The sequence below is a fragment of the Novosphingobium lentum NBRC 107847 genome (genome assembly GCF_001590965.1).
Classification (GTDB): Bacteria; Pseudomonadota; Alphaproteobacteria; order Sphingomonadales; family Sphingomonadaceae; genus Novosphingobium; species Novosphingobium lentum.
In genome coordinates, this window is the sequence record NZ_BCTW01000010.1 from 112,867 (window position 1) to 169,536 (window position 56,670).

Consider the following 56,670-nt stretch of genomic DNA (forward strand, 5'->3'; position numbering starts at 1 on the left):
TTGGACGGATAAGCGCGGCTGCCGCAGGGGATCAGGCCGAATTCCTTGCCGGCGTCCAGGATCGCGGCGCGGATTTCTTCCTGTTCGGCGTACGGCCCCCAGATTTCGAGACCGGGCGCGCCCGACATGCCGTGGCGCAGCGTGCGCACGGTCTTGCCTGCGATGTTCATCGTGCTCATGTTGAAGAACTTGAGCTGTTCGAGCGGGCCGCCATGCAGCTTTTCGATCACGGCCCAAGCGTTCGGCCCCTGGATCTGGAAGCGCCATTCCTTGCGCACCACCGGCTTGCCCATCGGGCGCATCGGCGAACGGTCGTCCAGTTCGATCTGCACGTCGTAACCGCCGGTTTCGGCGTGATAGCGCAGCCAGTTCGACGCCGGCGCGCGGCCGACGTACGTGTACGATTCGGCTTCTTCCCAGAAGATGATGCCGTCACCGATGACGTGGCCATACGGCGTGGTCGGCACATACTGCTTGGCCTTGTTGACCCCCCAGCCTTTCGAGCTGTTGATCATCGTGTCGCTGAGCAGTTTTCCCGCATCCTTGCCGCGGATGTACAGGTTGACCATGTGGTGCGACTGGTCGAACAGCACGGCGCTGTGCTGCCATGCCCACTGTTCGGATCGCCAGTTGGAAAATTCGGGCGCCACCACCGGGTAGACATAGGCCCCCAGCTGCGAGTTGCGCAGCATGTCCACGGTATTTCCAGCGCCCTGCAGGACGTCTTCGAGGTTGCGAACCGCCATGTTTCTCTCCCGGATTAAATTGGCTGGTTGAAATTTGTATGCAGGACATACAATGTTGGTTAGGAATCGCAATCGGAAAACGCGCGCCCAAGATGCGCATTCGACGGGAGAACCACGACCATGTCCGCTTCGCTGATCCTGACCCTTTCCTGCGCCGACAAGCCCGGCATCGTTGCCCGCGTGACCGGCTTCCTGGCCGATTCGGGCGCCAACATCCTTGAAGCGCAGCAATTCGACGACACCGAGACCGGGCGGTTCTTCATGCGCGTGGTGTTCGATCCGGGTGCAGCATTGCCCGAAATGCTGCGCGACGGATTCGCGCCGGTTGCGCAGCATTTCGCCATGCACTGGAGTTTGCGCGACACCGCCAAGAACCGCCGCGTGCTGTTGCTGGTATCGAAGTTCGACCATTGTCTGGGCGACCTGCTGTACCGCGTGCGCATTGGCGAACTGGCGATGGACGTGGTCGGCATCGTCTGCAACCATCCCAAAAGCGTGCTCAAGGTCTCGATGATCGGCGACATCCCGTTCTTCCACCTGCCGATCACCAAGGACAGCAAGCCGCAGCAGGAAGCGCAGATCAAGCGCGTGGTCGATGAAACCGGCGCGGAACTGGTGGTGCTGGCGCGCTACATGCAGATCCTGTCGGACGATCTGGCCGGGTTCCTGTCGGGCCGCTGCATCAACATCCACCACTCGTTCCTGCCCGGGTTCAAGGGCGCCAAGCCCTATCACCAAGCGCATCAGCGCGGGGTCAAGATGATCGGCGCGACCGCACACTACGTGACCGCCGATCTCGACGAAGGCCCGATCCTTCACCAAGACGTGGAATCGATCACCCATGCCGACACGCCCGACGATCTGGTGCGCAAGGGCCGCGACATCGAACGCCGCGTGCTGGCCGAAGCGGTGCGCCTGCACCTTGAGGACCGCGCGCTGCTCAACGGGCACAAGACGGTGGTGTTCCGGGGTTAGGAAAGACGGAGCCGTCTGCTTCAATCCCGCTCGTGCTGAGCTCGTCGGAGCACTGTACTCATCTTCCTGCCGACGCGCGCTATCGCAAGGAACAGCAGTGCTTCGACAAGCTCGGCATCAGCGGGTATCGAGAGGGGCCGCCCGTTGCGGAGAGGAAATGCCCATGCAGGTCAACGCGCTCGATCACGTCAATATCATCACCGACAGGCTGGACGAGACGGCAGAGTTCTACCGCGCGCTGCTGAGCCTTGAGCGGCGCGACGGGCCGGCACCGCTCACCCCGCAGAACGCGCAGTGGATGTACGATGCGGGGGGCAAGCCGATCCTGCACATCAATGCGGTCGACTGCCCGCGCGCGTTCGACCGCGCGGTGGAGCCGGGCCAGCTGACCGGGGCGATCCACCACATTGCGTTGAACTGTTCAGGCTATGACGAGGTCAAGGCGCGGATCGAGGCGATGGGCCGCGACCACCAGGTCAACCTCGTCGCGTCGATCGGGCTACGCCAAATCTTCACCGCCGATCCCAACAACGTGCTGCTCGAACTGAATTTCTTCGGCGACTGAGCGGCCGGAGTTTTTCCGACTTTCGTCGATGCGGCACCAGCCGAAAACACAAAAACTCTATTGGCGCGGTGCGGCCGGAATCGCCGAGATCAGCGCGTCAGCCAGCTCGTTCGGGAACGACAGATACGGACTGTGATCGGCGGGCAGCGTGACCACCCGCGCGCCCGGCAACTTGGCCTGCATCAGCCGCTGGCTGTCGATCGGGATCGTGCGATCCTGCGTGCATTCGATATAGGTGCGGGGCAACCGGCCATAGCGTTCGGCGGTCAGCGACAGTCGCTCGGAACGCGGGCCATGCGGTTCGGCCATCAGGCGCGGCAGGATCGCGGCGACCGCGTCTGGCGGTGAAAGCTGCGCGAACACCGCTGCCGCGTGCGTCATGTCCACCACCGTTCCCGCGCCACCGGCCACGGGCGAGACGATCGCGTTGAAATCGGGGTTGGGTTGTTCCAGCGCCTTGAATTCGGCACGCGACAGTCCGGTGGGCAGCATCATCGCGCACATATAGACGAGCGAATCCATCGCGTCAGGATCGAGTTCGGCCGCTTGGCTTACCACCAGACCGCCCCGGCTGTGCCCGGCCAGCACGATCGGGCCGGACGCGCCCGCCGCATCCATGTCACGACGCAAGGCTTGGCAGGCATCGACAGCGAATTGCGCCCAGCCCTGCAGCGTGACGGCGGCGAGTTCGGCATCGCTGCCCCCCATGCCGGGCAGCGTCGGCGCGGCGACGTGGTGGCCCGCGGCGCGCAGCAGGTCGGCGACCGCATCGAAACACCAGCCTCCGTGCCACGACCCGTGAATCAGGACAAAGCCCGCCATCGCCCCAGACTATCGTTGCGCGACCCGGCCGATGCTATTGCACATGGCCCGTCCACGTGCGCAGCCCCGGCGCGGTGCGATCTTCGCCAGACAGCGCGGCGGCAACGCCCGGCCGCGCGGTCATCCGCTCGCGCCAATCGACCAGCCGTGGCGCGCGCGTGGCAATGGCCATGTCGGGAAACATCCGTTCGACCATCATCCCGCAGTGCGAGAAGAAATTGATGTCGGCCAGCGTGAACGTTTCGCCCGCCAGCCAGCGCGTATCGCCGAGCTGCTGTTCGACCTTGTCGACTGCGTATTCGATCTTGGCGGTGGCGTTGGCGAGGTCGGCTTCGGAGAAGCCCGATCGCGCGGTTGCCCATTTCTTGCGCTGGTCGGGCAGCGGGATGTTCTCGAGCAGCTTCTCGAAATCGCCGCTGTCGATGTTGCGCGCGATCACGCCGATCATGCGGTGCCAGCCGTGCATCGAGACGAAGTTCATCACGTGTTCGTCAACGAACTTGTTCCAGTAGCGCATCCGCGCCGCACCGACCGGATCGCGCGGGCGCAGCGGAGCATCGCTGGGCTGCGCATCGGGGAAGGCGTCCTCGAGGTATTCGTTGATCACCGTGGTGTGCGTGATGATCGTACCGTCGTGGTCGAGCACCGGCACCTGGCCTTCGGGGTTGATCGCGGTGAACCACGGCTGGTGCTGATCGAACTTGTGCAGATCGACGTAGACGCTCTCGAACGCGAGCCCCTTTTCCTTCAACGGAATCATCGACTTGAGCGAATTCGCCACCGGTTCGGCGTGATAGTATTTCAGGGCCATCGTGTTCTCCTAAACCCGCATCGTTCCGAGCATTCCGCCGTCCACCGCCAGCGCCTGCCCGGTGACATGGCTCGCCGCGTCGGACAGCAGGAAGGCCGCGACTTGCGCCAGTTCGTCCGCCGTGCCGGTGTGACCGAGCGGCACGGCGCGCGCCATCTGATCGGCCGCGCCGGGCGGCAGCCCGTCGAGCATCGGCGTGTCGATCAGGCCGGGGATCACGCAGTTCGAACGCACGCCGAACGCCGCGCCCTCGTTGGCGACCGCGCGCGACAGGCCGAGCACGGCGTGCTTCGAGGCGACGTAGGCCGCGTTCATCGGCATCCCGCGCTCGCTGGCGAGGCTGCCGGTGACAAGGATCGCGCCGCCGCGCCGCGCTTTCATCGCGGGCAGGACATGCGCGATGGCCCAGAACACCGAGGTCAGGTTGACGGTCATCACCGCGTCGAACACGTCGTCGGGATAGTCCTCGACCGCACAGAAATTGCCGCCGATCCCGGCGTTGAGGAACAGCCCGTCAATGATCCCGTTCTGCGCCACCGCCGCATCGAGCGCGGCGATGAGTTGCGCCTTGTCACCCACGTCCGCCGCCGCCCAGCGCGCGCCTTCGCCCAGCTCGCGCGCCGCCGCTTCGAGCAGATCGGCGCGCCGCGCGATCAGCGTCACCCGCCCGCCCGCCGAAGCGATGCGAGCGGCGGTGGCGCGACCGATCCCGGTCGATGCGCCGGTGATGACGACATGTCTTCCGTTGAAATTCATGCCCGACAACTCCGCTCATCCCGAGCCTGTCGAAGGGTGTGCGCGGGCTTCGACCGGCTCAGCCTGAGCGGGCTCTGGTCAGTCATGCGGGTTACCCCTCGAAATGAACGCCGCCCATGGCGCGGCGCGCGGATCGGCGCTGGTGTCGGGCGACCACTGCTGCTCCATCAGCGCGCGCGCCGCAGCTTCGGTCATCGTGTCGTCGGCCACGTGGAGGCGATAGAAGAACGCCGAGACGCGCCAGTTCATGATGCAGTGGACGTGCGCCGGGCCTGGCGCGGCGGCGAGCGCCGCGCGGAACGCGGCGAAGTGATCCTCGCCCGGCGCATCGAACGGCACCGGGATGTGGGTGTAGCCGATGCCGTGCGCGGCCAGCTTCGCGCCTTCGTCCGCCAGCGCATCGGGGTGATCGTCGAGCGCGAGGTTGATGACGTGGCGCACCCCGATCGCGGCGAGCTGCGGCACATCGCCCGCCTCGATCCGCCCCGAGGTGGTCGTGCGCGCGTCGATCCGCTGCCAGCTGCGGATGTGGTCGGGATCGGGCGCCGACATCGCCTCAGACCAGCCCCAGCACCCGCGCGGCATTGTCCTTCATGATGCCGGGCATGACCTCGTCCTTGAACCCCACGCCCTTGGCCGCATCGATCCACTTGCTCGGGTGGATAAGCGGAAAATCGCTGCCGAACAGCATCTTCTTGCGCAGCTGCGTGTTGGCGTACTGGATGATCTGCGGCGCGAAATACTTCGGGCTCCAGCCCGACAGATCGATGAACACGTTGTCCTTGTGCAGCGCCATCGACAGGCTTTCATCGACCCACGGCCAGCTTGGGTGCGCCAGGATGATCTTCATGTCGGGGAAATCGACCGCGACATCATCGACCAGCATCGGTTGCCCGTACTTGAGGTGAACGCCGCCGCCGCCGCGCATGCCGGTGCCCATGCCCGAATGGCCGGTGTGGAAGATCGCGGGCAGCTTGTATGCGTTGATCACCTCGTAGATCGGGTAGCCAACCTGTTCGGCGGGGTGCAGGTTCTGCATGATGTGATGGAACTTGAAACCCTTGACGCCGTGGTTTTCGACGAGATCACGCGCCTCGCGCGCGCCCAGCTTGCCCTTGTGCGGATCGATCGAGGCGAACGGGATGCAGATGTCGTCGTTCTTCGCCGCGAATTCCGCGATCTCGTAGTTCGAGATGCGCTTGGCCCCGATGCCGCTCTCGCAATCGACGGTGAACAGGCAGAACGCGATCTGCTGTTCGCGGTAGATGTCGGCGATCTCGGGCATCTTGGGCCGTTCGCGCGGCGCCTTGAAATAAGCCGAGGCGGCATCGAAGAACTGGCCCATCACCGGGTCTTCGGGATCGTGGCACGACACTTCGGCATGGACGTGCACGTCGATGGCTTTGATCTGGGTGAGGTCGATGGGCATGGAATTCCCTAGCAGAAACGTGGGTACTCCCCTCTCCTGCCGGAGCGGGGCATTTGGACCGTCGACTTCGATCATCGTCCGCGAATTCTGAACCACCCGCTCATGGTGAGGAGGGGCTGAGCTTGTCGAAGCCCCGTCTCGAACCATCGCACGCGGGCTCCTTCGAGACGCCGTTTCGGCAAGCTCAACGGCTCCTCAGGATGAGCGGTTCAGATCAATCGCACGATGCCGCAAGCACTCACACCAGCGCGTCGCGCTTCACGGTGATGACCTGCGAATACGTGAACTCCTTGAGCCCCTCGACGCCGTACTCGGCGCCGAAGCCCGATTGCTTGTGCCCGCCGAACGGTGCGAACGGCGAGAGGTGGAGGAATTCGTTGATCCACACCGTGCCGGTTTCCAGCTGTTCGGCAATCTTCACGCCGCGATCGGTATCCTTGGTCCACACTGCACCGGCGAGGCCGTAGTCCGAGTTGTTGGCGCGCTCGATCACTTCCTCGTCGGTCGAGAACTTCATCAGCGGCATGACCGGGCCGAACTGTTCCTCGGCCACGATCCGCGCGTCTTCTGGCGGATTGTCGAGAATCGTGATCGGCACGTAATAGCCCGATCCCGAAGGATCGACGTTGCCGCCGACGAGGAACTTGTAGCCGTGCGCCTTGGCATCCTCGATCAGTTCGCACACGCGGTCGAACTGCTTCTTGTTCTGGATCGGGCCGACGCCGGTGCCCTGGTGCGCGCCATCGCCCACGGTGACCGTGCGCGCATAGGCGGCAATCGCCTGGCTCATCTCGTCGTAGATATCCTCGTGGATGTAGATGCGTTTGGCGGCGACGCAGATCTGCCCGGCGTTGGTGAAGCTGGACCAGAACAACTGTTCGGCCACCTTGGCGACATCGGCATCGGGCAGCACGATCGAGGCATCGTTGCCGCCCAGTTCCAGCGTGATGCGCTTCAGGTCCTTGCTCGCGCCTTCCATGATCTTCTTGCCGGTCGCGGTGGAGCCGGTGAAGGTGATCTTGTCGATGTCGGGATGCGCGGTGATCAACGGGCCGAGCGAATCCTCGCCGGTGATGATGTTGACCACGCCTGCGGGCACGAGGTCCTTGATCAGTTCGGCGAACCGCAGCGTGGTGAGCGGGGTGAACGGCGAAGGCTTGAGCACGATCGTGCAGCCCGACAGCATGGCCGGCGCGATTTTCTGCACCGCCATCAGCAGCGGAAAGTTCCACGGCACGATTCCGCCGACCACGCCCACCGGCACGCGGCGGGTGCGGCTGAGCCGCTCGGCGGTGTCCTCGTTGATGACGTCGGTCAGCTCGAGCGTCGCCTGCGCGGCGACCATGGCTGACGCCGCGCCGATCTCGAACTGCGCCTGGTCGTGCGGCTTGCCCTGTTCGCTGGTGAGCAGGCGGTAAAGCTCGTCGTGATTGTCGGCGATCGCGGCAGACATCGCATTGATCGCCGCCCGGCGTTGCTCGACCGGGGTCTTCGACCAGGTCTTGAACGCGCGGCGCGCGGCGGCGACGGCGCGGTCGAGTTCGGCCGGGCCGCAAGCCGGGACGGTGCCGACGACCTGCTCGTTCGCCGGGTTGATGACGTCGAGCGTGGCGGCGGTCGAAACCATCTCGCCGTCGATCAGATTGCGATAGAGCTCAGCCATGGGATTCTCCTTTGTCGCGAGGCCCGCGCCGGGCGTGCCTCACCGGTTTGGACGCGATTACTTCGACGCGGTTTCCAGCGCCTTGTCTTCATTGGCACGCTTGATCAGGTACTGGCGCACATCCTCGACATCGGCGGGCTGCAATGCGCCACTGAACGAGACCATGCCGTTGTGCTGCAACGCGCCGTCGACCACCACCGACTTGAGCGCCTCAGCCGATCCGATCGCGCCCGAATGGCGCAAGTCGGGAACCAGGCCGCCCGCGATCGCCGCGTCACCGTGGCACACCGAACAATAGCGGCCATAGACTTGCGCGCCGTGGGCGATCTGTTCGGGCTTGCCGGTCGAAGCCGGGGGATCGAGCACCAGCTTGGCCATCGGCGGGGATGCGGGCAGTTGGCCTTTGGCGCCCAGCTTGAACACCAGCAGACGGCTGATGTTGTGCGCCGCGCCCGATTTGTTGGCGAGCACGCCCGTGGCCAGATCGTACACCCCGCCCCAGCCGACCATGATCGCGACGTATTGTTCGCCATCGATCGAATAGGTCATCGGTGCGGCGATCACCCCGGTCTGCGTCGGGAACGACCACAGCTTGGCGCCCTTGTCGGCGCTGAACGCGGAAAATTCGCCCGCCGCGCTGCCCTGGAACACCAGGTTGCCCGCCGTCGCCAGCGTGCCGCCATTCCACGGGCCGACCTGCTTGACCCGCCACACTTCCTTCTGCGCCACCGGATCCCACGCGATCAGCGCACCCGTCGTCGCGCCGAGCGCACCGGCGCGCGCCTTGGCATCGGCGGGCATCGACACGGCGGCGGAATCCATGCCGGTCTGGAAGCCGATCGAGCTGGCCTGCCAGCCCTTGGCGGCGGCGTAAGGGAACGCTGCCTCGTTCGCGGGAATGTAGATCAGGCCGGTTTTCTGGCTGAAGCTCATCGACTGCCAGCTGTGCGCGCCCAGCGCGCCGGGCATGCTGATGAACGGCTTGCCGGTCTTGTCGTACTGCGCCGCCGGGTTGATCGTCGGACGCCCGGTCAGGGGGTCCATCGCGGTGGCCCAGTTGATCGCCACGAAGTTCTTGGCCGACAGGAACTTGCCGGACTTCGCGTCGATCACATAGACGTGGCCGTTCTTGGGCGCGTGCAGCAAAACGTGCTGCTTCTGGCCGTTGATGACAAGATCGGCGACGATGATCTGCGCATCGGAATCGAAGTCCCAGCGGTCCTGCGGGGTTTCCTGATAGTGCCAGACATATTCGCCGGTGTCGGCGTTCACCGCCACAATCGAGCTGGTGTAAAGGCTGTCGCCATCGCGCCCGGCGGCGGTCGCGTTCCACGGTTCGGCATTGCCGGTGCCGAAGAACACGAGGTTGGTGGCGGGATCGTACGTGATCGAATCCCACACGGTGCCGCCCGCGCCCAGCTTCCACCATTCGCCGGTCCACGTCTTGGCGGCGGCTTCCATCTGCTTGTTCTCGAACCCATCGGCCGGGTTTCCGGGGACGGTGAAGAACTTCCACACTTCGGCGCCGGTCTCGGCATCGTAGGCCGCAAGATAACCGCGCGCCTTGTATTCCGCCCCGCCCTCGCCGATCAGCACGCGGCCCTTGACAATGCGCGGCGCGCCGGTGATCGAATAGTCGGTCTGGTTGGGCACCACGACCTTGGACCACACTTCCTTGCCGGTTTTCTGGTCGAGCGCGACCAGCCGCCCGTCGAGTGTGCCGACATAGACTTTGTCGCCATACAGCGCGACGCCGCGGTTAACCGCATCGCAGCAGGCGCGGACCAGCGTTTCGCGCGGGACCTTGGGATCGTACGACCACTTCAGCGCGCCGGTCTTGGCGTCATAGGCCTTGACCATCGACCACGCGGTGGACACGAACAGCGTGCCGTCGTGCATCAGCGGCGTCGCTTCCTGCCCGCGCGCGGTTTCCAGGTCGGACGACCACGCCAGCCCCAGCTGGCCGACGTTCTGATCGCTGACCTGCGTCAGCGGCGAAAAGCGCTGCTCGCCATAATCGCGGCCATAGCTGAGCCATTCATTGCCATCGGCGGCAACGATCTTGGCGTCGGTCACGCCTTCGGTGGCAGGCTTGGCAGGTGCGGCCGTGCTTCCGCCGGCGCCGGTGACGTTGCAGGCCGCCAGCGGCAGCATCGCCGCCGCCAGGAACAGTGCTTTCAATCGCATCGAAACAGGACCCTCTCCAGACTGTCCGCTTGGGCGGATCAGTTGACCATGCGCGCGGCGTCGCCCCAATATTTGCGACGCAGCGCCTTCTTGTCCATCTTGCCCGCTGCGGTGCGCGGAATCGAGTCGATAAATTCAACCGATTTCGGCGCCTTGACCCCGCCCAGCCGCGCCTTGCAATGCGCGATGATCGCGGCTTCGTCGATGCCATCTGAAACAACGACCGCGTGGACCTGCTCGCCCCACTTCTCGTGCGGGATGCCGAACACCGCGCATTCGCGCACCGCTGCCAGTTCGGTCACGGCGGCCTCGACTTCGGCGGTGAACACGTTGAACCCGCCCGAGACGACCATGTCCTTCTTGCGGTCGACGATGTAGAGATAGCCATCGGCATCGAACTTGCCGATGTCGCCGGTGTGGTGCCAGCCGAACTTGCGCACTTCGGCGGTCGCCTCGGGCATTTCGAAGTACGAATGCGTGACCAGTGGCCCGCGCACCACGATCTCGCCCGCCTCGCCCAACGGCATGAAGTTCCCGTCATCGTCCATCAGGCGGACTTGGATCGAGCGCGTCGGCTTGCCGCACGAAGCCAGCTTGTCCGGCGCATCGACCGCGAACTTCGCCACGTCTTCGGGCGGCAGCCACGCGATGATCATCGGGCATTCGACCTGGCCGTACGACTGGCACAGGCACGGGCCGAACACCTCGGCCGCCTGGCGCAGCTTTTCCGGGCTGCACGGCGATCCGACGAGGATGAAGATGCGCAGCGATGAATAGTCGTGGCTGCGCAGTTCGGGCGAGGCAAGGCACTGGTACATCGCCGTCGGCGGCAGGTACATGTGGCTGACCTTGTACGTCTCGATCGCGCGCAGCACTTTGTCCGCATCGAACCCCGGCAGGATCACCTGCGTCGCGCCCAGGCTCAGGGTGGACAGCGCGATCGGGCCGGCGGCATGGGTGATCGGCGCGGAGACCAGCGCGACCGGATTGTCGGTGCGCCCGCCCATCGCATCGGCGGCGGTCTCGATCATCGTGCCCCAGCCAAGGTTGTTGACGTTGGCACCCTTGGACGGGCCGGTGGTGCCGCCGGTGGCGGCGATCAGCACGATGTCCTCAAGATTGCCGAACGCGTCGATCTCGGGCTCGACGAAATCGGCCGCAGTTACGCCCTCGAGCAGCTCGTCGAGCGAAGGATCGTCACCCAGCCGCCGGTCAAGGCAGACGAACGTGGTCAGGCTGGGACACAGCGCGCGCAATTGCGCGACGTCGTCGGCCAGGCTCGAATGGTAGAACATCCACTGGCAGCGCACATAATTGATGTAGCCGGCATTGGCGTCGATCGCGTTGCGCGTGTTGACCGGGATCCACTTGCCATTGGCACGCCAGATCGCGAGCATCGCCACCATCAGCATGCCGCCGTTGGGACCGTACAGGGCGGCAAGGTCCTGGTTGCCGAAGCCATGCTTCTGCATGACTGCTGCGATGCACTCCGACAGCTCCTTGACCTCGGCGAAGGTGTGGCTCTGCCCGGTCTCGGTGTCGATCACGCACGTGCGCTGGGGATCGCGGTCATGCCCGCGGTCGAAGTAGTCAATCGCGCGCATCGGTCATCCCCACCGGTTGATTTCAGGGCCGGGTGCCCAGGCGCGCAACGGTTCGGCGGTCGTGGCGCGCGCAAGGGCGGCGGCCACGCTGGGCCGCGCCTTGACCCGGGCGAGCCAAGCCACGGTGCGCGGCGCGGCGGCAAACGCAGCGGGCCGCAGCGATGCCATGCCCGCGAGCCAGCCGTACGTCTCCAGATCGGCTATGGAAAATTCGCCCATCAGCCAGTCGCGCCCGTCGGCCAGCTTGGCCTCGCAGCGCTCCACCGCCTGATCGACCTTGGTCTCGCTGTCCGCGACCTGGGCCGCATCGACCTGATCGTCGTGCAGCGCCTGCCAGCGCGCGCGCAGATCGTCGTTGACGATGGCCCCGGTGATCGCGGCAAACTTGGTGTTGTCGACCGCAGCCAGCGGGCCTTGCGCATTGGCAAGGTTGCCGAGCAGCGACGCGGCGGGGGCCAGCCGTTCGGTGATCTGGCGGCACCACATCATCATGTCCCAGTGCGCGTAAGGGTCTGTCGGCTGGAGTCCCGCCCCGCCTGCGGTTTCATCGAGGAACTGTGCGAGAAACACCGATTCGGTCATCGCCTCGCCAGCTGCGACCAGCACCGGACCTTCGCCTTCCAGCCCCATGTCGCGCGCCAGCGGATGGTCGATGCCGGGCAACGTGTGGCGCTCACCCGCCAGCAGGTCGATGGGCCGGCATTCGACCGCCACGCCGGTTTCGGCCAGCGCGGCGAGCACCGCCAGCGACGGCCCGTTGGGTTCGCCGTGATAGAGGATCATGCTCATCGTGACAGCGCTCCCGAATCCAGCTCGGACCTGATGCCCGAACTGATGCCCTCGGATTCGTCCTTGGGCGCGATGTAGTCCTGCTCGAGAATGGCGACGCGGCTGGCCATGTGCGTGCGCCCCAGCTTCCAGCAGGCGCGCGTTGCCGGGCGGGCGTAGATCGCACGCAGCCAGCGCATGATGTTCGGCGTCACCTCATCGTTGGCCAGGTGCGGCTGCGACAGCGGCATGGCGTAAGCCAGGTTGAACCCGTTGACGTCGGCGAGGCTGTAGGTGTCGCTCGCCAGCCATTGGTGCTGGCCCAGTTCCTGTTCCAGCATGCGGATGCCCACGCCGATGCGGCGGCCGCTTTCGGCCATTTCCGCCTCGCTGAACAGGCCATAGACCGCCTTGCGCCAGGCGATCTGCCGTTCGGGCAGCGGGATGCGCGCGATCGCTTCTTCCAGCTTGTCCTTGCCGTGCGCGGCGACCGCGTTGGGCCCGACGAAGAACTTCCAGCCGAACATCGAGAAGCTCGGCGCCAGCCACTGGTCCATGAACTTCATCCACCAGCGCACGCGCCAGCGATCCTGCGCATCGGCGGGCATCAGTTCGGGCCCGGCGAACTCCTCGTTCACGTATTCCATGATAGCAGTGCTTTCGGTGAGCACGCGCGAGCCGTGGGTCATCGCCGGGATCGTGCCTTGCGGATTGATCGCCAGGTATTCCGGCTTGTGCTGGTCGAACTGGAGCATATCGATGTAATGGCTGGAAAATTCCACGCCCTTTTCCATCAGCGCCAGCATCGGCTTGCCCGAATTGGCGTTGGGCTCCCAGTGATAGAGGGTGATGTCGCTCATGCCGCAGCACTCTTTCTGGTCATCCGGCACTCCCATGCGCTAGGTCGTTTTTGTATGCCTTGCATACTAAAACTCCGACGCGCGCGGTCAAGCGGCTTCAGAGCTCATTTCATCTCGCATTTCACTGGCATTTCACCCGGCGTTTCACCGGGCGAACTATCGCGCTATCATCGACCAGCGGAACAAGTGCGCATGGCCCGAAAGCGGCGCTGCCGCGCGCTGTTCGGCGACCAGCCGCAGGCCCTTGCCCTGCAACGCGCCGCGCACCGCGACCCAGTCGCTCCACCCGGTGAGGCCATCGACGCGGCCATGGTGCGCAACATCGCGGATGCTGCGCCACAAGGTTTCGTGCGCATCGCCAATATCGATCGCGGGGAAACCGGTCTGCGCGCTGGCGAACGCGCGCGATTCGGCGATGCGGCTGTCGTAAACCACCAGCCGCTGCACAAGCTGCTGCTGCATCGCGCGCGCCGCGACCGGAGCGGTCACGACGGCACCGGCGATGGCGCTGCCTTTCAGCATTGCGCGACGATCCAGCCGCATCATTTGCCTTTACCCAAGTAGGCCGCAACCGCGTCCAGTTCCGGGTTGGTAATATCGACGCGGGTTTGCGGCGGCATCGCGTTCTTGCCCATGCGCGCCACCGATTTCACGTAGTCGGCAGTCAGGTCGGTCCGATTGGCGAGCAGCGCCGTCTCGGGCGGCTGGCCCGCCGCCATGCGCTGCTTGGTCAGCAGGTTGGTGCCCATGCCGCCGGCAAGGTGGCAATAGCCGCAGTGAACCTCGAACAGCGCCTTGCCATCGCCGCCCGCTGCCAAGCGGTCGCCCGCAGGCGCCACCGCGCGCATCTGGTAGGGTGGCGGCGGTGGTGGCCCGCCTGCATGACCGGGGCCGCCGGGCGCGCCCGAACCGGTCGCGTTGCCCGATGTCGAGGGCGCCATGTTGCATGCCGCCAGTGCCGCGATGGCGGCAAGACCGAGGACGCGCTTCATGCCCGGCCTCCGCCCGCCTGGTCGCGATAGGCGGCGGGCCACACGCCCTGCTTGCCCGGCGCGAGGATGCCGTTGGGGTCGAGCGCGTCCTTCACCGTCTCGTCGAACCGGCGCAGCGCGTGGTTGTTGAAGTCGAACGTGGACATGACCTTGTCCATCCAGCCGATGTGCGTGCGGTATTCACCGTACCCCGCGGCTGCCGTCTCCGCGATCAGCGCGTCGAACAGCTTGCGCATGTTGGCCACTTGTTCGGGCTGGTCGCGATCGTACATCAGCATGTTGATGTTGTTGGCAAAACGTCCGCCGATGGTGAAGCTGGCGTAGAAATCGACGTCGTGATCGGCGATGATCTTGCGGCTGCGCTTCAGCTGCCCCAGCACATGCTCGCTGCTGGCCGGCACCACCGGCGAGAAGCCAAGGTGCGCGCCGCGTCCGCCGATCCAGTCGCTCATCTGCAGCGGCACGGCAGACGGCACGCCCATGGTGATCTCGAACGCGTTGATCGGATCGCCTTGGTGCCACCAGGTTTCCTTTGGCGGTGCGGCCAGGTTGCGCTTCATCGCCGCCTTGACGATCTCGGCCTTGGCCTTGACCACCGGCTCATCGCCGTACAGCCGCATCGCGACCTGCCAGTAGCCCAGCTTGTGCTCTTTCAGCAGTTCGGCCACGCGGCTTTCGGGAATCGCGCCGGGCTTGTCCCAGAAGTCCTTGCGCTGGCCTTTCAGCACCATCTTGCCCAGCCAGCTGGGGATGAACACGTTCTGGTCGATCAGCCCGGAAATCTTCATCGGCGCGATCGTGTCGATCACCCAGCCGATGTCGCCTTCCTCGGGAATGTCGAACACCAGCTCCAGCGAGCTGGCCGGTTCGGGCTGCAGCCACACCCCCGCCTTGGTCACCACGCCCAGGTTGGACTGCGTGAACGCCAGATCCCAGCCCGGTCCGAACGCGAACGGGAACAAGTGCCACGCCGGGTTCTTGTCCATCGCGCCAAGGCCGGTGCGCATCAGATCGCCTTGCGGGAGCACCACTTCCAGCCCGCACAGATTGCGCGCGTGCAGCCCATACGGCGTGTAGCCGATACCGTGATCGAGCGCGTTGCCGATGACCGAGCCCCAGGCATTGCCCGGCACGCTCATCCACAGCGGCGCTTTCTCGCGCTGGATCTTTTCGTACAGGTCGAAAAACCCGACGCCCGGCTCGACCACGCAATAGGCCAGCTTGGGATCGAGCTCGAGCACCTTGTTCATCCGGCCAAGATCGAGCACGATCGAACCCGGCATCCGCGGCGCGGCGGTGCCGTAGCCCAGGTTCTTGCCACGCGCGACCGGCCACAGCGGGGTCTTGTGCTCGTTGGCCAACCGCACGATCGCCTGCACTTCCTCGACCGACGATGGCGCGACCGCGGCGGACGCGGGCCATTCCTCGTTCGATCCGGGGGCATAGATGTCGGAATAGGCGTCGCGATCGGCGTCGGTCGCCATGACCCAGTCCTTGCCGACCACACCAGTATAGGCGGTGAGCGCGGCATCGAATGCGGCAGGGCTGACGCGTGGTGGCAGGGTCAGTTTCAACCCTATTCTCCCGTGATTATTTTCTACCAATTGTTAGCATTGTGCCCGAGCGACCGGGGCCGGTCAAGCGATCAGGTGACGGCGTAATAGCGCACCAGATTGCCGTCGGGCTTGCGCTCCCCGATGCCAATGAACACGTGCCGCGTCAGCCAGTCGTGCTTGCCCTGCGATGTTTCGAACGTGGGCTGCGCGCGCAGGTAGTAATCCGCATGCGGCACCGGATCCCCGCCCGCGAATGCCCACTGGCGCAGCCGGTCCATCGTGCCGGGCGTGCGGCCCCACAGGAAGCCCCTGTTCTGCATGTAGATCAGCGTGCCGTCATCGACTTCGAGCATGTAGCGCGCATCGAACACGGCAGTGTCGTCGGGCCGGAACGTGGCATAGTCGCCGCCCGAATTGGGCACCGCGCGGCCTTTGATGCGCGGCCCCTCGAACTCACCCTCGTCGACATAAACCGCCGAGCGGAAGCCGCCGCCGGGCACGTCGGGCACCATCTGCACGCGCGTGAAGCGCAGGCGGCAGGCGAACGCGAATTCCAGATGCGGCTGGTTCATCGTGCTGAACATTCTAGGTTCCTCTTGGAGGCACATCCTTCGACAGGCTCAGGATGAGCGGCATTGGAATTAAATGGAAAATTGATCCGCTCGTCCTGAGCCTGTCGAAGGACGCCCGCCACACCTCAGTAGTTCGACAGGATCGCCAAGCTGGGCGCATCGAGCGGCTGTCCCGCCTTGCGCTTGGCCAGTTCGTCGGTGCGCGTCCTGCCTTGCTCGTCGATCAGATAGGCGTGGATCGCATCGGCATCGGCGGGCTTCAGCACATCATCCCAGCGCGGCATCCCGGCGGTGACCAGCGCGCCCTCCAGCACGATCTGCCGGAACGCCGCGTGCGTGCCCGGCTGCATCCGGCGCAAGTCCGGGGTGATCGAGCGATGCTGGTTGGAATGGCAGATCGCGCAGTTGGTGAAAAACAGTCCGCGCCCCGCCGCGATCGTCGCGGGCGTGACGCCCGACGCCTGGGCTGGTGCGACCGGCGCGACCTCCAGCGGCGGCAGCGGCGGCGGGATCGTCACCGGCCCGCCATCCAGACGGAATACCAGCAACCGCCCGGCATTGCCGCGCTGATACGCCGCCGAATAGCGCGGCACGTACGGGAACCCGCCCCCGCCCCATGCGGCCATCACCGCGATATACTGCACGCCCTTGACCCGATAGGTCATTGGCGCGGCGACGATCGTGGTGCCGGTCTCGATCGTCTTGAGCACGCGTCCGGTCTTCGCCTCGCGCACCACCAGCTGCCCCGCCAGATTGCCGTGGACCAGCAGGCCGCCGCCGGTGCTGAGCACCCCGCCGCGATCCTGCCAGCCCGCCGTTGGCTGCGACCACACCGTCCGACCGGTGAGCGGATCGATTGCCCGCATCTCGCTGCCGCCGGGGTTCTTCAGCACCTCCTGCCACGCGGGCAGCGCCTTGACCTGTGCGGCAACCGGCGGCGGCAAGGTCGCGAGCGCGGCCTGCAGTTGCGGGGTGAAGATCAGCGCGGCGCCGGTGTTGAGGCCCTTGGGCTTGTAGGCCTTGTCGCCCGGCGGCACGAACATCAGGTTGCCCATGTCCTGGATCGCCGCGAAATAGAGCCCGCTGACCGGATCGAACGCGGCCGGGTACCAGTTGCGCGCGCCCGGCGTGCCGGGAAAGATGATCTTGGGGCCCCGGCTGAAATCGGCGGCATCGCGGTCCAGTTCGGGCGCGCCGGTCTTTATGTCGATGCGCTTGGCCCAGTTGACCCGCACCAGCGGATTGGCGCGCAGCAGTTTTCCGTCGCGCCGGTCGATCACATAGAGGAAGCCGTTCTTGGGCGCGTGCAGGATCACCGGGCGGTCCGCGCCATCCACATTCATGTGGGTGAGGATCATCGGCGCGGTCGCGTCGTAGTCCCACTGGTCGCTGGGCGATTCCTGATAATACCACTTCATCCGCCCGGTACGCGCATCGAGCGCGACGATCGACGAGACGTACAGGTTGCTGCCGCCGGTGGGGGACCGGATTTCGAGGCTGTAAGGCTCGCCGTTGCCGGTGCCGACCAGCACCAGACCGGTCTCGGGATCATAGTTCAGCGCGTCCCACGGACTGCCGCCGGCGCCCATGTCCCAGCGGCTGCGCGGATCCCACGTCTTGAGCGCGGCTTCGAGTTCGGGATTGTCCTGCGGCCCCAGTCTGGGATCGCGCGGAACGACGTGGAACCGCCAGGCCAGCTTGCCGGTGGCAAGATCGTAAGCCGAGACATAACCGCGCGCGTCGTAATCCGCGCCGCCATTGCCCAGCACCACCACGCTTCCGGCGACTTCTGGCGCGCCGGTGGAATTGGTGCCCCGGGCATGATCCTCCACCGTATCGACCGACCACACCGGCGCGCCGGTCTTCGCATCGAGCGCGTAAAGCTTGCCGTCGAGCGCCGCGACATAGACCCGGCCCTGCGCCAACGCGACGCCGCGATTGGCCATGTCGCAGCACACGGTGCGGTTGACCTGCATGTCGACCACCGGCTCGAACCGCCACAGCTCCTTGCCCGTGGCGGCATCGAACGCGTAAGCGCGACCCGCCGGGCCGGAGGTGTACATCACGCCGCCAACCACCACCGGCGTCGCCTCGAGCACGCGATCGGTGCCAAGCTGCGCTTCCCATGCCAGCCCCAGCCGCGAAACGTTGGCGGGGGTGATGTCTGCCAGCGTGGAATGGTGGGTCTTGCCCGCGTCGCCGCCGGGATTGGTCCAGTCGTCTGCCGCCTGCGCCTGCTGCGGTGGAGCGCCCGTGCCGGTCGAGCACGCGGCCAGCAGCAGCGCCAGCAGCGGCGCGAACGGACGCATCACGCGTCCCACGGGCTGGGCATGCGATAGGGCACGGTGATGAAGTTGGCCTCGATCTGCTCGATCATGCCGTGGTCGATCTTGAACAGTTCGCCCAGATAAAAGCTGTGCGGGCGGCGCACCGGGCTTTTCACTGTGCGCCCGTCGGTAAGCTGATAGGTGTCGATCCGCCCCGAATGATCGATGAAGCCATAAGCCAGCACCAGCCCGCGCTCTTCGTCCACCAGCGGAAAACGCCGGCCACGCAACTCGTCGTCGTAGCGATAGTTGCCCATGCGGAACTGCTCCTCGCAGCCCAGTGCGGACACCGGCACGATCTTGGCGAATTCGGGATTGTGCGTGGTCTGCACGCCGTTTTCCACGCGGTTGCAGTCCGGATGGAATTTGGTGTGCAGCGTTCCGTCGTTCTGCTGCAGCGTGGAGAAATAGCCATCGCCCAGCGCGATCATCTGCGCACGCGACCCGGGCGCTTCGGCGTTGCGATTGAGGATCGGCTTGTCCCAGTAACGCGGGTTCTCGAACTTGATGCCACTGTCCGACTGGCGCACGACGATGGTTTCCGCCTCGATGACGCGGCCCTGCTCGTCGATCGCGAGGCGCAAGGTGAACGCCGATTCCTCGATCGCCTCGTGCACCGTGCCGAAGTAGCCGACCTGCCGCGTGGCCACGTCGGCAAAACGCAACTGGTAAGGCCCCACGCTCTCGATCGTGCCCCACAGGCCGAAACCGACCGGCAGCATCACGTTGTTTTCGCTGGTCCGGGCACCGGGCGCCCATGCGACCCGTTGCGGGTTCTTCGCCGCCAGCGCCGCCAGATAGCCATCGAGCACTGCATAGAGCGTGGACCGGTTCATACCTTCTCCCAAAGGTTCGCGCAGAGGTTCGGGCGCGTCGCGATTGTGGCTTTGACGCCTTGCGCGATGTGTCGCATACCCTACCAATTGTTACAATAGCCCGGGAGAGCTGTGTGGCGAGGAACGAGCATGAACAGGCCAACCACGATCATGTGATCGCGATGTACCACGCCGTGCTGATGGCAATGGATTCGTCGCGCGTCGATGACTTCATCGCGCCCGGGTATATCCAGCACAGCTCGCTCGCCGAACCCGGCCTGCCCGCGCTGAAGGCCTGGCTCGACCGGGTGCGGCTGGAATCGCCCGACGCGGTGCAGACCATCCATCGCAGCTTTGCCGATGGCGATCATGTGATCGTGCATGTCCACGTCGTGCGCTGGCCGGGCGATGCGGGTTTGGCGGTGGTCGATATCTTCCGCTGCGCCGATGGCATGATCGTGGAGCACTGGGACGTGATACAGGACGTGCCGACAGAGCCGGTCAATGCCAATACGATGTTCTGAAACGGGGAGAACTACGATGCGAAAAACTCTGGCGGTGGCGATGCTGCTGGCGACGATGGCCGGCAGCCCGGCGCAGGCGGCCACCTGCAAGCTTACGCCCAAGCAGGTCGTCACCCGCTTCACCGATCAGTTCTATGTCAGGAAGGATGTGCGCCCAGCGTTCGAGCGCTGGGTCGATCCGGGCTATATCCAGCACAACCCGATGGCGGCGACCGGGCGCGATGCGGCGGTGGCATTCCTCGCGCCGTTCCTGGCCAATCCCGAGGTCCGCTACGAAGTGAAGCGTGTGATCGCCGACGGTCCGCTGGTCGCGGTCCATTCGCACGGTACGTTCAAGGCGGGCGATCCGGGCATCGCGGTGGTCGATATCTTCCGGGTGCGCGGCTGCCGGATCATGGAGCACTGGGACGTGGTCCAGCCGGTCCCGGCGCAGTCCGCCAACACCAACACGATGTTCTGAATGGCCATGCGGTTTCGCGACAGGGTCGTGGTCGTGCTGGGCGGCAACAGCGGCATCGGGCTGGCCGCCGCGCGGATGTTTGCGGCAGAAGGCGCCAAGCTGGCTTTGACCGGGCGCAATGCTGCGACGCTGGCTGCGGCGGCGGAGGAACTCGGCGCACTCGGCCTGGTCAGCGACATCGGCGTGGTGGCGCACAGCGTGGCCGCGATGGCCGAGATCGAGGAGCGGCTGGGCGGGATCGACGTGCTGTTCGTCAACGCCGGGGTCGGCGGGTTTGCACCCGTTCCGGATGTGACCGAAGAATTCTGGGACGGCATCCACAACGTCAACTTGCGCGGCGCATTCTTTGCCATCCAGCACGCGCTGCCACTGATGCGCGACGGTGGTGCGATCGTCATCACCGGATCGATCGGATCGGTCGCGGCGGTGCCCGGCAACGTCGCCTATGCGGCGGCCAAGGCGGGGCTGCGCGCGATGGCGCGGATCGTGGGCAAGGAACTGCTCACCCGCCGCATCCGCGTCAACATGGTCAGCCCCGGCCCGACCGACACCGAGATTTTCAAGCGCGACGCGTCGCCCGAAGACATCGCCGGGATGCGCGCGATGTTTGCCGATGTGGTGCCGCTGGGCCGCATGGGCACATCGGACGAAGTGGCCCGCGCGGTGCTGTTCCTCGCCAGCCCGGACGCCAGCTTCATCAACGGCGTGGACTTGTTCGTGGATGGTGGCTGCGTGGAGCTTTGACCGCGCGCCGCCCTGATCACAACGCCGTCGGCATCGCATCCAACAGCATGGTCTTCAGTTCCAGATAAGCCATGAACCCCTCGGGCCCGCCTTCGCGGCCGATGCCCGATTGCTTGAACCCGCCGAACGGCAGGCCGAAATCCATGCGCAGGCCGTTTTGCCCGAACCCGCCGGTGCGGATGCGGCGACCGATGCGATAGGCGGCGTCGGCATCGTGGGTCAGCACCGATCCGTTGAGGCCGAACCGCGATTCGTTGGCGATGCGGATCGCGTCTTCCTCATCGTCGGCCGGGATCAGGCTGAGCACCGGGCCGAAGATTTCCTCCTGCGCGATGCGGCTGGTGTTGCTGACGTTGGCGAACAGCGTGGGCTCCATGAAATAGCCCCGGTTCATGGCTGCCGGGCGGTTGCCGCCGGTAACGAGGTCGGCAGACTTGCGGCCTTCCTGCACATACATCTCCACCCGCTCCAGCTGGCGCTTCATCGCCAGCGGACCAAGCTGCGTCGCGGGATCGTCGCTGTGGCCGATGACCACCTGCTTCATCTCGGCGGCGATCGCATCGGCCAGTTCATCGTGGCGCCGGCGCGGCACGATCACCCGGCTGAGCATCGCGCAGACCTGCCCGCTCATCATCGTGATCGTGCCGGTGAGCATCTTCGCCGCATCGGCAATCGCGAAGTCGTCGCGCACGATCGCGGCGGATTTTCCGCCCAGTTCCAGCGTGCAGCGCGCGATCCGCGATCCGCACACGCTGGCGATGCGCTGGCCCGCCACGGTCGATCCGGTGAAGCTGACTTTGTCGACGCCCGCGTTGCACACCAAGTGGTCGCTCGCCTCGCGGTGGCCGCACACCAGGTTGACCACGCCCGGCGGAATGCCCGCCGCCTCGGCCGCCTCGGCGATGATATAAGCCTCGAGCGGGGTTTCGGGCGATGGCTTCATGATCACCGTGCAGCCCGACAACAGCGCATAGGCGACCTTGTTGGCCATGATCCCGAACGGCCCGTTCCACGGCGCGATCGCCGCGACCACGCCGACCGGCTCATAGGCGACCAGCCCCACCGCTGCGCCCATGCTGGGGCGCTGTTCGACAAAGGCAAAGCGTTCGGCGAACCCTGCGATCTGGTCGAGCACCATCACCGATCCGCCGTGCATCGGCCCGGCAAAGCTGGCGAGGCCGCCCATCTGCGCGGTCCACGCGGCGGCGAGTTCGGGCACGCGGGCGCGCAAGTGATCGACCATGCGACGGAATGCGGCAACCCGCTCGGCAGGTGCGGTCACCGGCCACGACCCGTGATCGAACGCGGCGCGCGCGGCCGCCACCGCTGCATCCATGTCGGCCTCGTCTGCCTCCGCCACGCGCGCGACGACTTGCTCGGTATCGGGCGAGACCAGTTCGATGGCGCGCCCGCTGTGCGCCGGCACCCATTGGCCGCCGATGTAAAGGCAGTCGGGATGGGCGATCGTCACGCCTTGGGGGGTCATGCGGCAGGTCCTCTCGATTTTTCGGAACGCTATCAAATGTTAGCGTTTACGCAACCAGGCATCGCCCCTGCTCGCGCATGAAAAAGGGGCGACCGTTGCCGGCCGCCCCTTTCCGTTTTTCGTGCCTTCAGGACGATAACGCGGATGTGTCGATATCGGCTCAGAATTTCTTCTTGACCGTGATCGCCCATTCGCGCGGACGGCCCGGCTGGGCCTTGATCAGCCCGGCGCCGGCGCCGGTCAGATCGAAGTTGGTCTGGTAGTAGTAGTGATCGAACAGGTTGGTGACTTCGACCGAGATGTCGAAGGCATGCGACACGTTCTTGTAGGTCAGGCGGGCATTGGCGATCGTGCGGCCAGGGATCTTGTCCAGCGCGGCGATCACCGGGTTGGCGTTGACCGTGGTGCTGCCCAGCAGGGCGCCCTGGTAGGCCGCGTCGAAACGCGGGGTCAGCGTGTCACCGCTCGTACCCATCGGGATCTCGTACTGGATGCCCGCGCTCCACTGCCACTTGATCGGCGGTTGCGGATTGAGCAAGCCGACGACGGCCGGATCGGACGAGCAGGCGTTGGTTTCACCCGCCGCCAGCGGGCGCACCACCTGGATCGCGACGCACTTCCAGTTCCACTTCACGTAGCTCAGCGAACCATCGATCTGCAGGCCCTCGACCGGTGTGGCGGCGAGTTCGGCCTCGAAGCCCTTGATGTCGGCGTTGCCGGCGTTCTGCGGCAATGCGCAGGGACCGGGGCCACCGAACTGCGGGCACGACAGCAGAGTCAGCTGGGCGTCCTTGAACTTGTTGTAGAAGCCCGAGACGTTGAAGCGCACGCGCTTGTCGAACAGGTCGCTCTTGAACCCGATTTCGTAGCTGGTGACCTTTTCGGGATTGAACGGCTGGGCCTGCGCCGGGTTGAACGGACGCGGACCGATGCCGCCGCCCTTGAACCCGGTGGCGACGGTCGCATAGACCAGCAATTCGGGCGAGAAGCGGTAATCGACCGAACCGCGATAATCGACCTTGTTGCCCGAGTACCGGCCGGTGACATTGTCCAACGCGCCAAGGAAGACGTTGGGCGTGACGCCGTCCGGCCCCTTGCGGAAGAACGTGTAGCTCTTCGATTCATCCGTATAGCGGATGCCGCCGGTCAGCGTCAGTGCCGGGGCGGGGTGCACGATCACCGTGCCGAACACCGCCTTGGACTTGCTGCGCACCGGATCGTTGCCGATGAACTGCAGCGGGATCGGCGCGTAGCGGATGTCCTGGAACGTGAAGTAGGTGGTCTTCTCGTCCGAATAGAACCCGCCCACGGTCGCTTCGGCGATGTCGCCGATCTTGGCGTTGAGGCGCAGTTCCTGGCTCCAGAACCAGTGCGTCAGGCGGTTTTCACCAAAGCCGATGTTGGCGGGCGACAGATCGTCGTCCGAATTGAACCGCGTCTTCCAGTTGCGATAGGCCGTGATCGAGGTCAGCTTGAGACTGTCGCTCAGCTTGAGGTCGATGTTGCCCGAAAGGCCGTAGCCCTTGTAGGTCGACTGGTTTTCCCCTTGCGTGCCGACCAGCGGGAAACCCGCCGCGACGGGGCCCTTCCACGTACCGGCTGGCTGGCCGGTGGTGGCATAGTTGCAGAACTGCCCGCAGATGAAGCGGCTGTCGTACGGCACGCCCGGCGCCGGGTTGGTGTTGGCGTTGTTGAGGTTGGCGTAGATCAGCACTTCGGGCGGATTGGTGCGCGAATCGTTCACGTAATCGCCGCTGAGCAGGATATCGACGCGATCGTCCGGGTTGTAGCGCAGCATGGCGCGGATCGCCTGGTAGCCGACCGAGCCATCCTTGCCGACCACGCAATCGCCGCCGGCGCGGGTGCTGGCGATGCCGCTGCCCGGGTTCGCGCAGCCATAGTCGATGCGATCGACGAAGCCTTCCTGGTGCGAGAACGTGCCCGAAACGCGTGCATAGAGCGATGGCGCCAGCGTGAAATCGGCGCTGCCGCGCATCTGGATGCGGTTGCGGCTGCCGTACGTCGCCTGCAGGTATCCGCCATCGGTGCCATTGGGACGGCGCGAGATGAACTTGATCGCGCCGCCTTCGGAGTTGCGCCCGGTGATCGTGCCTTGCGGACCGCGCAGGATTTCCACACGCTCGACATCGAGCAGGTCGAAGTTGGCGCCGGTCAGCCGCGGATAATAGACGTCGTCGATATAAAGGCCGACGCCGGGTTCGTAGGCGGGGTTGAAGTCGGCCTGGCCAAGTCCGCGAATCGTCGCGGTGAGCGACGGCCCGAACGATGCGCCCTGCGGCCGCAGCACCACGCTGGGCGCCTGGTTGGCGACTTCGGAAATGTTGGTCTGGCTGCGCGAATCGAGCATCGCGCTGGTCACGGCGGTGATCGCCAGCGGCGTATCCTGCAGCTTCTGCTCGCGGAACTGCGCGGTTACGACGATTTCTTCATTCTGCTTGGCCGGCGCATCGCTGGCCTGCGGCGCCTTGGCGTCCTGAGCAAAAGCCGGCATCGCCAGACCCATGGCGAGCGCAGATGCCCCGACCACAACGGCCAAGCGTCCATGCGATGAAATTCGAGTGGCGTTTGCCATAATCCCCTCTCCTGCTAGGGCCTCTTGAGGACCCGTTACGTTACCAAACGGTAGCACTATTGTTAGTAAGACATACAATTTTCGCGAAGGCAAGAGCCTCTGTGCTGCAGCAACAACTCTGCGGCATGTCTGCGCGGGGTGATGCGGAAATGGCACATTCGCACAGCGCCCCTTGCCCCCGGCGCGTGTGCGGGGGATAGAGACGCCCGATGAGCACGCCGCACCCGGAGATTCCCCCTGCAGTCGCCCCGATTATCTCGGCGATAGAGGCGGATGCCGCGACTGCGGTGCTGGTCGACCTGCTCAAGCTGGCGAGCCTGATCAACGGCCCGATGCGCGACATCGTGGCCGACCCGCTGGAAATGTCGCCGACCGAACTCAAGATTCTGCTCGCGCTGGGCGGAGAGGGCGAGCTGGCGGGGCACGATCTTTCGGAGATCATGGGCGTGCCGCCGATGAACGTCAGCCGCGCGATTTCCGGCCTGATCCAGCGCGGCTGGGTCGAACCGGGGATCGACCGCAGCAACCGGCGGCGCAAGCCGGTGCGGCTGAGCGCGGAAGGCCGCGCCGCGTTCCTGCGCACGATGGCCCCGATGAAGACCGTGGCCGATGGCTTGCTCGGCGGACTGAACGCGCGCGATCGCGCCACCTTCCGCCGTGCCGCGCAATCGATCCTGTCGCGGATGGCCGACTGGATGCATGAGCACCACGCCGAAGTGCAGCTGCACGGGTAGCGGCAAGCGCCTTCTCCACTTGCTTGGAGGCGGCACCGGCCCGCTGAAACAGGAACTAAGCACGCGGCAGGCGGAACACATGCTCGGCATTGCGGTGCATCAGCATCGCCTTGTGTTCGGCGCTCAGGTCCATCCGGTCGTACACCGCGACTTCGTCGGAACTTTGCTGATAGGGATAGTCCATCGCATAAAGCACGCGGTCGGCGCCCATCTGCTCCATGCAGAATTTGATCGCAGGCTCCCACGCCACGCCGCTGGTGGTGATCCAGATGTTGTTGCGGAAATAATGGCTGACGGGGTGTTTGAGCGTGACCGCCGGCTGCCCGCCGCGCAGGCCCGCCACGCCATCGGCATTGTACTGCATCCAGTCGAACCGGTAGATCTGCGTCGGCATGCCCTCGCCAAGATGGCCGATCACCAGCCGCAGCTTGGGAAAGCGATCGAACGCCCCCGAAAAGATCAGCCCCATCGTGTGCACCCACACATCGTGCGGAAAACCTGCGAGCGCGCCGTAGAAACCGCGTGCCTGATAGTGCGGCGCGTTGAACGGCGCGGTCGGGTGAATATACAGCGCGGCATCGTGCGCCTCCAGCGCCTCGAGAATCGGCCAGTACGCCGCCTCATCGAGATAATGCCCTTGGAAGTGCGAGTTGAGCACCGCCCCATTGAGCTTCAGCTCGCCCATCGCGCGCCCGATCTCGCGCACCGATCCGGCCACGTCGCGCGGATCGAACGCGGCGAGCGCGGAGAACCGGTCGGGATGGCGGTGGCAGGCGTCGGCGGCGATGTCGTTGGCCTCGCGCGCCAGCGCGGTGCCCTCACCCGGCCGCACCACCTGCACGCCCGGCGCGGTCAGCAGCAGCAGCTGCCGGTCGATGCCGTACTCGTCCATGTGCGCCAGCCGCGTTGCGTCCAGATCCTGCAGCATCGCCTGCAGCCTGGGCATGCCGGCGAACATGCCCGCCATACCGAGCGAGGCATCGTCGACCGATCCGCTGGCGAGATAGTCGGTCTGCGCCTTGACCAGCGCGGGAAACGTCCACGCCTCTTCGGTGGCGATCCGCTTGTAGGGCGCGGCGCGGTCGATTTCGCCCGCAGGCGGAGCCATGCCGATGCGGGCGCGCACGCCCCGTTCTTCCGCATGGCCGCGTAGCCCCTGCTCGCTGCCGTCGGGAAGCAGGCTCACTTTTCCGCCCCCGCCAGCACCGCGCCGAACTTCGGGTGGGCGAAATGCATCGGCACGTCCTGCCGGTGCGGCCAGGTCTGGCGGCGCTTGTCCTCGGGCAGCAGGCGATCGGGGCCCAGCGGGTTTTCGGGGTACGGCACCAGCAGCGGTTGCAAATGCGCGACCGTCCTGGCCCAGCCGGTTTCGTAATCGCCCTGCCACTGCATCATGTAGTCCAGCCGCTTGATCTTCCACGTGCCGTTCTCGCGCACGTAGTCGTTCTCGTAGATGCCCGCTTCCATGAACTGCAGCGGCAGGCCCTCGGGCTTGAAGGTGCGGCTTTCGTGGCTGCCGCCGAACAGCATGCCGCGAAACCGGCCCTTGGCGGTCTGCCGATCGGGCGCGACGGTGATGATGTCCTGCATCTGGAAATGGTCGAGCAGGAAGCCATAGGCGGGTCCGTCCTCGCCCGGGGCGAGGAAGAAGTTCTTGAACCACGTGCCGTAGAGCCGCCTGATCCCGGCGTGCCCGACATAGACGCCGGACAGGAATGTCACCTCGCCATCCTCAGCGAACAGTTCGGCGACATCGTCGGGCCGGTTGAAATCGATGTAATAGCCATAGGCCCAGTGCAGCCGTCGGATGGCGTTGGCATCCTCCAGTTCGCCCACGCGGTTTTCCAGCGCGGCAAGGCGCGTTTCGACATCGCTCATTTCGACTCTCCCAAGCGCGATCTTTGTATGCAACACTAACAATTGGGAGCGTGATTGCGAGAGGAAAAATCGGATATGCCACTACAATCAGACGGCAGCTGGGCAGGACAGGTCGCGTTCGTCACGGGCGGCGTGTCAGGCATAGGACTGGGCATCGCGCAGGCGCTGAGCGACGCGGGGATGCGGCTGGCGCTCAGCTATCGCAACGAACAGTACCGCGACCATGCTGCGGCGTGGTTCGCGCAGCATGGTCGCGAGGAACCGCTGTTCGTGAAGCTGGATGTGACCGATCGCGCCGGCTTTGGCGCCGCCGCCGATGCGGTCGAGGCGCATTTCGGCGCGGTCCACGTGCTGGTCAACAACGCCGGAGTCAGCGTGTTCGGCCCGACCGACGAGGCGAGTTACGCCGATTACGACTGGATCATGGGGGTCAATTTTGGCGGGGTGGTCAACGGGCTGGTCAGCTTCCTGCCCAAGATCAAGGCCGCCACCGGCAAGCGCCACGTGGTCAACGTCGCGAGCATGGCGGCTTACCTCTCGGGTCCGCAGGCAGGCATCTACACCGCCAGCAAGTTTGCGGTGCGCGGTTTGACCGAATCACTGCGCTACAATCTGGCGCCGCACGGCATCGGCTGTTCGCTGATGTGCCCGGGCCTCACCCGCACCAACGCGTGGGATTCCGCACTCAAGCGGCCCGGTGACTTTGCCGGCAGCGGCTTTGCCGAGCCCGACCGCGCCGAACTGGAGCAGTTCGGCACCGCGTTTGCGCTGGGCATGGATCCGTACGAAGTCGGCCGCAAGACGATGGCGGGGATGGACACCAATGCCGGGCTGATCCTGACCCACCCCGAATTCGCCGACGATTTCGCCGAAATCTACCGCGACAGCCTGGCCGCGCTGCCCGATGAGCCGGCGCCCGACGGTCGGCTGGAGATCGAGCGACTGCGCCGCGAGGCCAATCGCGCGGCGGCGGCGGGCAAGGCGATCGGCCTGGGCGATTTGACCTAGCCGGTCGTCGCCCGCACCGCTAACCTCACGGTGACGGACGGGAAACGAGGAGTGCTGCGCGCCATGTGCGATGACGTTACCGAAACCGAAGCCACCGCATTTCTGCAAGGCACTCCCCGCCAAAGTGCCGCGATGTCGCGCCGCAACTTCGGCAGGGCAAGCGCCGCGGCGGCCACCCTCGCGGTGGTGCCCGGATGCATGGCCAAGCCCGCCCCGCGCCGCGCCGCCGGCAAGACCGCCTCGCGCAAGGTCACCATCACCACGCCCGACGGCACCGCCGATGCGTTGTTCGTCTATCCCCGGAAGGGCACCAACGCCGGGCGCCATGCCGCCGTGGTGATGTGGCCCGACATTGCCGGCTTGCGCGATGCCTACATCGCCATGGGCACGCGGCTGGCCGAAGCGGGCTATGCGGTGCTGGTGGTCAACCAGTATTACCGGTCCGCCCCCGCGCCGATCCTCAACACCATGGCCGAATGGCGCACCGATGCCGGGCAGGCCAAGCTCAAGCCGATGATCGCCGCGATCACGCCCGATGGCATCACCCGCGATGCCGGGGCGTTCGTCGCGTGGCTCGATCGGCAGGCCGAAGTCGACACCGCGAAGAAGATCGGCACCTGCGGCTATTGCATGGGCGGACCCTATACCTTCCGCACTGCCGCAGCGGCCCCGGCGCGCGTCGGCGCAGTCGCCTCATTCCACGGCGCGAGCCTGGTCACCGAAACGCCCGACAGCCCGCACCTGCTGATCGCGAAGTCACAGGCGGCATACCTGATCGCGATCGCGCAAAACGACGATGAGCGCCAACCCGACGCCAAGACAGTGCTGCGCGCGGCGGCCGATGCGGCGAAGCGCGCAGCTGAAATCGAGGTCTATCCCGCCCAGCACGGGTGGTGCACGATCGACGCGCCGGTTTATGACAAAGTGCAGGCCGAGCGCGCGTGGGCGCGGATGCTGGCGCTTTACCAGCAGGCGCTCTGACGCGTCACGATGCGGAAATGCTGCACTTTATGCTGCGCAGCATTTCCGCGTTGTCCACGATCATCTGGCGCACCGAGCGCGGCTTGCGGCCGGTCAACCGCTCGACGTCGTCGCTGATCACGGCGAGGTAGCCTTCGCGGATCGCCTGGCCGAACGTGACCATGTCGTCGCTGTTCCACGGGATGCCGCCGACGTCCTGATTGTCCACCGGGCGGCGCGGGATGCCCATCGCGTCGAACACCGCGTACTGCGCGTCGTCATCGACCGGGATGTAGGCCAGCGGTCGGCCGGTCACTTCAGCCATGATCGCGGTGACTTCGGCGAATGTCTGCAGTTCCGGCCCGGTGACGTTGTAGACCTGCCCTTCATGCCCCTCGCCCGCCAGCACCTCGACCGCGCAGTCGATGCAGTCGTCGCGCCAGACCATGGCCTCTCGACCGGCACCGGCATTGCTGATCCACTGCCCGCTGGCCATCACCCCGGGGCCGGCCATCACGATCATCGCGTCGGCATAATGCGCGTCGCGCAGCATCGTCCAGTCGAGGCCGGAGGCATGGATCAGCCGCTCGGTCTCGATATGATCGTGGCGCACTTCGGCGGGATTGGCCGGATCGTCGATCCCGACGAAGCTGGTGTAGACGATATGGCGCAAGCCTTGCGCCACCGCCGCGTCGATCGCCGCCCGGTGCTGTGCCACCCGCGCGCCGACGCGCGTTCCGCTGATCAGCAGCAGCGTGTCGCCGCCTGCCATCGCAGGGCCCAGCGTTTCCGGCCGGTCATAATCGCCATAACGCACGGTGCAGCCCTGCGCGGCGCGATCCGCGAGTGTGCCGGGCGTGCGCGTGATCAGGATCAGGTCGCTTGCCCGGCCCAGCGCGATCAGCCGGTCGGTCGCGCCGCGCCCGTACTGGCCTGACGCGCCGGTGATGACGATCTTGTGGCCAGGCCGGGTCACGCTGCCGCCGCAAGCTGCTCCGCCGAAACCCACCAACCGTGGACTTGCGGGCGCAGGCGGGCCGGAATCGCCACGGTTGCGACCGGCCCGGCGCCCAGCGCGCCGCCATCGATCACCCAGGCGAAGTGATCGAACGCGTTGTCGCCGGTCTGGTGATCGACGATCGCGACCAGCCATCCCAGCTGCCCCGGATCGGCGGCAGGCACATGCACCGGCTCGTTGATCGACCAGCCCGGCGGCAGCGCCAGCGCATCGACCACCTGGCCGGGCTGCGATCCATCGGCGCCGAATTCCAGCCGCACCACCATGTTGAACATCGCGCCGACCGGCCCCCCGGCCACCGGCGGCCCTTTCATCTGCGGATCCATCGTCAGCATCCAGCCGAATTCGTTCGGCCGGCCCTGCTGCGCCGCCGGGATCAGCGGAAAATCGCCCGGCGGGCCGATCACCGTTTCCTCCACCGCATCGGCGGTGCCGTTATAATCCACCGTCCAGCGGGTCAGCGCGCCCTGGATGTCCCACGGTGCGATGTTGATGCCCGAGGCGGCCTGGATGAACGGAAACGCGTTCACGTTGGACAGGCACTGGTCCAACACGATGCGACCGGCGGCATCCTCGTGCGCGTTCATCATGTGGTAGCAGGACACGCCCTTGGGGCCCTTGAACCAGCGCATTTCGGCCACGTCGCCGTAACGCGGCATCACGCCCAGCCAGCTGTCGCGCTCCATCTCGTGGATCCAGTGATCGCCGCCCGCCTTCAGGCGATCGAGATCGGCGGTGGTCGGATAGACCGGGAACAGCGCATAATTCTCGGTAATGGTGAAGTCGTGCATCATCGCGCAATAGGGCGCATCGAACCACTGTTCGCGCACCAGCTTGCCGTTCCGGTCGGCGATGCAAAAGGCGACCTTGGTCGAGGCCAGCCCATCGCATTCGTAGCCGAAGAAGAACATCTCGCCGCTGACCGGATCGATGCGGACATGCGCGGTCATCGTGCCCGATTTCAGCGCACCGTCGAAATCGTAGCTGCCTTTCGTCTCCAGCGACAGTGGATCGACGCGGTAGGCGCGGCCATCTTCCTTGGTCATCAGCAGCTTGCCCGCGTGCCACACCGGCGTGGTGTTGGCGACGGTGCGGTCGCCCCCCGCCATGTCGGCATCGTCGGTAAACGCATTGCGATAGCGCCCGAACCGCGCCCGGCCCGCTTCCGCCTCGGCCTTGAACCGCGCGGTCTCGACGTAGCGCAGGATGAAGTCGGCCGTGCCAGCGTCATTGAACGACAGGCGGCTGACCATGCCATCGCCCGACAGCACATTGTCGTCGGCGAACTTGGGCGGATAGTGCGGATCGGGGACGGCGCGGTAGAACGATCCGCGCACTTCTGCAGGCAGGGTGCCCTGCACCGCCAGTCCGTGCAGTTCGACCTCGCGGCCGACAGGCTGGTTCAGCCCCGTGAAATGGGGGGTCTGGGGAAAGCCGCTCATCCTCACCAATCCTAACTATTGTTACGGTTGGTGTAGCGCGTTCCGGCGAGAGTTCAAGAGGTTCAGGCCTACGGGCTCAGGCCCACCAGTAGGCGGTGGCGCGCATCTCGATGCTGGTGCGCGGCGGGGCATCGGCCGGGCAATCGGGCAAGTCGAACGCCACATGCGGCACGTGGTGCGCGCGTTCGGAATCGCTGTCCTTGGTCTTGAACAGGATCGCCTCGTCGCGGGTGAGGTTGGGGAAGAAAAGCCAGCGGTGCGCCGGGTTGTGCGCCACGACGTAGGATTCGAACGACCATTCGGGCTTGCCCGGTTCATCGAACACCGCATCGGCCACGATCAGGTCGGCGGGCGACAGGCTGCGCGCATCGCACAGCGCCAGCGGCACGTCCTGCGGCGGCGCGGACAGTGCGCGCCACACGTTGTACTGGGCATAGCGGAGGAACTTGCGATCGGTCCCCCGCGCAGCGAACATCGCGGCGGTTTGGTCCGAGACATCGATATGCGCGAACCGTGCGGGCATCGAATTGTTGAGCGTGCCCGCCTTGCCCGATTTCTCGCTGAACCGCAGCAGGCCGGGGCTGGACACCACCACAAGATCGGCCCCGGTTTGCGCCTGCACCAGCGCCTCGATCTCCAGCTTGTGGATGGCCGCGACTTCGGCCCTGTCGGCAAAATCGCGCACCGCGCTGGCGTGATGGACCAGCTCGAACCCCTCGCGATCGATGGTGCAGCCTGCCGCGCGCGCATCGCCGATCGGCATCGGCATCGGCGTGATATCCACTTCGTCACGATCGTGCGCGTTGGCGTAATAGCGCGGCCGGGCCAGCGCCCGGCCCGAGTAAGCGATCCGCGCGGTGATCGGTGTGCCCATCGTATACTACCGCGCCGCCTCGAGCTGCTGTTCCAGATCGCCCAGCACGCGATAGCAATCGAGCACTTGCCCAACCGACGAATTCGGCTCGCGCCCTTCGCGGATCGCAGCGACAAATTCGCGGTCCTGCAGTTCGATGCCGTTCATCGAGACCGCGACCTGGCTCACGTCGATCGGCTCTTCCTTGCCGTTCACCAGATCGTCGTAGCGCGCGATGTAGGTCGCGGTGTCGCCGATGTAGCGGAAGAACGTGCCCAGCGGCCCGTCGTTGTTGAACGACAGCGACAGCGTGCAGATCGCGCCGCGCTCGCTCTTCAGCTGGATCGACATGTCCATCGCGATGCCCAGCTCGGGATGGATCGGCCCTTCGATGGCATTGGCGGCCACGATCCGGCCCGCCTGGTAAGCGAACAGATCGACCGTGTGCGCGGCGTGGTGCCACAACAGGTGATCGGTCCAGCTGCGCGGCTCGCCCTTGGCGTTGATGTTGCGGCGGCGGAAGAAATAGGTCTGCACGTCCATCTGCTGCAGGTTCAGCTCGCCTGCCACGATCCGGTTGTGCACGTACTGGTGCGACGGGTTGAACCGCCGGGTATGCCCGACCATGCAGGTGAGGCCCGTAGCCTTCTGTCTGGCGACCACCGCCTCGGCATCGGCCCAGCTGTCGGCCAGCGGGATTTCGACCTGCACGTGCTTGCCCGCGTCCATGCAGGCGATCGCCTGTTGGGCGTGCATCTGCGTCGGCGTGCACAGGATCACCGCATCGACATCGTCACGCGCCAGCGCGTCCTCCAGCTCGGTGGAGCTGTGTTTCGCACCATACTTGGCCGCAACCGCGGCGGCCTGTTCGCCGGTACGGCTGATGATCGAGACGATCTCGACCCCGTCGATCTTCTGCAAGCCATCGAGGTGCTTTTCCCCGAACGCACCGGCTCCGGCCAATGCTACCCTGACGGGACTCGCGATGCTCATGCTACCGGCTCCAGCACGATATGCCCGATGGCGGTGTTGCTGCACGGCACATGGTAGTGGCGGTGGAGCAGTCTGGTCGCCTTGCCGAGCGCGCCGCGCATGATCAGCCACATCACCATCTCGATCCCCTCGCTGCCGGTTTCGCGCAAGTATTCGATGTGCGGCACCAGCCGCAGCGCATCGCTGTCGCCGATCAGGCCATCGAGGAACCGGTTGTCCCATTCCTGGTTGATCAGCCCGGCGCGCGGGCCCTGCAACTGGTGGCTCATCCCGCCGGTGCCCCAGATCTGCACGTTGAGATCTTCGGGATAGCTCGCCACCGCGCGCGCGATCGCCTCGCCCAGCGCCCAGCAGCGGTTGCCCGACGGCGGCGGGTAGGTGACCACATTGACCGCCAGCGGGATCACCTTGACCGGCCACGCGGCGGGCGCGCCATACATCATCGTCAGCGGCACGGTCAGGCCGTGATCGACGTCCATCTCGTTGATGATGGTCATGTCGAATTCGTCGAGGATCAGGCTTTGCGCGATGTGCCACGCAAGGTCCGGATGGCCCTCCACGTCAGGCACCTTGCGCGGGCCCCAGCCTTCGTCCGCCGGCTTGTAGCTTTCGCCGCAGCCGATCGCGAACGTGGGAATGATCTTCATATCGAACGCGGAGGCGTGGTCGTTGTAGACCAGGATCACCACGTCGGGCTTCTGTTCGGCTTCCCACGCCCTGGTCCATTCGTACCCGGCAAAGATCGGGCCGAAGTAGGCATCCTTGTCCTTGCCGGTATCGGCGGCGACGCCCAGCAGCGGCACGTGGCTGCTGCCGACGCCTGCGGTAATCCGGGCCATCAGAAGTTCCCCTTGATCGAGCGCTGGCCTTCCGGCGAGCGCCCGCCCGCGACCATCATCGCGGTGTAATCCTCGAAATTCTTGTCGGTCATCGTCGAAACGGCCTGCGCAAAGCTTTGCCCGTCGGTCGAGAACAGCTTCGACAGGAAATAGACGTTGCCGCCCAGATCGAGCAGCGTGTTGTAATCGCGCGCCAGCAGCGCCGCCTTCTGCGCGTCGGACAGCTTCCATTCGTCGAGATAGGCGCGCTCGTCGGCCTTGAACCGCTCGCGGTTTTCCGCCTTCATCAGGCTCATCGCGAACTGGTTGAGGTGATAGCCCTGTCGTGCGCGCTTGGCGGTGAACACGCGCGTGCCGGGAATATCCTCGAACTCCGCCAGATAGGCGTGGATGTCGGTGGTCGGCGTGCTCATGCGGCATCGTCCCAGCTGTAGGAAAGCGGCGCCTCGCGGAAGGCGAAGCGATCGAGATGGACCTGGATGACCCCGCGCATGCGCGCGTCGTCCTCTGCCCCGGGCGTGGTCAGCGTGATCGCGATGCCATCGTCGCGAACATCGAACGCGGCGGCGGCGGCATCGGAAAACGGCACTTCGCCGTGCCCGTCGGCATACGTCGTGGCAAACTTGTGCGACCAGTGCTTCACCAGCTGCTGGACATAACGCGCGCCCGATGTGGTGGGCGCGAACCCGTGACTGATCATGCTCATTTGCCCATCGCCTTCAGTTTTGCATCAAGCCGGGGGAACACGCGCCGGGCATTGCTCTCGAAGATCGCGTGGCGCTGATCCTCGGGGATCGACAGCGCATCGACATAACGCTTGGTGTCATCGAAATAATGCCCGGTCTGCGGATCGATCCCGCGCACCGCGCCGACCATTTCGCTGCCGAACAGGATGTTCTTGCTTTCGATCACTTTCGCCAGAAGATCCACGCCCGGCTGGTGATAGACGCACGTATCGAAATAGACGTTGTTCATCACGTGGCCCGCCAGATCGGGCTTCTTCAGCATATCGGCCAGCCCGCGATAGCGTCCCCAGTGATACGGCACCGCCCCGCCACCGTGCGGGATGATGAAGCGCAAGCTGGGGAACCGTCCGAACAGGTCGCCTTCGATCAGCTGCATGAACGCGATGGTATCGGCCGCGATGTAATAGGCGCCGGTAGCGTGCATCGCCGGGTTGCAGCTGCCCGAAACGTGGATCATCGCAGGCACGTCCAGCTCGCACATTTTCTCGTAGAACGGGAACCAGTATTCGTCGGTCAGCGGCGGATGGCTGAACTTGCCGCCGCCGGGATCGGGGTTGAGGTTGCAGCCGATAAAGCCCAGCTGGGTGACGCAGCGGTCCAGCTCCGCCACCGACGAGGTCATGTCCGCCTCGGGCGATTGCGGCAGCATGCACACGCCGGCGAATGTCTCGGGATAAAGCCCGACCACGCGTGCGATCAGATCGTTGCACACTTGCGCCCATGGCACCGCCACGCTCTGATCGCCGACATGCGGCGCCATGGCGCTCGCACGGGGCGAAAAAATTGTCATGTCCGCGCCGCGCTCCTTCAGCAGGCGCAGCTGGTTGGCCTCGATCGTCTCGCGGATCTCGTCGTCGGAAATGTCGGGGTACGGCGGGGCGGCGGTGCCCGCCTTGAACGCGGCCTTCTGCGCCTCGCGCCATTCATCGTGCGCCTTTGGCAGCACGGTGTAGTGGCCGTGGCAGTCGATGACCAAAGTCCTGTGCTCGGTCATGCGACCTTACTCCTTTCAGGTGTGTTCGCGGCCATCGCGCGTTGGCGGATCACCGTGCCCGTCGTCATCACCGGCTCGACACCCAAGGCGATGAGTGTGCGGGCGGATTCTTCCATTTCGGCGGCGCGGCGCAGGCCATGCGTGGTCATGCGTTCGATGTTGTAGGCGGCGCGTTCGGCCCAGCCTTGCGCCTTTTCGCTGGCATCGAGCGAAGCGAACACTTCATCGGCCACGCCGGCTGCTTCGGCGGCCAGCACCATTTCGGCGGTCAGCGCCTCGATCCCCTTGACCATCACCGACCGGATCATCTTGATCGCCGAGGCCCGCCCCACCTCGCTGCCGACCACGCGCACGTTGGCAAAGCCGACGCCGCGAAGCAGCGTGGCCGCCCGCTCCGCATACGATCCCGAAACCAGCAGCGGCACGTTCATCCGCGCGGGGTTCACCGGGGCCAGCACCGCGACATCGACGTAAAAGGCCCCCGCCGCCTCCACCGCGCGCGCTGCGGCGCGCTTGGTCTCGGGCGCGACCGAGTTCATGTCGCACCACAGCGCACCGGTTGACAGCATCGACGCGGCCTGCTCGGCCGCGTCCAGTGCTGCATCGGCGGTGACCAGCGACAGCACCAGCGGCGCGTCCGCGAGCGCCTCGCGCGCATCGGCGCAAGTGACCACGCCAGCCTCGTCCATCGCCGGGCGACGCGACACCGCAATGTCATACGCACGCGCAGCCTGTTCCCACCCCGCCGCGCGGGCGAAAGTCGATCCGGCCTCGCCAAAGCCGATCAGGGATAGCGTGTGCAACATGCAGCGTCTCCTGCGCCCGCGCGAGGTGGCGCTGCCAATCGGAACTGCCCGTCGGTGATAAGCTGTGGCTAATCGGCCATAAATTTGTGCATTCGCGCGACCTGTCGGTCGCGGTTTGACCTGGATCAAGGCAGCTGGCGGGTTCGTGCCGTCAATTTGACCGGCTTCGCGACGGGGTGACCGGCGCTTTTTCGAGGGACCCCTGCTGATGGCCACCCGCGCCGCTTATGCCCCGCCCGCTTCCCCGCCGATCGAAGGTACGACGCTGTTCGACGGAGCGGTAGCGCAGCGCGGCTATGCGCTCAACGCGATGTGCTATTCGTTCAACGCCGCCGAAAACCGCGAGGCGTTCCGCGCCGACGAGGCCGCCTATTGCGAGCGCTTCGGCCTCACCCCCGAACAGCGCGCGGCGGTGGCGGCGCGCAACGTGCTGGCGATGATCGCGGCGGGCGGCAACATCTACTACCTGGCCAAGCTGGCCGGGATCTTCGGCCTCAACGTGCAGGATGTCGGCGCGCAGCAGACCGGGATGAGCGTGCCCGCGTTCAAGCAGATGCTGCTTGACCAGGCGGTCGCCACCCCGGCCGGAGCGCAGTGACATGGCCGAGATCGTGGGCGGCTATTTCACCAGCCACGTCCCCGCCATCGGCGGCGCGATCCAGCGCGGCGACCAGTCCGAACCTTACTGGCAACCATTCTTCGCCGGTTTTCCGGCGGTGCGCGACTGGCTCGCCGCCGCCCGTCCCGACGTTGCGGTGGTGTTCTACAACGACCACGGGCTGAACTTCTTCCTCGACAAGCTGCCGACCTTCGCCGTCGGCGCCGCGCCCGAATACCGCAACGCCGACGAAGGCTGGGGGCTGCCGGTGTACAAGCCGTTTACCGGCCATCCCGCACTGAGCTGGCACGTGATCGAACAACTGGTGGCGGACGAGTTCGACGTGACCACCTGCCAGCAGATGCTGGTCGACCACGCGCTGTCGATCCCGTTCGAGCTGGCCTGGCCCGATGCCGACGCCTGGCCGGTCAAGCTGGTGCCGATCGCGATCAACACCGTGCAGCACCCGCTGCCATCGGCCAAACGCTGCCTGGCGCTGGGCCGCAGCGTGCATCGCGCGCTGGCATCGTGGCCGGGGCGCGACCGCATCGTGGTGATCGGCACGGGCGGGCTGTCGCACCAGCTCGACGGTGCGCGCGCCGGGTTCATCAACCAGGACTACGACCGGTTCTGCCTCGATTCGCTGGCAGAGAACCCCGACGCGCTGACCCACGATTCGATCATCGAGATCGTCCGCCAGTCCGGCACCCAAGGCGTGGAAATCCTCAACTGGATCGCCGCGCGCGGGGCGCTGGGGCCGGTCGCGCGCGAGGTGCATCGCAACTACCACGTGCCGATCTCGAACACCGCAGCGGCGACGATGGTGCTGGAACGGCCCTGACGGCTGAAACTCCCGAGTATGGCGCAGATCAGCCGCCCACTTGACCCGCCGCCCAGTCGAGATCTGCGAAGAACTGGTCCTGCAGTCGCGTCGGCCGCCAGCCGGCGCGCGTGGTCACGCCGATGGTGCGGCCCAGTGCTGGCGGCAGGTCGGCGATGCGCGCCAGCCAGCCGGCCTGCAGTTCCACCTCCACCTGATCGGGCGACAGCAGCGTCAGGAAATCGCTGTCGATCAGGATCTGGCGGATGGTCATCACCGATCCCGATTCGACCGGAACCGGCGGCGGCGGGCACCCCGCTTCGCTGAACAGCCGCTCCCACGAATCGCGCAACGGCGCGCCGCGCGCCGCGATCGTCCACGGATAGCGTGCCAGATCGGCAAGGCCCGGCGCCGTGGCTTCCAGCGGATGCCCCTTGCGCCCGATCACGGCGGGCATGTCGCGAAACAGCGCGCGCTGGGCGAATTCGGGTTCAACCAGCGGTTCGCGCAGCGCGCCGATCATCAGGTCCAGCGTCCCGTTGCGCAACGGCTCGACCAGATCGGACCGCGCGCCCTCGGTGATCGAGATGCGCACATTGGGGTGGCGGCGCAGGAACCGCGTGACCGCCGCCGGCAGCACCCGTGCGCGCGACAGCGGCATCGCGCCGATGGCGATGCGGCGTGTTTCGTGGCCGTTCAGCGCCGCGATTTCCGACAGCCCGGTCTCCAGCTCGCCGCGCGCCAGCCGGAACCGCCGCGCGACCAGCGTGCCCGCCTCGGTCAGCATCACGCCCTTGCCACGCCGCACCACCAGCGGGCGCCGCATCGCCAGCGCCAGATCGTTGACCGCGCGGTGCAGCGAAGGCAGCGACAGCCCGGTAATGATGCTCGCGCCCGCATAGCTCCCGGCATCGGCGAGCGCTAGCAGCGCGCGCAGCCGCGCCATCGTCACGTGTGGGCTGGCGATATGCGTCAGTGCGGCGCGGATGCGCGGCACCAGCACACCCGCCGCCTCGGTCGGCACCATGCCGTTGTGGCGCCGCTCGAACAGTGGCAGGCCGAGCTGCGCCTCGATCCGCCCGAGCGCCTGCGTTATGGCCGGTTGCGACAGGTTGACCGCCAGCGCGGCGGCATTGATCGTACCCAGTTCGGCGATATTGGCGGCGGCGGCCAGGTGGCGCAAGTTGAATTGCCAGATCGACATCGCATCATCATTAGCCAAATCCTATGCCTTGACCAGTGTTCCTCCTTCCCCGCATCCCGGCGCGGGCACATGAGGTTCGACCAATCAGGAGAAGCGCGCATGTCGGGTATCGTCGTCCAGAACATCGAGCGGGCCGACCCGGCCGTTATCGACGGCCTCGCGCATTGCGGCGTCGCCACGGTGCACGAGGCGCAAGGCCGCACCGGCCTGCTCGCGGCCTACATGCGCCCGATCTATCTGGGCGCGCGCATCGCCGGATCGGCGCTGACGATCAGCGCGCCGCCGGGCGACAACTGGATGGTCCACGTCGCGATCGAGCAGCTGAAGGCCGGCGACATCCTCGTGATCGCCCCCACATCCCCTTGCGAAGATGGCTATTTCGGCGATCTTCTGGCCACATCGGCGCAGGCGCGCGGCTGCCGGGGGCTGATCATCAACGCCGGCATCCGCGACGTGAAAGACCTGACCGAGATGAACTTCCCGGTGTGGTCGAAGGCGGTGTTCGCGCAAGGCACGATCAAGGCCTCGCTCGGCTCGGTCAACGTGCCGGTGGTCTGCGCAGGCGCGCCGATCGAGGCGGGCGACGTGATCGTCGCCGACGATGACGGCGTGTGCGTGGTCAGGCGCGGCGATGCCGCCACGGTGCTGGCGGCAGCTCAGGCGCGCGAAGCCAATGAAGGCGACAAGCGCCGTCGCCTCGCCTCGGGCGAGCTGGGCCTCGACATGTACAAGATGCGCGAGAAGCTGGCCGAGATGGGACTGAAGTATGTCTGAAGGACGCGCAAGCGGTCGCGAAGGGCACGCGAACGGTTCCGCGCGCTGCATGTGGATGCGCGGCGGCACTTCCAAGGGCGGCTATTTTCTCAAGTCCGATCTGCCCGCCGACACGGCGCAGCGCGATACGTTTTTGCTAAGTGTGTTGGGAAGTCCCGACCCGCGCCAGATCGACGGGATGGGCGGCGCCGATCCGCTGACCAGCAAGGTTGCCGTCGTTTCGAAGTCGGAGCGCGATGGAATCGATGTCGATTACCTGTTCCTGCAGGTGTTCGTCGATCAGGCCATCGTCACCGACGCGCAGAACTGCGGCAACATCCTGGCGGGCATCGGCCCGTTTGCGATCGAGCGCGGGCTGATCCCGGCCACCGGCGATGAAACGCGCGTGGCGATCTTCATGGAGAACACCGGGCAGGTCGCGGTCGCCACCGTGCGCACCCCGGGCGGCGTGGTGACATATGCGGGCGACGCCGCGATCGACGGCGTGCCGGGCACCCACGCGCCGATCCCGCTGGAATTCCGCGACACCGCCGGATCGAGCTGCGGCGCGCTGCTGCCCACCGGCAACGCGGTCGATACCGTTAATGGCGTGCCGGTCACGCTGATCGACAACGGCATGCCGTGCGTGGTGATGAAGGCCACCGCCGTTGGCATCACCGGGTACGAGGACCGCGACACGCTGGACGCCGATCTTGAACTTAAAGCGAAGATCGAGGCGATCCGCCTGATCGTCGGCCCGATGATGAACTTGGGCGACGTCACGGACAAATCGGTGCCCAAGATGATGCTCGTCGCCCCGCCCCGCAACGGCGGCGCGGTCTGCGTGCGCAGCTTCATCCCGCACCGCGCGCACGCCACGATCGGCGTGCTCGGCGCGGTCAGCGTAGCCACCGCCTGCCTGATCGAAGGTTCCCCCGCCGCACAAGTCGCGCACGTGCCCAAGGGTTCGCGCAAGACGCTGTCGGTCGAACACCCCACCGGCGAAATGAGCTGCGTGCTGGAAACCGACGCCAGCGGCACGGTGGTGAGCGCGGCACTGCTGCGCACCGCGCGCAAGCTGATGGACGGGGTGGTGTTCGGATGACGGCGGGGGAAGCGGGCGTCCTTCGACAGGCTCAGGACGAGCGGAATTTCTGTGACACGCAATAGATCCGCTCATCCTGAGCCTGTCGAAGGATGCCAGCCAACCCCTGCGAAATCGAGAACGCCATGACCGAAAACCGCATCACCAGCTGGCACGCCGCCCCATCGAAACCGCGTTACACCCCGCCGCCGGGCGCGGTGGATGCGCATTGCCATGTGTTCGGGCCGATGGCGCAGTTCCCGTTCAGCGCCAAGGCCAAGTACCTCCCCGAAGACGCCGGGCCGGACCAGCTGTTCGCCTTGCGCGACCATCTCGGCTTTGCCCGCAACGTGATCGTGCAGGCCAGCTGCCACGGCACCGACAACGCCGCCACGCTCGACGCGATCGCGAAGTCGCACGGGAAAGCGCGCGGCGTCGCGGTGGTCGATCCGGCGATTTCGGAAGCCGGGCTGGCGCGGCTGCATGAAGGCGGGATGCGCGGCATCCGCTTCAACTTCCTCAAGCGGCTGGTAGACGATGCGCCCAAGGACAAGTTCCTCGACGTCGCCGCGCGGCTGCCCAAGGGCTGGCATGTGGTGATCTATTTCGAGGCCGATATCCTGGAAGAACTGCGCCCGTTCATGGACGCGATCCGCGTGCCGCTGGTGATCGATCACATGGGCCGCCCCGACGTAAGCCAAGGCCCCGACGGACCCGACATGCAGGCGTTCCGCGCGCTTCTGAACAGCCGCGACGACATCTGGTTCAAGGCCACCTGCCCCGACCGGCTCGATGCTTCAGGCGATCCGTGGAACGAATTTGCCAACGCCGTCGCGCCACTGGTCGCGGACTATCCCGACCGCTGCCTGTGGGGCACCGACTGGCCGCACCCCAACATGCAGGATGCGATCCCGGACGACGGCCACCTCGTCGACATGATCCCCCGCATCGCCCCCACGGCGGAACTGCAGCGCAAGCTGCTGATCGACAACCCGATGCGGCTGTACTGGGCGGATTGAGCGCCATTTCCTCACCCCTTCCACCAGAGTCTGGTGGTATTGAATTGACCTGCCCATTTCCGCTCGTGTCGAGCGCAGTCGAGATACGCCACACGACCAGCCAACTTGGTGCAGCATCCCTCGACGTTGCTCGGGATGAGCGGGAATGGGAAAATCTTATCGCCTTGGCAGGAGGGGCGTTAGGTCCGCGTCACTCCACCTGCATCGCCAGCGCACCGTCGCCTTCGTCGATGTGCACCGTGCTGCCATCGGGCACTTCGCCGCGCAGCAGCTTTTCCGCCAGCGGATCCTGCAGGTAGCGTTGCACCGCGCGCTTCAGCGGCCTTGCGCCATAGACGGGATCGTAGCCCACCCGGCCCAGCCAGCGCTTGGCCGCATCGCTGAGGTCGAGCACGATCTTGCGGTCCTTGAGCAGCCTGGCCACGCGCGACACCTGGATTTCCACGATCGGCGCCATGTGATCCTGCCCCAGCCGGTGGAACAGGATGATCTCGTCCAGCCGGTTGAGAAATTCGGGGCGGAAATGGCCGCGCACCACTTCCATCACTTGCGGTTCGACCACGCTCACGTCCTCGCCTTCACCCAGGCTGGCCAGATACTGGCTGCCGAGGTTGCTGGTGAGGATGATCAGCGTGTTGGTGAAATCGACCACGCGGCCCTGCCCGTCGGTCAGGCGGCCATCGTCCAGCACTTGCAGCAGCACGTTGAACACATCGCCGTGCGCTTTCTCGACTTCGTCGAACAGCACCACCTGATAAGGCCGCCGGCGCACCGCCTCGGTCAGCACGCCGCCTTCGTCATAGCCGACATAGCCCGGAGGCGCGCCGATCAGGCGGCTGACGCTGTGCTTTTCCATGAATTCGGACATGTCGATGCGCACCATCGCGCTGTCATCGTCGAACAGGAATCCGGCGAGCGCCTTGGTCAGTTCGGTCTTGCCCACGCCCGTGGGGCCGAGGAACAGGAAGGAACCGAGCGGCCGGTTGGGATCCTGCAGGCCCGCCCGCGCGCGGCGAACGGCCTTGGACACCGCGATCACCGCATCTTCCTGCCCGATCACGCGCTGGCCGATGACCTTTTCCATGTTGAGCAGCTTCTCGCGCTCACCCTCCATCATCCGGTCAACCGGGATGCCGGTCCACTTGCTGACGACGGCGGCGATGTCCTCGGCGTTCACTTCCTCGCGCAGCATCGCGTTGTCGGCGATGCCCTCCGCCTCGACCAGTTGCTTCTCCAGTTCGGGGATACGCCCGTAAGCCAGCTCGCCCGCTTTCGCGAGATCGCCGCCGCGTTGCGCCTGCTCCAGCTCGATCCGCGCGGCGTCGAGCGCTTCCTTGATCCTGCCCTCGGCGGCAATCTTGTCGCGCTCGTTCTGCCAGCGGGTGGTCAGCTCGCTCGATTGCTGCTCGAAGTTGGCCAGATCGCCGCGCAACGTCGCCAGCCGGTCTTTCGATGGCTGGTCGGTTTCCTTGGCGAGCGCCATTTCCTCGATCTTCAGCTGGATGATCCGGCGGTCGAGGTTCTCGATCTCCTCGGGCTTGCTTTCCACTTCCATGCGGATGCGGCTGGCCGCCTCGTCCATCAGGTCGATTGCCTTGTCGGGCAGGAACCGGTCGGCGATGTAGCGGTTGGACAGCGTGGCGGCGGCGACGATTGCATTGTCGGCAATGCGCACGCCGTGGTGCAGCTCGTACTTCTCCTTCAAGCCGCGCAGGATCGAGATGGTGTCCTCGACCGTCGGTTCGCCGACGAACACCGGCTGGAACCGCCGCTGCAGCGCGGGGTCCTTCTCGACGTACTTCTGGTATTCATCGAGCGTGGTCGCGCCGATGCAGTGCAGTTCGCCGCGCGCCAATGCGGGCTTGAGCAGGTTGGAGGCATCCATCGACCCTTCGGATGCACCCGCGCCGATCAGCGTGTGCATCTCGTCGACGAACAGGATGATCTCGCCTTCGGCGCCCTTGACCTCGTCGAGCACCGCCTTCAGCCGTTCCTCGAACTCGCCGCGATACTTCGCGCCGGCGATCAGGCTGCCCATGTCGAGCGCCATCAGGCGGCGGTCCTTCAGGCTGTCGGGCACGTCGCCATTGGCGATGCGCAGCGCGAGGCCCTCGGCGATGGCGGTCTTGCCCACGCCGGGTTCGCCGATCAGCACCGGGTTGTTCTTGGTGCGACGGGCGAGGATCTGGATGGTGCGGCGGATTTCCTCGTCGCGGCCGATCACCGGGTCAAGCTTGCCGTCGCGCGCCGCCTGGGTCAGGTCGCGCGCGTACTTCTTCATCGCGTCATAGGCGTTTTCGGCGCTGGCGCTGTCGGCATTGCGGCCGCCGCGCAGTTCGCTGATCGCGGCCTCGAGCGCTTGGGGGGTGACGTTCGCGGCCTTCAGCGCCTGCCCCGCCGTGGTCGTGGTGGCCAGCGCCAGCGCGACCAGCATGCGTTCCACGGTGACGAAGCTGTCGCCCGATTTGGCCGCGATCTGTTCGGCCTGGTCGAGCAGCCGCACGGCGTCGTTGTCGAGGCCCGGCGTCTGTTGCGCGCCGCCGCCCGACACCGCCGGGATTTTCGCCAGCGCCTTGTCCACTTCGGCCTGCGCGAGCACGGCGTTGCCGCCGGCGCGCTGGATCAGGCCGGAACACATGCCCTCGCCGTCTTCGAGCAGGGCTTTCAGGATATGTTCGGGGCCGATGCGCTGGTGGTTGTTGCGGATCGCCACGGTTTGCGCCGCCTGCAGAAAGCCCTTGGCGCGATCGGTGAATTTTTCGAGGTTCATGGTGGTTCGAGTCCTCCTGTGACGCAGGAGATAGTGTTGCTGGAATGCAACACAAGGACATCGATCAAATTTCCCCTCGTCGGAGAAATAATGCGCTCAAGCTCGATTGGCTCCCCGTGGCGGAACGATCAGAACTTCAGCGCCCCGTTCAGCAGCGACCCCGCCTTGCCCAGCGGGTTGGCGCGCAGGCGGCCTTCCTCGGCGCCGATGTACTGGAAGATACCCTTGAGCGCCTGTTCGGTGACCGAATTGCCCAGCTTGTCGTGCGTCAGGCCCGCCGTGCTCAGCAGGCTGGACTGTTTCGACAGCGCATCGAACTGGCGAAACGCGCCCACTTTGACCAGCGCCGCGTCGATCAGCGGGCGCACCCGCGCGTGAAGATCGGTGCCGGCGGTGCGCTTGAGGTACTGGGTGCCGCCGTCGCTTTGCGAGACGAGGCCGGGCACGTCGGTGATCTGCAACCGCGAGATCGCGCTGCGGAAGATCGGCTTGGCCTGCGCCGCCGCCTGCCCCGCCGCATCGTTGAGCTTGCGCGTGATCCCGTCGGTCAGCCCCAGCTTGTCGGTCGCGCCCATGACCGAACCGAGCGCGCCGCCCAGGCCGCCACCCAGCCCGAGCAGCGGCAGCGCGATGCGGATCGCGGTGTCGCTGTAGAACGCGCCGGGCACCGCCAGCTTGTCGAGCGATGTGTCGGACGCGTTGGCGAGCAGGCCGGTGATGCCGCCGCCCAGCCCAGCGGCGCGTGCCGGAGCGGCAAACGGCACCGATGCCATCGCCGCGACAAGCCCGGCGAGGAACGTCCGGCGTTGCGCCTCGAATTGCGACGATTCCATGTGCCCGCACCCCTGTTGTGTTTTCGACCCGGTCGTTGGTTTCGACCCCGCCTGCAGCGTCCCACAATCGATGATAGCTGGCAACGCCAGCTTGGTCCGCCTTGGCAGCGATCGCGCCATGCACATCCTTTGCGTCGTTGCGCGGCATCGGCTAACGTGCGGGTCAGGCGGGAGATTTTCTGGATGGCGCGCAATTGGGTGGGACGGGTCGGCTGGACGATCCTGGCTGTGGTCCTGCTGCTGCTTCTGGTCCTGCTCAACTGGGAGGCGCTGAGCGCGCGCGCCGGCCCGCCGCCACCACCCCACGCCTATCGCGCCGACATCACGCGCGACGAATGGGGCGTTCCGCACATCCACGGGCGCACCGATCCCGATGTCGCCTTCGGCATTGCCTGGGCGCATGCGGAGGACGATTTTTCCACGTTGCAGGATGTGCTGGCGATGACCCGTGGCCGCTATGGCGCGATCGCCGGGCAGGACGGTGCCAAGGTCGATTACGTCTACCACCTGCTCGACGCGCGCGGCACGGCGGAGCGGCACTATGCCGCGCTGCCCGCCGACGTGCGCGCGCTGCTCGATGGCTATGCCAGCGGGATGAACCGTTATGCCGCCAGCCATCCGGGCGAAGTGAAGCTGGCCAGGCTGTTTCCGGTCAACGGCATGGACATCGCCACCGGGTTCGTGTTGCGCCAGCCGTTCTTCTTCGGGCTGGACCACACTGTCGGGCCGCTGGTGGCGGGCGATCCGCTGCCCGACGATGGTGGTCCGCGATTGGACGGCAAGCCGCAGCCCGATTACGCGCACGGCGGCGGCGACCTGATCCCGCAACCCGGCCTGCCCGTGCAGACCACGCCCGGCCCGCTGCCGCTGGGCGAAGATGGCGCGCTCGCCGGATCGAACGCCTTTGCCATTGCGCCCGCCAAGTCGGACGATGGCGTCACCCGACTGGTGTCCAATGCCCACCAGCCATGGCGCGGCGGCACCGCATGGTACGAGCTGGTGGTGCAGAGCGACGCCGGCTGGCACATGGCCGGGGCGACGTTCCCCGGCATGCCGATCGTGGCGCTGGGCCACAACGATACGCTGGGCTGGACCAACACCGTCAACCGCCCGGACCTGACCGACGTGTACCGGCTGACGCTCGACAAGGCGGGTACGCACTACCGCATGGACGGCAAATGGCTGCCGCTCGAACGCCATACCGTGATCCTGCCGGTGCGGTTCGGTCCGCTGGAACTGCCGATCCTCAAAACGGTGTGGCGATCGGTGCATGGCCCGGTGGTGATCAACGCACGCGGCGCGTTCGCCTTCCGCTATGCCGGGATCGACAGCATCGCCAACGTCACCGAATACTACCGGCTCAACCGCGCGCGCAATCTGGCCGAATGGCAGGCGGCGTTGCGGCTGCAGGGCGTGCCATCGACCAATTTTCTTTACGCCGATGCGGCGGGCAACATCGCCGATTACTACAACGCCGGGTTCCCGTTGCGCAAACCGGGGCAGAACTGGCGCGGCGTGCTGCCGGGTGATCGCAGCGACCTGATCTGGCACGCAAAGGCCCCGTTCGATGCCAGCCCGCACTACCTCAACCCTGCTTCAGGTTACCTCTACAACGCCAACAACACCCCGTTCCGCGCTGCGGGATCGAGCGATCTTGACCCTGCGCGGACCGACCCGGTGCTCGGCGTGGAACTGGACCAGACCAACCGGTCGATCCGCGCTGCCAAGCTGCTGGCCGAACCCGGTCCGATCGGTCGCGCCCGGCTTGAGGCGATCAAGTACGACACCGGGTACGAGCGCGAGGGCTATGTCGCGTGGATGCTCGATGCCATCGCCCGGCTCGACTTGCGCGACAATCAACAGTTGCAGGAAGCACAGGCCCTGCTCGCGCGGTGGGACTTGCGCGCCGATGGCCGCAACCCCGCCGATGCGCTGGCGGTGATGGTGCTGAAGGACGCGATGAAGGCCAGTTACAACCACACCCCGCCGCCCGATCCGCGCGCGTTGCTCGCCTTTGCCAGCGGGCACTTGCGCGCACATTTCGGCCGGATCGACCCGCCGCTGGGCGATGTCGAGCGGGTGCGGCAGGGCAGGGTCGACCTGGGCATGGACGGCGGCGGCGACACGCTGCGCGCCGCCACCAGCTATAACATCGATCCCGACGACGGCCGCCTGCTGATCAAGCACGGCGACAGTTTCGTGATGTTCATGGAATGGCCCAAGGGCGGCGCGGTGAAATCGGAATCGATCCAGCCGTTCGGCGCGGCGACCACCCGGCCCACCAGCGCGCACTTTGCCGATCAGGCCGCGTTGTTCGTGGCGCACCGGCTCAAGCCTGTCCACTTCACCGCCGCCGACATCGCGGCCCATGCCGTTCGTCGATATGTGGTGTCCACTGACTAGCGCAACCGTTCGCTTTCGCTACAACCGAAACCAGTTTCGCTCTTGCCGCCCGTTGAAGCGCGTTCGATCTTGTCACCCAAGCCCGCTCATCCTGAGCTTGTCGAAGGATGCTCGCTACGCCCGGGGCCGAGTTGGACGCACATGCTTAGACAGGCTCGGCATGAACGGGGATTGTGAAAAGGGACTTTCCTGCATGCGCCGCATCCACGCCGTTTCGATTGCCGTCCTTGCCGCCGTTTCGCTGTCGGCAGCCTCGCCCGCTTCGGCCAAGGCGAGCGCATCCGCTGCCACCCGCCCCGCCCCGCTTGCCGATCTGGTCAAGGCGGTGGACATCCCGTTCGAGACGTTCACCCTGCCCAACGGCCTCACCACCATCGTCCACACCGATCGCAAGGCGCCGATCGTGGGGGTGACGGTGTACTATCGCGTCGGATCGAAGAACGAGCCCAAGGGCAAGACCGGCTTTGCCCACTTGTACGAACACCTGTTCTTCGGCGGATCGGAGAACGTGCCCAATTTCGACGTGCCGCTGGAAGCCGCCGGGTCGACCGCGACCAACGGCAGCACGTGGTACGATCGCACCAACTATGTCGAAACCGTGCCCACCGGAGCGCTTCCGCTGGCGCTGTTCATGGAAAGCGATCGCATGGGCCACCTGCTCGGCGCGGTGAACCAGGACAAGCTCGACAAGCAGCGCGGCGTTGTCCAGAACGAAAAGCGGCAGGGCGATAACGAGCCTTATGGCCTGGTCGAATACGCGATCGGCGAAGGGCTCTTCCCCGTGGGCCACCCCTATCGCCACGCCACCATCGGATCGATGACCGATCTCGACGCGGCAAGCCTGGCCGATGTGCGCCAGTGGTTCACCGATCACTACGGCCCCAACAACGTCGTGCTGGCGCTGGCCGGCGACATCGATGTCGCCACCGCCAAACCGCTGGTGGCCAGGTGGTTCGGCGACATTCCGCGCGGGCCTGCGGTGGGCAAGGTGTCCGCGCCGCGCGTCGATCTGCCCGCACCGGTCAAGCGCGAGATGGCCGACCAGGTCGCCACCACCCGGCTCTATCGCGCGTGGTCGGGCCCGGCGCTCGACGATGCCGACCGGCTGGCGCTCGACATCGGCATGTCGGTGCTGGGCGGGCTGTCGAGCTCGCGGCTCGACAACGCGCTGGTGCGCACCGAACAGCTCGCGGTGGCGGTCAGCGCGGAACTGCAGCCGTTCGAACAGGCCAGCTTCGTGCAAGTACAGATGGACGTGAAGCCGGGCGTCGGCCGCGCGAAAGCCGAGGCCCGGCTCGACGCGCTGCTGACCGATTTCATCGACAAGGGCCCCAGCGCGGACGAAGTGCAGCGCGCGGCCACATCGTACATCGCCGCCAAGATCGGCGCGCTGGAGCAGGTCGGCGGCTTTTCCGGCAAGGGCGCGCAGCTGGCCGAAGGGCTGCTCTATTCTGGCGACGCGGCGCGCTACAAGGCCAACCTCGCCACCGTGGCAGCGCTGACCCCGGCGCGCGTGCGCGCGGCGATGCAGCACTGGCTCAAGCGCCCGGTCTATCAGCTGACGGTCACGCCCGGCACGCGCACCGAAAAGGGCGAGACTATGGGCGGCTGGGGCGACGAAAGCGCCACCGCCGCGGTGCCCAAGCCCACGCCCGTGCCGATGGCCGCGATCGCGCCGGGACCCAAGCGCGATACCCCGCCGGTCACCCCGGTGGGCGATCTGGTGCTGCCCACGGTCGAGCATGCGACGCTGTCGAACGGCATCAAGGTCTCGCTCGCGCGCCGCACCGCAGTGCCCAAGGTGCTGATGACGCTGGACTTCAACGCGGGCTATGCCGCCGATCCCAAGGCGGCGCTGGGCACCCAGTCGCTGATGCTGGGCCTGCTCGACGAAGGCACGTCCACGCGCAATTCGATCCAGATCGCCGAAGAGCAGGAGCGGCTCGGCGCCACGATCTCCGCCAACGCCTCGCTCGACGCGAGTTCGATCACGCTCGATGCGCTGAAGGCCAACCTCGCGCCCAGCCTGTCGCTGATGGCCGACATCGTGCGCAACCCCGCGTTCGCGCCCGGCGAAGTGGCGCGGCTGCGCGACCAGCGGCTGGCCGAGATTGCGCAAGCCGAAGCCTCGCCGTTTTCGCTGGTGCGCCTGAACCTAAACCCGCTGATCTACGGGCCGGGGCATCCGTACGGCGTGCCGTCGAACGGGCTGGGCAGCAAGGCGGCGGTGGCCGCGCTCGATCCCGCCGCGTTGCGCGCCGCGCACGACCTGTGGCTGCGCCCGGACCTGGCCACGATCACCGTGGTCGGCGACGTGACCATGAGCGAGTTGACCCCGCTGCTCGAACAGGCGTTCGGCGGCTGGAAGGCCCCGGCAACGCCCGCGCCGACCAAGGACCTCGCCGCCCCCATCCCCACCCCGCGCCCGCGCATCGTGGTGATCGACCGGCCCAATTCGCCACAGTCGGTGATCGCGGCAGGCAAGGCGCTGCCTGTCACCGGATCGAGCACCGACGTCAGCCTCGATCTTGCCAACGAGGTCCTCGGCAACGATTTCCTCTCGCGGCTCAATCTCGACCTGCGCGAGGACAAGGGCTGGTCGTATGGCGTGTCGAGCGCGGTCGCGCGGCTGAAAGGCCCACGCACGTTCACCGTCGCCGCGCCGGTACAGTCCGACAAGACCGGCGAATCGCTGAAACTGCTGATCGCCGACATGAAGGCCTTCCCAGCGAGCAAGCCGGTCGAGCCGGTCGAACTCAACCGCGTGACCGACGGCAACATCCGCGGGCTGCCCAACAACTTCGAGACCGACGCCGAACTGCTCAACGCGCTGGTGGTCAACCAGCGGCTGGGTCGGCCGGACGATTACTACGCCACGCTCGCCACGCGCTATCGCGCGGTGGATGCAAAGGCGCTCGATGCCGCCGCGACCAAGTATCTCCAGCCCGATGGCCTGGTGTTCCTGGTGGTGGGCGATCGCAAGGTGATCGATCCGCAGATCGCCGGGCTGGGCCTGCCGATCGAATATCTCGCGGTTGACAACGGCACGGCCAAGCCCTGACTAGCACGCACAACCGTTTGAGGAGAGAACCATGGCCGTTGCCGGAACTTATGACTGCGTGACCAAGACCCCGATGGGCGACCAGTCCAGCAAGTTCACCGTGACCGTCGATGGCGACCGCTTCACCGGCAGCAACGTCGGCGCGATGGGATCGATGGACGTCGAGGACGGCCATGTCAGCGGCAACACGCTGACCTGGACGATGACCATGACCGTGCCCATGCCGATGAAGCTGGAAGGCACGGCGACTGTCGACGGCGATGCGCTGAACGGCACGGTCAAGGCCGGCGCGTTCGGCAGCTTCGCGATGACGGGCACGCGGGCAGGGTAAGCATCCAGGTTCGCACCAGTCGGGGCTGCAGGCAGGGATCGAAACCCCGCCCGCCCCGACATCCCTTCACCCCAGCTTCGCCTTCACCACCTGGTTGACCAGTTGCGGGTTGCCCTTGCCCTGCATCGCCTTCATCGTCTGGCCGACGAAGAAGCCGAACAGCGCCTCCTTGCCGCCACGATACTGTTCGACCTTGTCGGCATTGGCGGCGAGCACGGCGTCGACGGCCGTTTCGATCGCGCCGGTATCGCTGGTCTGCTTCAGGCCCTCGCGTTCGACGATCACGCCCGCCGCGTCGCCGGTTTCGAGCATCTTTTCGAACACCTGCTTGGCAATGCTGCCCGAGATCGTGCCGTCGCCCACCAGCCCCAGCAGCTCTGCCGCCTGCACCGGGCTGACCGGCGAGGTTTCCAGCGTCTTGCCTAGGCGGTTCAGCGCGCCGAACAGTTCGGACATCAGCCAGTTGCCCGCCTGCTTGGCAACGTCGGCCTCGGGCTTGCCGGTGCGCTTGGCGGTTTCCGCCAGCAGCACCTCGAACCAGCGCGCGGTCTCGGCCTCTGCCGTCAGCACCGCCGCATTGTAGGGCGACAGGCCCAGTTCGGTTTCATAGCGGCGCAGCTTGGCGTCGGGCAGTTCGGGCAGGCTCGCGCGGCATTCGGCGAGGAACGCGTCGTCGAGCACCAGCGGCAGCAGATCGGGATCGGGGAAATAGCGGTAATCGTGCGCGTCTTCCTTGCTGCGCATCGACCGGGTGGTGCCGGTGTCGGGATCGAACAGGCGGGTTTCCTGCACGATCCGGCCGCCGCCCTCGATCACGTCGACCTGGCGGTTGGCCTCATGCTCGATCGTGGCCATGACGAAGCGCACCGAGTTGACGTTCTTGGTCTCGGTCCGCGTGCCGAGTTCCCCGCCCGGCTTGCGCACGCTGACGTTGACGTCGGCGCGCATCGAGCCTTCTTCCATGTTGCCGTCACACGATCCGACATAGCGCAGGATCGTGCGCAGCTTGCGGACATAGGCCCCGGCTTCGGCGGGCGAGCGCATGTCAGGGCGGCTGACGATTTCCATCAGCGCCACGCCGCAGCGGTTGAGATCGACGTAGGACATCGTCGGGTGCTGATCGTGCATCAGCTTGCCCGCGTCCTGTTCGACATGGATGCGCTCCACGCCGATGCGCTTGGTCGATCCTTCGGGGTCTTTCTCGTCCAGCACGATGTCGATCGCGCCTTCGCCCACCAGCGGATGGTACAGCTGGCTGATCTGGTAGCCCTGCGGCAGATCGGCGTAGAAGTAGTTCTTGCGATCGAACCGCGACCACGCGTTGATCTGCGCGTCGATCGCCATGCCGGTGCGCACCGCCTGCCGGATGCATTCACGGTTGGGCACGGGCAACATGCCCGGCATCGCTGCGTCGATCAGCGACACTTGCGCGTTGGGCTCCGCCCCGAACTTCGTCGATGCGCCCGAAAACAGCTTGGACGCGCTGGTAACCTGCGCGTGCACTTCGAGGCCGATCACGACCTCCCATTCGCCGGTGGCGCCGTGGATGCGATAGGCTGTTTCGGTTGTCACGATAATCTCTGCCGGTGATGGGTGTGGTTCCACGCGCCAACTACGCTGTCCGCGAACGACCTGCAATGGACTGCGAAACGGTGCCGGTGATCGGCGGTCATGCCGGCGTCGCTGGCGGTATCGCCAGCTGGGTCAGCCGGGCGTGGAGTGCCTGTGCTTCGGCCAGAGCGGCCGGGGCGAGCGAAAAGGGCACGCTCTGCTTGGCGGATGTGCGCGCGGTGCTGGGCCGACCTGCATAAAGTTGCGTGCCGAGCAGGTCCTGGTCGCCGGCAATCGCAGCGAACACGCGCTCGACGTTGTCCGGATTGGTGCAAAATGGTGCGAAGGCCGTTCCGAAGCGCGCGTTCACGCGCGCCACGACTGCGCCGAAATCGGCGGTCGCCTGCTCGCTGGTGGCGATCACGACGCGATCCGCCAGCGTTTCCACCACGCGGTAGAACGCCAGCCACCGGCGCAACTCGTGGTTCTCGTCGATCGCGGGCAGGACGAACTTGAGGCTGCGCAGCGCCTCTGCCGGATCGCGGATCAGCACGACGACCGGCAGGCCGCGCCGCACCGCGCCGATCACTTGCGCTTCGACGTGGAGGTGATGCGCGAGCCGCACCGGCTGCGGTTGCGCCGAGCGGAAGGCGACCACTGACCAGGTGTTGGCCGACCGCGCGAATCCCTCGATCACCAGCTCGGTGTCCGGCGCCAGCGCGCAGTGGCGGTTCTGCCGGGGTCCGAACCGGCGATAGGCCGGGAGGAACAGCCGTGGATAGGGCGCCAACCGATCGCGCAGCAGCCGTCGCCACGAGCGGGCCATGCGAATTATCGCAAGGTCCGGCGACGGATCACCACCATCGCTCCGGCTTGGCGGTGAACCCGGCGCGGCTTTCGATCGCCAGCCCGGCGTTAAGCACGCCCTGTTCGTCGAACGGGCGGCCGATGATCTGCAGGCCGAGCGGCAGGCCCTCGCGGTTGAGCCCGGCGGGGACGGACATCGCGGGCAGGCCCGCCAGGCTGGCGGGCACCGCGAATACGTCGTTGAGGTACATCGACAGCGGATCGGCGGTCTTGTCGCCCAGCGCGAACGCGGCGCTGGGGGCGGTGGGCGCGAGGATCACGTCGCACTGCTGGAAGGCCTGCTCGAAATCGCGGGCGATCAGCGCGCGAACCTTCTGCGCCTGGGTGTAATAGGCGTCGTAGAACCCTGCCGAGAGCACATAGGTGCCGATCAGGATGCGGCGCTTGACCTCTGCCCCGAACCCGGCGGCGCGGGTCGCGGCGTACATGTCCTGCAGCCCCGCGCCTTCAGGCAGATCGCGCAAGCCGTAACGCACGCCATCATAGCGCGCGAGGTTGGACGAGGCTTCGGCGGGCGCGATGATGTAGTAGGCGGGCAGCGCGTACCTGGTGTGCGGCAGGTTGATATCGACCACTTCGGCGCCCGCATCCTTGAGCCAGGCGATGCCGTCGTCCCAGCTTTTGGCGACATCGGCGTCCATCCCGTCCATGCGGTATTCGCGCGGGATGCCGACTTTCTTGCCGCGCATGTCGGGGCTGAGCCCGGCTTCCCACGCGGGCACCGCCATATCGAGGCTGGTCGAATCCTTGGCGTCGAACCCGGCCATCGCCTCGAGCATGATCGCGCAGTCGCGCACGTCGCGCGCCATCGGCCCGGCCTGGTCGAGGCTGGAGGCGAACGCCACGATGCCCCAGCGCGAGCAGCGGCCGTAAGTCGGCTTGATCCCCGAAATGCCGGTGAACGCGGCGGGCTGGCGGATCGATCCGCCGGTGTCGGTGCCGGTCGCCGCCGGGCACAGCCGCGCCGAGACGGCCGAGGAACTGCCGCCCGATGATCCGCCGGGAGCCAGACTGGCATTGCCGCCATCATTGCGCCGCCACGGGGACACGACGTTGCCGAAATAGCTCGTCTCATTCGACGACCCCATCGCGAACTGGTCGAGATTCAGCTTGCCCAGCATGCCCGCGCCCGCATCCCACAGCTTTTGCGAAACAGTGCTTTCGTACGGCGGGATGAAGCCTTCGAGGATGTGGCTGGCCGCCGTGGTTTGCGTGCCGGCAGTGGCGAACAGGTCCTTCATGCCGATCGGCACGCCGCCCAGCTTGCCCAGCGGCTTGTTCGCGGCGCGCGCCTTGTCGGTCTTCGCGGCGGCGTCGAGCGCCTTGTCCGGCGTGGCGACGATGAACGCGTTGAGCGCGGCTTGCGCGGCGGCGACGTTGGCGTTGAACGCCGTGGCGACTTCGACGGCGGTGAAGCTGCCAGCGGCCACGCCGTCGCGGATCGCGGCCACGCCGAGTTCGGTGAGGTCGGTCATGTTACTCGATCACCTTGGGCACGCCGAAAAAGCCGTGTTCGTTGGCGGGCGCATTGGCGAGGACTTTGTCGCGCAAGTTGCCGCCGGTCAGCGGATCGGCGTTCACCTTGTCGTCGCGCAGGCGCAGCGTGTTGGGGATGACTGCGGTCATCGGCTCGATGCCGGTCACGTCGACCTCGGCCAGTTGTTCGACCCAGTCGAGGATGGAATTGAGTTCGGGCACCATCGCCGCGACTTCGCCCTCGCTCAGCTTGATGCGAGCCAGCGCGGCGATCTTGGCGACCGTGGCGGTATCGACCGACATGGCAAAATCTCTTTGAAAGCGAAGGGACGCCGCGCGCTAGCATTGCGCACGGCGTCCTTCAAGGGAACGCA

At 66.1% G+C, this 56,670-nt stretch carries 53 protein-coding genes (1 of these 53 only partly in view); 16 read left to right on the top strand and 37 right to left on the bottom strand.

All coding sequences use genetic code 11. The features are described 5' to 3' along the window. Positions 1-746 carry the 5' portion of a vanillate/3-O-methylgallate O-demethylase gene (ligM, locus tag NL2_RS10765; protein WP_068074714.1) on the bottom strand. The gene continues 655 nt to the left of window position 1, outside the view, so 746 of the gene's 1,401 nt are visible here — the first part of the coding sequence; its start codon is at positions 744-746; the stop codon falls past the left edge of the window. 120 nt (positions 747-866) lie between these two features. Here ligM and purU point away from each other — a divergent pair, with 120 nt between their 5' ends. Together purU and NL2_RS10775 are read left to right on the top strand one after the other, a co-directional pair. Continuing rightward, on the top strand, positions 867-1,721 hold the full coding sequence (gene purU, locus NL2_RS10770; RefSeq protein ID WP_068074717.1) for a formyltetrahydrofolate deformylase: 855 nt from the start codon (positions 867-869) through the stop codon (positions 1,719-1,721). Positions 1,722-1,884: 163 nt separating this feature from the next. Further along, a complete protein-coding gene (locus tag NL2_RS10775) occupies positions 1,885-2,286 on the top strand; it encodes a glyoxalase/bleomycin resistance/extradiol dioxygenase family protein (protein ID WP_068074721.1) in 402 nt (133 codons plus the stop codon). 57 nt (positions 2,287-2,343) lie between these two features. Here the strand turns inward: NL2_RS10775 and NL2_RS10780 are convergent, their stop codons facing one another. The 16 genes from NL2_RS10780 to NL2_RS10855 all read right to left on the bottom strand — a co-directional run bounded on the left by NL2_RS10780 (position 2,344) and on the right by NL2_RS10855 (position 19,469). Beyond that, positions 2,344-3,108: an alpha/beta fold hydrolase gene (locus NL2_RS10780; RefSeq protein WP_068074725.1), complete on the bottom strand. Its 765-nt coding sequence runs from the start codon at positions 3,106-3,108 to the stop codon at positions 2,344-2,346. Positions 3,109-3,142: 34 nt separating this feature from the next. Beyond that, positions 3,143-3,919 (bottom strand): glutathione S-transferase family protein, encoded by a 777-nt coding sequence (locus NL2_RS10785; RefSeq protein ID WP_068074729.1) that lies wholly within the window; start codon positions 3,917-3,919, stop codon positions 3,143-3,145. A 9-nt stretch (positions 3,920-3,928) separates the two neighbouring features. Next, positions 3,929-4,675 carry an SDR family NAD(P)-dependent oxidoreductase gene (locus NL2_RS10790; RefSeq protein WP_068074732.1) on the bottom strand — a complete coding sequence of 249 codons (747 nt, stop codon included), beginning with the start codon at positions 4,673-4,675 and terminating at the stop codon, positions 3,929-3,931. 78 nt (positions 4,676-4,753) lie between these two features. Continuing rightward, entirely contained in the window at positions 4,754-5,227 is a 474-nt protein-coding gene (locus NL2_RS10795; RefSeq protein ID WP_068074735.1) for a protein tyrosine phosphatase family protein, read from the bottom strand. 4 nt (positions 5,228-5,231) lie between these two features. Then, on the bottom strand, positions 5,232-6,104 hold the full coding sequence (locus tag NL2_RS10800) for an amidohydrolase family protein (protein WP_084356030.1): 873 nt from the start codon (positions 6,102-6,104) through the stop codon (positions 5,232-5,234). 238 nt (positions 6,105-6,342) lie between these two features. Beyond that, positions 6,343-7,767 carry an aldehyde dehydrogenase family protein gene (locus tag NL2_RS10805; RefSeq protein WP_068074738.1) on the bottom strand — a complete coding sequence of 475 codons (1,425 nt, stop codon included), beginning with the start codon at positions 7,765-7,767 and terminating at the stop codon, positions 6,343-6,345. A gap of 57 nt (positions 7,768-7,824) precedes the next feature. Next, on the bottom strand, positions 7,825-9,954 hold the full coding sequence (locus NL2_RS10810; RefSeq protein WP_068074741.1) for a PQQ-dependent dehydrogenase, methanol/ethanol family: 2,130 nt from the start codon (positions 9,952-9,954) through the stop codon (positions 7,825-7,827). A 38-nt stretch (positions 9,955-9,992) separates the two neighbouring features. After that, positions 9,993-11,558: a class I adenylate-forming enzyme family protein gene (locus NL2_RS10815; RefSeq protein WP_068074744.1), complete on the bottom strand. Its 1,566-nt coding sequence runs from the start codon at positions 11,556-11,558 to the stop codon at positions 9,993-9,995. Between the two features lie 3 nt (positions 11,559-11,561). After that, positions 11,562-12,347 (bottom strand): glutathione S-transferase family protein, encoded by a 786-nt coding sequence (locus NL2_RS10820; RefSeq protein WP_068074747.1) that lies wholly within the window; start codon positions 12,345-12,347, stop codon positions 11,562-11,564. After that, positions 12,344-13,186 (bottom strand): glutathione S-transferase family protein, encoded by an 843-nt coding sequence (locus NL2_RS10825; RefSeq protein ID WP_084356031.1) that lies wholly within the window; start codon positions 13,184-13,186, stop codon positions 12,344-12,346. The genes NL2_RS10820 and NL2_RS10825 overlap by 4 nt, the downstream gene beginning before the upstream one ends. 156 nt (positions 13,187-13,342) lie before the next feature. After that, positions 13,343-13,708 carry a hypothetical protein gene (locus tag NL2_RS10830; RefSeq protein ID WP_157083135.1) on the bottom strand — a complete coding sequence of 122 codons (366 nt, stop codon included), beginning with the start codon at positions 13,706-13,708 and terminating at the stop codon, positions 13,343-13,345. 20 nt (positions 13,709-13,728) lie between these two features. After that, positions 13,729-14,178 carry a c-type cytochrome gene (locus tag NL2_RS10835; RefSeq protein ID WP_068074754.1) on the bottom strand — a complete coding sequence of 150 codons (450 nt, stop codon included), beginning with the start codon at positions 14,176-14,178 and terminating at the stop codon, positions 13,729-13,731. Continuing rightward, the gene (locus NL2_RS10840) at positions 14,175-15,752 is read right to left on the bottom strand and encodes an FAD-binding oxidoreductase (protein ID WP_068074757.1); all 1,578 of its coding nucleotides are present in this window, start codon (positions 15,750-15,752) and stop codon (positions 14,175-14,177) included. The genes NL2_RS10835 and NL2_RS10840 overlap by 4 nt, the downstream gene beginning before the upstream one ends. A gap of 71 nt (positions 15,753-15,823) precedes the next feature. Beyond that, positions 15,824-16,318 (bottom strand): DUF3237 domain-containing protein, encoded by a 495-nt coding sequence (locus tag NL2_RS10845; RefSeq protein WP_068074760.1) that lies wholly within the window; start codon positions 16,316-16,318, stop codon positions 15,824-15,826. A gap of 113 nt (positions 16,319-16,431) precedes the next feature. Next, positions 16,432-18,615 (bottom strand): PQQ-dependent dehydrogenase, methanol/ethanol family, encoded by a 2,184-nt coding sequence (locus tag NL2_RS10850; protein ID WP_068074763.1) that lies wholly within the window; start codon positions 18,613-18,615, stop codon positions 16,432-16,434. Next, positions 18,615-19,469, bottom strand: a complete 855-nt coding sequence (locus NL2_RS10855) for a DUF8021 domain-containing protein (RefSeq protein WP_068074766.1) — start codon at positions 19,467-19,469, stop codon at positions 18,615-18,617. The genes NL2_RS10850 and NL2_RS10855 overlap by 1 nt, the downstream gene beginning before the upstream one ends. A 113-nt stretch (positions 19,470-19,582) precedes the next feature. On the opposite strand from NL2_RS10855, the gene NL2_RS10860 reads away from it, so the two are divergent. Genes NL2_RS10860 through NL2_RS10870 form a run of 3 tightly spaced genes read left to right on the top strand, consistent with a single transcriptional unit; the run spans position 19,583 to position 21,176 of the window. Further along, complete coding sequence (locus tag NL2_RS10860; protein ID WP_068074768.1) at positions 19,583-19,972, top strand: nuclear transport factor 2 family protein; 390 nt, start codon at positions 19,583-19,585, stop codon at positions 19,970-19,972. 16 nt (positions 19,973-19,988) lie between these two features. After that, the gene (locus NL2_RS10865; protein WP_068074771.1) at positions 19,989-20,432 is read left to right on the top strand and encodes a nuclear transport factor 2 family protein; all 444 of its coding nucleotides are present in this window, start codon (positions 19,989-19,991) and stop codon (positions 20,430-20,432) included. Further along, entirely contained in the window at positions 20,433-21,176 is a 744-nt protein-coding gene (locus NL2_RS10870; protein ID WP_245647654.1) for an SDR family oxidoreductase, read from the top strand. It abuts the gene before it with no gap. 16 nt (positions 21,177-21,192) lie between these two features. Here NL2_RS10870 and NL2_RS10875 read toward each other — a convergent pair whose 3' ends face one another. Continuing rightward, positions 21,193-22,662 (bottom strand): aldehyde dehydrogenase, encoded by a 1,470-nt coding sequence (locus NL2_RS10875; RefSeq protein WP_068074773.1) that lies wholly within the window; start codon positions 22,660-22,662, stop codon positions 21,193-21,195. A 160-nt stretch (positions 22,663-22,822) separates the two neighbouring features. After that, positions 22,823-25,174: a TonB-dependent receptor gene (locus tag NL2_RS10880; RefSeq protein WP_245647655.1), complete on the bottom strand. Its 2,352-nt coding sequence runs from the start codon at positions 25,172-25,174 to the stop codon at positions 22,823-22,825. A gap of 290 nt (positions 25,175-25,464) precedes the next feature. Here NL2_RS10880 and NL2_RS10885 point away from each other — a divergent pair, with 290 nt between their 5' ends. After that, positions 25,465-25,989 (top strand): MarR family winged helix-turn-helix transcriptional regulator, encoded by a 525-nt coding sequence (locus tag NL2_RS10885; RefSeq protein WP_068074779.1) that lies wholly within the window; start codon positions 25,465-25,467, stop codon positions 25,987-25,989. Positions 25,990-26,044: 55 nt separating this feature from the next. On the opposite strand, the gene NL2_RS10890 is transcribed toward NL2_RS10885, so the two are convergent. After that, the gene (locus NL2_RS10890; RefSeq protein WP_068074782.1) at positions 26,045-27,175 is read right to left on the bottom strand and encodes an amidohydrolase family protein; all 1,131 of its coding nucleotides are present in this window, start codon (positions 27,173-27,175) and stop codon (positions 26,045-26,047) included. Further along, positions 27,172-27,867 (bottom strand): nuclear transport factor 2 family protein, encoded by a 696-nt coding sequence (locus tag NL2_RS10895; RefSeq protein ID WP_068074785.1) that lies wholly within the window; start codon positions 27,865-27,867, stop codon positions 27,172-27,174. Before NL2_RS10895 ends, NL2_RS10890 begins: the two co-directional genes overlap by 4 nt. Positions 27,868-27,942: 75 nt before the next feature. Between NL2_RS10895 and NL2_RS10900 the strand changes: the two genes are divergently transcribed. Both NL2_RS10900 and NL2_RS10905 read left to right on the top strand, forming a co-directional pair. Next, positions 27,943-28,875 (top strand): SDR family NAD(P)-dependent oxidoreductase, encoded by a 933-nt coding sequence (locus NL2_RS10900; RefSeq protein WP_068074788.1) that lies wholly within the window; start codon positions 27,943-27,945, stop codon positions 28,873-28,875. 63 nt (positions 28,876-28,938) lie between these two features. After that, entirely contained in the window at positions 28,939-29,856 is a 918-nt protein-coding gene (locus tag NL2_RS10905) for a dienelactone hydrolase family protein (RefSeq protein ID WP_068074971.1), read from the top strand. 4 nt (positions 29,857-29,860) lie between these two features. On the opposite strand, the gene NL2_RS10910 is transcribed toward NL2_RS10905, so the two are convergent. The 9 genes from NL2_RS10910 to NL2_RS10950 form a co-directional block, all read right to left on the bottom strand. Further along, the gene (locus NL2_RS10910) at positions 29,861-30,811 is read right to left on the bottom strand and encodes an SDR family oxidoreductase (protein ID WP_068074974.1); all 951 of its coding nucleotides are present in this window, start codon (positions 30,809-30,811) and stop codon (positions 29,861-29,863) included. Further along, a complete protein-coding gene (gene nov2, locus NL2_RS10915; protein WP_068074791.1) occupies positions 30,808-32,295 on the bottom strand; it encodes a lignostilbene-alpha,beta-dioxygenase NOV2 in 1,488 nt (495 codons plus the stop codon). Before nov2 ends, NL2_RS10910 begins: the two co-directional genes overlap by 4 nt. Positions 32,296-32,371: 76 nt before the next feature. Next, positions 32,372-33,169, bottom strand: coding sequence for a CmcJ/NvfI family oxidoreductase (locus NL2_RS10920; protein WP_068074794.1), 798 nt, complete (start codon positions 33,167-33,169; stop codon positions 32,372-32,374). A gap of 6 nt (positions 33,170-33,175) precedes the next feature. Next, positions 33,176-34,141, bottom strand: coding sequence for a Gfo/Idh/MocA family oxidoreductase (locus NL2_RS10925; protein WP_068074797.1), 966 nt, complete (start codon positions 34,139-34,141; stop codon positions 33,176-33,178). After that, on the bottom strand, positions 34,138-34,980 hold the full coding sequence (locus NL2_RS10930) for a class III extradiol dioxygenase subunit beta (RefSeq protein WP_068074800.1): 843 nt from the start codon (positions 34,978-34,980) through the stop codon (positions 34,138-34,140). Before NL2_RS10930 ends, NL2_RS10925 begins: the two co-directional genes overlap by 4 nt. Then, complete coding sequence (gene ligA, locus NL2_RS10935) at positions 34,980-35,393, bottom strand: protocatechuate 4,5-dioxygenase subunit alpha (protein WP_068074802.1); 414 nt, start codon at positions 35,391-35,393, stop codon at positions 34,980-34,982. The genes NL2_RS10930 and ligA overlap by 1 nt, the downstream gene beginning before the upstream one ends. Continuing rightward, on the bottom strand, positions 35,390-35,686 hold the full coding sequence (locus NL2_RS10940; RefSeq protein ID WP_068074805.1) for a DUF2218 domain-containing protein: 297 nt from the start codon (positions 35,684-35,686) through the stop codon (positions 35,390-35,392). Before NL2_RS10940 ends, ligA begins: the two co-directional genes overlap by 4 nt. Then, entirely contained in the window at positions 35,683-36,720 is a 1,038-nt protein-coding gene (locus NL2_RS10945) for an amidohydrolase family protein (RefSeq protein ID WP_068074808.1), read from the bottom strand. The genes NL2_RS10940 and NL2_RS10945 overlap by 4 nt, the downstream gene beginning before the upstream one ends. Then, positions 36,717-37,526 (bottom strand): NAD(P)-dependent oxidoreductase, encoded by an 810-nt coding sequence (locus tag NL2_RS10950; protein ID WP_068074810.1) that lies wholly within the window; start codon positions 37,524-37,526, stop codon positions 36,717-36,719. The genes NL2_RS10945 and NL2_RS10950 overlap by 4 nt, the downstream gene beginning before the upstream one ends. Before the next feature lie 208 nt (positions 37,527-37,734). Here NL2_RS10950 and NL2_RS10955 point away from each other — a divergent pair, with 208 nt between their 5' ends. Together NL2_RS10955 and NL2_RS10960 are read left to right on the top strand one after the other, a co-directional pair. Beyond that, on the top strand, positions 37,735-38,124 hold the full coding sequence (locus NL2_RS10955) for a protocatechuate 4,5-dioxygenase subunit alpha (protein WP_068074813.1): 390 nt from the start codon (positions 37,735-37,737) through the stop codon (positions 38,122-38,124). A gap of 1 nt (position 38,125) precedes the next feature. Next, a complete protein-coding gene (locus NL2_RS10960) occupies positions 38,126-38,965 on the top strand; it encodes a class III extradiol dioxygenase family protein (RefSeq protein ID WP_068074816.1) in 840 nt (279 codons plus the stop codon). Positions 38,966-38,993: 28 nt separating this feature from the next. On the opposite strand, the gene NL2_RS10965 is transcribed toward NL2_RS10960, so the two are convergent. After that, a complete protein-coding gene (locus tag NL2_RS10965) occupies positions 38,994-40,148 on the bottom strand; it encodes a LysR family transcriptional regulator (protein ID WP_068074819.1) in 1,155 nt (384 codons plus the stop codon). Between the two features lie 99 nt (positions 40,149-40,247). Between NL2_RS10965 and ligK the strand changes: the two genes are divergently transcribed. From ligK to NL2_RS10980, 3 genes are all read left to right on the top strand, one after another. After that, positions 40,248-40,922, top strand: a complete 675-nt coding sequence (gene ligK, locus NL2_RS10970; protein WP_068074821.1) for a 4-carboxy-4-hydroxy-2-oxoadipate aldolase/oxaloacetate decarboxylase — start codon at positions 40,248-40,250, stop codon at positions 40,920-40,922. Then, positions 40,915-42,006, top strand: coding sequence for a 4-oxalomesaconate tautomerase (locus tag NL2_RS10975; RefSeq protein ID WP_068074824.1), 1,092 nt, complete (start codon positions 40,915-40,917; stop codon positions 42,004-42,006). Before ligK ends, NL2_RS10975 begins: the two co-directional genes overlap by 8 nt. A 125-nt stretch (positions 42,007-42,131) precedes the next feature. Next, on the top strand, positions 42,132-43,004 hold the full coding sequence (locus NL2_RS10980) for an amidohydrolase family protein (protein WP_068074977.1): 873 nt from the start codon (positions 42,132-42,134) through the stop codon (positions 43,002-43,004). A 190-nt stretch (positions 43,005-43,194) separates the two neighbouring features. Here NL2_RS10980 and clpB read toward each other — a convergent pair whose 3' ends face one another. Further along, positions 43,195-45,774: an ATP-dependent chaperone ClpB gene (clpB, locus tag NL2_RS10985; protein ID WP_068074827.1), complete on the bottom strand. Its 2,580-nt coding sequence runs from the start codon at positions 45,772-45,774 to the stop codon at positions 43,195-43,197. 128 nt (positions 45,775-45,902) lie between these two features. Continuing rightward, entirely contained in the window at positions 45,903-46,607 is a 705-nt protein-coding gene (locus NL2_RS10990; protein WP_068074830.1) for a DUF4197 family protein, read from the bottom strand. Between the two features lie 183 nt (positions 46,608-46,790). Here NL2_RS10990 and NL2_RS10995 point away from each other — a divergent pair, with 183 nt between their 5' ends. From NL2_RS10995 to NL2_RS11005, 3 genes are all read left to right on the top strand, one after another. After that, on the top strand, positions 46,791-49,010 hold the full coding sequence (locus NL2_RS10995) for a penicillin acylase family protein (protein ID WP_068074833.1): 2,220 nt from the start codon (positions 46,791-46,793) through the stop codon (positions 49,008-49,010). 193 nt (positions 49,011-49,203) lie between these two features. Continuing rightward, positions 49,204-52,071, top strand: coding sequence for a M16 family metallopeptidase (locus NL2_RS11000; protein WP_068074836.1), 2,868 nt, complete (start codon positions 49,204-49,206; stop codon positions 52,069-52,071). A gap of 31 nt (positions 52,072-52,102) precedes the next feature. Then, positions 52,103-52,402 carry a hypothetical protein gene (locus NL2_RS11005; RefSeq protein ID WP_068074840.1) on the top strand — a complete coding sequence of 100 codons (300 nt, stop codon included), beginning with the start codon at positions 52,103-52,105 and terminating at the stop codon, positions 52,400-52,402. A 66-nt stretch (positions 52,403-52,468) separates the two neighbouring features. Here NL2_RS11005 and gatB read toward each other — a convergent pair whose 3' ends face one another. The 4 genes from gatB to gatC all read right to left on the bottom strand — a co-directional run bounded on the left by gatB (position 52,469) and on the right by gatC (position 56,599). Beyond that, entirely contained in the window at positions 52,469-53,974 is a 1,506-nt protein-coding gene (gatB, locus tag NL2_RS11010; RefSeq protein ID WP_068074844.1) for an Asp-tRNA(Asn)/Glu-tRNA(Gln) amidotransferase subunit GatB, read from the bottom strand. 97 nt (positions 53,975-54,071) lie between these two features. Beyond that, positions 54,072-54,779: a hypothetical protein gene (locus NL2_RS11015; RefSeq protein ID WP_068074847.1), complete on the bottom strand. Its 708-nt coding sequence runs from the start codon at positions 54,777-54,779 to the stop codon at positions 54,072-54,074. A gap of 28 nt (positions 54,780-54,807) precedes the next feature. Continuing rightward, positions 54,808-56,295, bottom strand: a complete 1,488-nt coding sequence (gene gatA, locus NL2_RS11020; RefSeq protein ID WP_068074850.1) for an Asp-tRNA(Asn)/Glu-tRNA(Gln) amidotransferase subunit GatA — start codon at positions 56,293-56,295, stop codon at positions 54,808-54,810. A 1-nt stretch (position 56,296) separates the two neighbouring features. Then, positions 56,297-56,599 carry an Asp-tRNA(Asn)/Glu-tRNA(Gln) amidotransferase subunit GatC gene (gatC, locus tag NL2_RS11025; RefSeq protein WP_068074853.1) on the bottom strand — a complete coding sequence of 101 codons (303 nt, stop codon included), beginning with the start codon at positions 56,597-56,599 and terminating at the stop codon, positions 56,297-56,299. Between the last annotated feature and the right edge of the window lie 71 nt (positions 56,600-56,670).

Bases quoted from the DNA above. Each gene is read 5' to 3' on its own strand.
- purU (WP_068074717.1), top strand. From the start codon at position 867: ATGTCCGCTTCGCTGATCCTGACCCTTTCCTGCGCCGACAAGCCCGGC.
- NL2_RS10775 (WP_068074721.1), top strand. From the start codon at position 1,885: ATGCAGGTCAACGCGCTCGATCACGTCAATATCATCACCGACAGGCTG.
- NL2_RS10780 (WP_068074725.1), bottom strand. From the start codon at position 3,108: ATGGCGGGCTTTGTCCTGATTCACGGGTCGTGGCACGGAGGCTGGTGT.
- NL2_RS10785 (WP_068074729.1), bottom strand. From the start codon at position 3,919: ATGGCCCTGAAATACTATCACGCCGAACCGGTGGCGAATTCGCTCAAG.
- NL2_RS10790 (WP_068074732.1), bottom strand. From the start codon at position 4,675: ATGAATTTCAACGGAAGACATGTCGTCATCACCGGCGCATCGACCGGG.
- NL2_RS10795 (WP_068074735.1), bottom strand. From the start codon at position 5,227: ATGTCGGCGCCCGATCCCGACCACATCCGCAGCTGGCAGCGGATCGAC.
- NL2_RS10800 (WP_084356030.1), bottom strand. From the start codon at position 6,104: ATGCCCATCGACCTCACCCAGATCAAAGCCATCGACGTGCACGTCCAT.
- NL2_RS10805 (WP_068074738.1), bottom strand. From the start codon at position 7,767: ATGGCTGAGCTCTATCGCAATCTGATCGACGGCGAGATGGTTTCGACC.
- NL2_RS10810 (WP_068074741.1), bottom strand. From the start codon at position 9,954: ATGCGATTGAAAGCACTGTTCCTGGCGGCGGCGATGCTGCCGCTGGCG.
- NL2_RS10815 (WP_068074744.1), bottom strand. From the start codon at position 11,558: ATGCGCGCGATTGACTACTTCGACCGCGGGCATGACCGCGATCCCCAG.
- NL2_RS10820 (WP_068074747.1), bottom strand. From the start codon at position 12,347: ATGAGCATGATCCTCTATCACGGCGAACCCAACGGGCCGTCGCTGGCG.
- NL2_RS10825 (WP_084356031.1), bottom strand. From the start codon at position 13,186: ATGAGCGACATCACCCTCTATCACTGGGAGCCCAACGCCAATTCGGGC.
- NL2_RS10830 (WP_157083135.1), bottom strand. From the start codon at position 13,708: ATGCTGAAAGGCAGCGCCATCGCCGGTGCCGTCGTGACCGCTCCGGTC.
- NL2_RS10835 (WP_068074754.1), bottom strand. From the start codon at position 14,178: ATGAAGCGCGTCCTCGGTCTTGCCGCCATCGCGGCACTGGCGGCATGC.
- NL2_RS10845 (WP_068074760.1), bottom strand. From the start codon at position 16,318: ATGTTCAGCACGATGAACCAGCCGCATCTGGAATTCGCGTTCGCCTGC.
- NL2_RS10850 (WP_068074763.1), bottom strand. From the start codon at position 18,615: ATGCGTCCGTTCGCGCCGCTGCTGGCGCTGCTGCTGGCCGCGTGCTCG.
- NL2_RS10855 (WP_068074766.1), bottom strand. From the start codon at position 19,469: ATGAACCGGTCCACGCTCTATGCAGTGCTCGATGGCTATCTGGCGGCG.
- NL2_RS10865 (WP_068074771.1), top strand. From the start codon at position 19,989: ATGCGAAAAACTCTGGCGGTGGCGATGCTGCTGGCGACGATGGCCGGC.
- NL2_RS10870 (WP_245647654.1), top strand. From the start codon at position 20,433: ATGGCCATGCGGTTTCGCGACAGGGTCGTGGTCGTGCTGGGCGGCAAC.
- NL2_RS10875 (WP_068074773.1), bottom strand. From the start codon at position 22,662: ATGACCCCCCAAGGCGTGACGATCGCCCATCCCGACTGCCTTTACATC.
- NL2_RS10880 (WP_245647655.1), bottom strand. From the start codon at position 25,174: ATGCCGGCTTTTGCTCAGGACGCCAAGGCGCCGCAGGCCAGCGATGCG.
- NL2_RS10885 (WP_068074779.1), top strand. From the start codon at position 25,465: ATGAGCACGCCGCACCCGGAGATTCCCCCTGCAGTCGCCCCGATTATC.
- NL2_RS10895 (WP_068074785.1), bottom strand. From the start codon at position 27,867: ATGAGCGATGTCGAAACGCGCCTTGCCGCGCTGGAAAACCGCGTGGGC.
- NL2_RS10900 (WP_068074788.1), top strand. From the start codon at position 27,943: ATGCCACTACAATCAGACGGCAGCTGGGCAGGACAGGTCGCGTTCGTC.
- NL2_RS10905 (WP_068074971.1), top strand. From the start codon at position 28,939: ATGTGCGATGACGTTACCGAAACCGAAGCCACCGCATTTCTGCAAGGC.
- nov2 (WP_068074791.1), bottom strand. From the start codon at position 32,295: ATGAGCGGCTTTCCCCAGACCCCCCATTTCACGGGGCTGAACCAGCCT.
- NL2_RS10920 (WP_068074794.1), bottom strand. From the start codon at position 33,169: ATGGGCACACCGATCACCGCGCGGATCGCTTACTCGGGCCGGGCGCTG.
- NL2_RS10925 (WP_068074797.1), bottom strand. From the start codon at position 34,141: ATGAGCATCGCGAGTCCCGTCAGGGTAGCATTGGCCGGAGCCGGTGCG.
- NL2_RS10930 (WP_068074800.1), bottom strand. From the start codon at position 34,980: ATGGCCCGGATTACCGCAGGCGTCGGCAGCAGCCACGTGCCGCTGCTG.
- ligA (WP_068074802.1), bottom strand. From the start codon at position 35,393: ATGAGCACGCCGACCACCGACATCCACGCCTATCTGGCGGAGTTCGAG.
- NL2_RS10940 (WP_068074805.1), bottom strand. From the start codon at position 35,686: ATGAGCATGATCAGTCACGGGTTCGCGCCCACCACATCGGGCGCGCGT.
- NL2_RS10945 (WP_068074808.1), bottom strand. From the start codon at position 36,720: ATGACCGAGCACAGGACTTTGGTCATCGACTGCCACGGCCACTACACC.
- NL2_RS10950 (WP_068074810.1), bottom strand. From the start codon at position 37,526: ATGTTGCACACGCTATCCCTGATCGGCTTTGGCGAGGCCGGATCGACT.
- NL2_RS10955 (WP_068074813.1), top strand. From the start codon at position 37,735: ATGGCCACCCGCGCCGCTTATGCCCCGCCCGCTTCCCCGCCGATCGAA.
- NL2_RS10960 (WP_068074816.1), top strand. From the start codon at position 38,126: ATGGCCGAGATCGTGGGCGGCTATTTCACCAGCCACGTCCCCGCCATC.
- NL2_RS10965 (WP_068074819.1), bottom strand. From the start codon at position 40,148: ATGTCGATCTGGCAATTCAACTTGCGCCACCTGGCCGCCGCCGCCAAT.
- ligK (WP_068074821.1), top strand. From the start codon at position 40,248: ATGTCGGGTATCGTCGTCCAGAACATCGAGCGGGCCGACCCGGCCGTT.
- NL2_RS10975 (WP_068074824.1), top strand. From the start codon at position 40,915: ATGTCTGAAGGACGCGCAAGCGGTCGCGAAGGGCACGCGAACGGTTCC.
- NL2_RS10980 (WP_068074977.1), top strand. From the start codon at position 42,132: ATGACCGAAAACCGCATCACCAGCTGGCACGCCGCCCCATCGAAACCG.
- clpB (WP_068074827.1), bottom strand. From the start codon at position 45,774: ATGAACCTCGAAAAATTCACCGATCGCGCCAAGGGCTTTCTGCAGGCG.
- NL2_RS10990 (WP_068074830.1), bottom strand. From the start codon at position 46,607: ATGGAATCGTCGCAATTCGAGGCGCAACGCCGGACGTTCCTCGCCGGG.
- NL2_RS10995 (WP_068074833.1), top strand. From the start codon at position 46,791: ATGGCGCGCAATTGGGTGGGACGGGTCGGCTGGACGATCCTGGCTGTG.
- NL2_RS11000 (WP_068074836.1), top strand. From the start codon at position 49,204: ATGCGCCGCATCCACGCCGTTTCGATTGCCGTCCTTGCCGCCGTTTCG.
- NL2_RS11005 (WP_068074840.1), top strand. From the start codon at position 52,103: ATGGCCGTTGCCGGAACTTATGACTGCGTGACCAAGACCCCGATGGGC.
- NL2_RS11015 (WP_068074847.1), bottom strand. From the start codon at position 54,779: ATGGCCCGCTCGTGGCGACGGCTGCTGCGCGATCGGTTGGCGCCCTAT.
- gatA (WP_068074850.1), bottom strand. From the start codon at position 56,295: ATGACCGACCTCACCGAACTCGGCGTGGCCGCGATCCGCGACGGCGTG.
- gatC (WP_068074853.1), bottom strand. From the start codon at position 56,599: ATGTCGGTCGATACCGCCACGGTCGCCAAGATCGCCGCGCTGGCTCGC.